General features: G+C 29.2%; 54 protein-coding genes and 1 tRNA gene (1 of these 55 running past the window's edge). 24 read left to right on the forward strand and 31 right to left on the reverse strand.

The window, feature by feature from the left end; all coding sequences use genetic code 11:
- Positions 1-267 precede the first annotated feature (267 nt).
- From thrS to ABY863_RS01420, 5 genes are all read left to right on the forward strand, one after another.
- Positions 268-2,208 (forward strand): threonine--tRNA ligase, encoded by a 1,941-nt coding sequence (gene thrS, locus ABY863_RS01400; protein ID WP_372792469.1) that lies wholly within the window; start codon positions 268-270, stop codon positions 2,206-2,208.
- Between the two features lie 28 nt (positions 2,209-2,236).
- A complete protein-coding gene (gene infC / locus ABY863_RS01405; RefSeq protein ID WP_372792530.1) occupies positions 2,237-2,791 on the forward strand; it encodes a translation initiation factor IF-3 in 555 nt (184 codons plus the stop codon).
- Positions 2,792-2,879: 88 nt separating this feature from the next.
- Complete coding sequence (gene rpmI, locus ABY863_RS01410) at positions 2,880-3,077, forward strand: 50S ribosomal protein L35 (protein ID WP_299522837.1); 198 nt, start codon at positions 2,880-2,882, stop codon at positions 3,075-3,077.
- 95 nt (positions 3,078-3,172) lie between these two features.
- Positions 3,173-3,517 carry a 50S ribosomal protein L20 gene (gene rplT / locus ABY863_RS01415; protein WP_372792470.1) on the forward strand — a complete coding sequence of 115 codons (345 nt, stop codon included), beginning with the start codon at positions 3,173-3,175 and terminating at the stop codon, positions 3,515-3,517.
- A gap of 130 nt (positions 3,518-3,647) precedes the next feature.
- Positions 3,648-4,598 (forward strand): TerC family protein, encoded by a 951-nt coding sequence (locus ABY863_RS01420; protein ID WP_372792471.1) that lies wholly within the window; start codon positions 3,648-3,650, stop codon positions 4,596-4,598.
- 16 nt (positions 4,599-4,614) lie between these two features.
- On the opposite strand, the gene ABY863_RS01425 is transcribed toward ABY863_RS01420, so the two are convergent.
- Both ABY863_RS01425 and prfA read right to left on the reverse strand, forming a co-directional pair.
- On the reverse strand, positions 4,615-6,252 hold the full coding sequence (locus ABY863_RS01425) for an ABC-F family ATP-binding cassette domain-containing protein (RefSeq protein ID WP_372792472.1): 1,638 nt from the start codon (positions 6,250-6,252) through the stop codon (positions 4,615-4,617).
- A 130-nt stretch (positions 6,253-6,382) separates the two neighbouring features.
- Positions 6,383-7,459 carry a peptide chain release factor 1 gene (gene prfA, locus ABY863_RS01430; protein WP_372792473.1) on the reverse strand — a complete coding sequence of 359 codons (1,077 nt, stop codon included), beginning with the start codon at positions 7,457-7,459 and terminating at the stop codon, positions 6,383-6,385.
- Between the two features lie 200 nt (positions 7,460-7,659).
- On the opposite strand from prfA, the gene ABY863_RS01435 reads away from it, so the two are divergent.
- From ABY863_RS01435 to ABY863_RS01445, 3 genes are all read left to right on the forward strand, one after another.
- Entirely contained in the window at positions 7,660-8,388 is a 729-nt protein-coding gene (locus ABY863_RS01435; protein WP_372792474.1) for a DUF2490 domain-containing protein, read from the forward strand.
- A gap of 110 nt (positions 8,389-8,498) precedes the next feature.
- Complete coding sequence (locus tag ABY863_RS01440; protein WP_372792475.1) at positions 8,499-9,488, forward strand: hypothetical protein; 990 nt, start codon at positions 8,499-8,501, stop codon at positions 9,486-9,488.
- Positions 9,460-11,157 carry an ABC transporter transmembrane domain-containing protein gene (locus ABY863_RS01445; protein ID WP_372792476.1) on the forward strand — a complete coding sequence of 566 codons (1,698 nt, stop codon included), beginning with the start codon at positions 9,460-9,462 and terminating at the stop codon, positions 11,155-11,157. The genes ABY863_RS01440 and ABY863_RS01445 overlap by 29 nt, the downstream gene beginning before the upstream one ends.
- A gap of 2 nt (positions 11,158-11,159) precedes the next feature.
- Here ABY863_RS01445 and ABY863_RS01450 read toward each other — a convergent pair whose 3' ends face one another.
- From ABY863_RS01450 to ABY863_RS01500, 11 genes are all read right to left on the reverse strand, one after another.
- Positions 11,160-12,338, reverse strand: a complete 1,179-nt coding sequence (locus ABY863_RS01450; protein ID WP_372792477.1) for an AIR synthase related protein — start codon at positions 12,336-12,338, stop codon at positions 11,160-11,162.
- A 108-nt stretch (positions 12,339-12,446) separates the two neighbouring features.
- Positions 12,447-13,952, reverse strand: a complete 1,506-nt coding sequence (locus ABY863_RS01455; RefSeq protein ID WP_372792478.1) for a carboxypeptidase regulatory-like domain-containing protein — start codon at positions 13,950-13,952, stop codon at positions 12,447-12,449.
- 14 nt (positions 13,953-13,966) lie between these two features.
- The gene (locus ABY863_RS01460) at positions 13,967-15,361 is read right to left on the reverse strand and encodes a CsgG/HfaB family protein (RefSeq protein WP_372792480.1); all 1,395 of its coding nucleotides are present in this window, start codon (positions 15,359-15,361) and stop codon (positions 13,967-13,969) included.
- A gap of 20 nt (positions 15,362-15,381) precedes the next feature.
- Complete coding sequence (locus ABY863_RS01465; protein WP_372792481.1) at positions 15,382-15,792, reverse strand: curli production assembly/transport component CsgF; 411 nt, start codon at positions 15,790-15,792, stop codon at positions 15,382-15,384.
- 21 nt (positions 15,793-15,813) lie between these two features.
- Positions 15,814-16,542 (reverse strand): curli-like amyloid fiber formation chaperone CsgH, encoded by a 729-nt coding sequence (gene csgH / locus ABY863_RS01470; protein ID WP_372792482.1) that lies wholly within the window; start codon positions 16,540-16,542, stop codon positions 15,814-15,816.
- 3 nt (positions 16,543-16,545) lie between these two features.
- Positions 16,546-16,998 carry a hypothetical protein gene (locus ABY863_RS01475; protein WP_372792483.1) on the reverse strand — a complete coding sequence of 151 codons (453 nt, stop codon included), beginning with the start codon at positions 16,996-16,998 and terminating at the stop codon, positions 16,546-16,548.
- Positions 16,999-17,148: 150 nt separating this feature from the next.
- Positions 17,149-18,090 carry a hypothetical protein gene (locus ABY863_RS01480; RefSeq protein WP_372792484.1) on the reverse strand — a complete coding sequence of 314 codons (942 nt, stop codon included), beginning with the start codon at positions 18,088-18,090 and terminating at the stop codon, positions 17,149-17,151.
- 493 nt (positions 18,091-18,583) lie between these two features.
- A complete protein-coding gene (locus tag ABY863_RS01485) occupies positions 18,584-19,033 on the reverse strand; it encodes a hypothetical protein (protein WP_372792485.1) in 450 nt (149 codons plus the stop codon).
- A gap of 87 nt (positions 19,034-19,120) precedes the next feature.
- Positions 19,121-20,101, reverse strand: coding sequence for a hypothetical protein (locus ABY863_RS01490; RefSeq protein ID WP_372792486.1), 981 nt, complete (start codon positions 20,099-20,101; stop codon positions 19,121-19,123).
- 457 nt (positions 20,102-20,558) lie between these two features.
- Positions 20,559-21,887: a hypothetical protein gene (locus ABY863_RS01495; RefSeq protein WP_372792487.1), complete on the reverse strand. Its 1,329-nt coding sequence runs from the start codon at positions 21,885-21,887 to the stop codon at positions 20,559-20,561.
- A gap of 484 nt (positions 21,888-22,371) precedes the next feature.
- The gene (locus ABY863_RS01500) at positions 22,372-24,558 is read right to left on the reverse strand and encodes a glutamine synthetase III (RefSeq protein ID WP_372792488.1); all 2,187 of its coding nucleotides are present in this window, start codon (positions 24,556-24,558) and stop codon (positions 22,372-22,374) included.
- 230 nt (positions 24,559-24,788) lie between these two features.
- On the opposite strand from ABY863_RS01500, the gene ABY863_RS01505 reads away from it, so the two are divergent.
- A complete protein-coding gene (locus ABY863_RS01505) occupies positions 24,789-25,799 on the forward strand; it encodes a glutamine synthetase beta-grasp domain-containing protein (protein ID WP_372792489.1) in 1,011 nt (336 codons plus the stop codon).
- 72 nt (positions 25,800-25,871) lie between these two features.
- On the opposite strand, the gene ABY863_RS01510 is transcribed toward ABY863_RS01505, so the two are convergent.
- Entirely contained in the window at positions 25,872-26,807 is a 936-nt protein-coding gene (locus ABY863_RS01510) for a calcium/sodium antiporter (RefSeq protein ID WP_372792490.1), read from the reverse strand.
- Between the two features lie 239 nt (positions 26,808-27,046).
- Here ABY863_RS01510 and ABY863_RS01515 point away from each other — a divergent pair, with 239 nt between their 5' ends.
- The 3 genes from ABY863_RS01515 to ABY863_RS01525 all read left to right on the forward strand — a co-directional run bounded on the left by ABY863_RS01515 (position 27,047) and on the right by ABY863_RS01525 (position 29,914).
- Entirely contained in the window at positions 27,047-27,412 is a 366-nt protein-coding gene (locus tag ABY863_RS01515) for a BlaI/MecI/CopY family transcriptional regulator (protein WP_372792491.1), read from the forward strand.
- Between the two features lie 2 nt (positions 27,413-27,414).
- Entirely contained in the window at positions 27,415-29,130 is a 1,716-nt protein-coding gene (locus tag ABY863_RS01520) for a M56 family metallopeptidase (protein WP_372792492.1), read from the forward strand.
- 710 nt (positions 29,131-29,840) lie between these two features.
- Positions 29,841-29,914: transfer RNA gene (locus ABY863_RS01525), tRNA-Arg, on the forward strand.
- Positions 29,915-30,108: 194 nt separating this feature from the next.
- On the opposite strand, the gene ABY863_RS01530 is transcribed toward ABY863_RS01525, so the two are convergent.
- On the reverse strand, positions 30,109-30,420 hold the full coding sequence (locus tag ABY863_RS01530; protein ID WP_372792493.1) for an isoamylase early set domain-containing protein: 312 nt from the start codon (positions 30,418-30,420) through the stop codon (positions 30,109-30,111).
- A 323-nt stretch (positions 30,421-30,743) separates the two neighbouring features.
- Between ABY863_RS01530 and ABY863_RS01535 the strand changes: the two genes are divergently transcribed.
- Genes ABY863_RS01535 through ABY863_RS01545 form a run of 3 tightly spaced genes read left to right on the forward strand, consistent with a single transcriptional unit; the run spans position 30,744 to position 34,292 of the window.
- A complete protein-coding gene (locus tag ABY863_RS01535) occupies positions 30,744-31,229 on the forward strand; it encodes an acetyl-CoA carboxylase biotin carboxyl carrier protein subunit (RefSeq protein WP_372792494.1) in 486 nt (161 codons plus the stop codon).
- A 57-nt stretch (positions 31,230-31,286) separates the two neighbouring features.
- Complete coding sequence (gene accC / locus ABY863_RS01540; RefSeq protein ID WP_372792495.1) at positions 31,287-32,729, forward strand: acetyl-CoA carboxylase biotin carboxylase subunit; 1,443 nt, start codon at positions 31,287-31,289, stop codon at positions 32,727-32,729.
- A 21-nt stretch (positions 32,730-32,750) separates the two neighbouring features.
- Positions 32,751-34,292 (forward strand): acyl-CoA carboxylase subunit beta, encoded by a 1,542-nt coding sequence (locus ABY863_RS01545; protein WP_372792496.1) that lies wholly within the window; start codon positions 32,751-32,753, stop codon positions 34,290-34,292.
- Between the two features lie 102 nt (positions 34,293-34,394).
- Here the strand turns inward: ABY863_RS01545 and ABY863_RS01550 are convergent, their stop codons facing one another.
- The 4 genes from ABY863_RS01550 to tpiA all read right to left on the reverse strand — a co-directional run bounded on the left by ABY863_RS01550 (position 34,395) and on the right by tpiA (position 37,425).
- Positions 34,395-35,282, reverse strand: a complete 888-nt coding sequence (locus ABY863_RS01550; RefSeq protein ID WP_372792497.1) for a zinc-dependent peptidase — start codon at positions 35,280-35,282, stop codon at positions 34,395-34,397.
- A gap of 169 nt (positions 35,283-35,451) precedes the next feature.
- Positions 35,452-35,727 carry an ATP-dependent Clp protease adaptor ClpS gene (locus ABY863_RS01555; RefSeq protein WP_372792498.1) on the reverse strand — a complete coding sequence of 92 codons (276 nt, stop codon included), beginning with the start codon at positions 35,725-35,727 and terminating at the stop codon, positions 35,452-35,454.
- A 16-nt stretch (positions 35,728-35,743) separates the two neighbouring features.
- A complete protein-coding gene (prmA, locus tag ABY863_RS01560; RefSeq protein ID WP_372792499.1) occupies positions 35,744-36,574 on the reverse strand; it encodes a 50S ribosomal protein L11 methyltransferase in 831 nt (276 codons plus the stop codon).
- A 92-nt stretch (positions 36,575-36,666) separates the two neighbouring features.
- Complete coding sequence (gene tpiA / locus ABY863_RS01565) at positions 36,667-37,425, reverse strand: triose-phosphate isomerase (protein ID WP_372792500.1); 759 nt, start codon at positions 37,423-37,425, stop codon at positions 36,667-36,669.
- Positions 37,426-37,632: 207 nt separating this feature from the next.
- On the opposite strand from tpiA, the gene pyrF reads away from it, so the two are divergent.
- A complete protein-coding gene (pyrF, locus tag ABY863_RS01570) occupies positions 37,633-38,454 on the forward strand; it encodes an orotidine-5'-phosphate decarboxylase (RefSeq protein ID WP_372792501.1) in 822 nt (273 codons plus the stop codon).
- On the forward strand, positions 38,441-39,247 hold the full coding sequence (locus ABY863_RS01575; protein WP_372792502.1) for an ABC transporter substrate-binding protein: 807 nt from the start codon (positions 38,441-38,443) through the stop codon (positions 39,245-39,247). Before pyrF ends, ABY863_RS01575 begins: the two co-directional genes overlap by 14 nt.
- Here the strand turns inward: ABY863_RS01575 and ABY863_RS01580 are convergent.
- A complete protein-coding gene (locus ABY863_RS01580) occupies positions 39,244-40,467 on the reverse strand; it encodes an MDR family MFS transporter (protein WP_372792503.1) in 1,224 nt (407 codons plus the stop codon). The two genes, ABY863_RS01575 and ABY863_RS01580, sit on opposite strands and share 4 nt — an antisense overlap.
- 250 nt (positions 40,468-40,717) lie before the next feature.
- Between ABY863_RS01580 and ABY863_RS01585 the strand changes: the two genes are divergently transcribed.
- Positions 40,718-41,335 (forward strand): DUF1684 domain-containing protein, encoded by a 618-nt coding sequence (locus ABY863_RS01585; protein WP_372792504.1) that lies wholly within the window; start codon positions 40,718-40,720, stop codon positions 41,333-41,335.
- Positions 41,336-41,408: 73 nt separating this feature from the next.
- Here ABY863_RS01585 and ABY863_RS01590 read toward each other — a convergent pair whose 3' ends face one another.
- The 6 genes from ABY863_RS01590 to ABY863_RS01615 all read right to left on the reverse strand — a co-directional run bounded on the left by ABY863_RS01590 (position 41,409) and on the right by ABY863_RS01615 (position 46,003).
- The gene (locus ABY863_RS01590) at positions 41,409-42,089 is read right to left on the reverse strand and encodes a hypothetical protein (protein ID WP_372792505.1); all 681 of its coding nucleotides are present in this window, start codon (positions 42,087-42,089) and stop codon (positions 41,409-41,411) included.
- Between the two features lie 105 nt (positions 42,090-42,194).
- A complete protein-coding gene (locus tag ABY863_RS01595; RefSeq protein ID WP_372792506.1) occupies positions 42,195-43,436 on the reverse strand; it encodes an ammonium transporter in 1,242 nt (413 codons plus the stop codon).
- 27 nt (positions 43,437-43,463) lie between these two features.
- Complete coding sequence (locus ABY863_RS01600) at positions 43,464-43,802, reverse strand: P-II family nitrogen regulator (protein ID WP_372792507.1); 339 nt, start codon at positions 43,800-43,802, stop codon at positions 43,464-43,466.
- A gap of 304 nt (positions 43,803-44,106) precedes the next feature.
- Positions 44,107-44,478: a fluoride efflux transporter CrcB gene (gene crcB, locus ABY863_RS01605; protein ID WP_372792508.1), complete on the reverse strand. Its 372-nt coding sequence runs from the start codon at positions 44,476-44,478 to the stop codon at positions 44,107-44,109.
- Positions 44,479-44,496: 18 nt separating this feature from the next.
- Entirely contained in the window at positions 44,497-45,459 is a 963-nt protein-coding gene (locus ABY863_RS01610; protein WP_372792509.1) for a BT_3928 family protein, read from the reverse strand.
- A gap of 1 nt (position 45,460) precedes the next feature.
- Positions 45,461-46,003 carry a DUF1599 domain-containing protein gene (locus tag ABY863_RS01615; RefSeq protein WP_372792510.1) on the reverse strand — a complete coding sequence of 181 codons (543 nt, stop codon included), beginning with the start codon at positions 46,001-46,003 and terminating at the stop codon, positions 45,461-45,463.
- A gap of 64 nt (positions 46,004-46,067) precedes the next feature.
- On the opposite strand from ABY863_RS01615, the gene ABY863_RS01620 reads away from it, so the two are divergent.
- The 4 genes from ABY863_RS01620 to cdaA are packed head-to-tail and all read left to right on the forward strand — an operon-like array spanning position 46,068 to position 49,054.
- Positions 46,068-46,649 carry a TIGR00730 family Rossman fold protein gene (locus ABY863_RS01620; protein ID WP_372792511.1) on the forward strand — a complete coding sequence of 194 codons (582 nt, stop codon included), beginning with the start codon at positions 46,068-46,070 and terminating at the stop codon, positions 46,647-46,649.
- Between the two features lie 40 nt (positions 46,650-46,689).
- Complete coding sequence (gene folP, locus ABY863_RS01625) at positions 46,690-47,514, forward strand: dihydropteroate synthase (RefSeq protein WP_372792512.1); 825 nt, start codon at positions 46,690-46,692, stop codon at positions 47,512-47,514.
- A gap of 6 nt (positions 47,515-47,520) precedes the next feature.
- On the forward strand, positions 47,521-48,234 hold the full coding sequence (locus ABY863_RS01630) for a hypothetical protein (protein ID WP_372792513.1): 714 nt from the start codon (positions 47,521-47,523) through the stop codon (positions 48,232-48,234).
- 46 nt (positions 48,235-48,280) lie between these two features.
- Positions 48,281-49,054 (forward strand): diadenylate cyclase CdaA, encoded by a 774-nt coding sequence (gene cdaA, locus ABY863_RS01635; protein ID WP_372792514.1) that lies wholly within the window; start codon positions 48,281-48,283, stop codon positions 49,052-49,054.
- Positions 49,055-49,152: 98 nt separating this feature from the next.
- On the opposite strand, the gene ABY863_RS01640 is transcribed toward cdaA, so the two are convergent.
- Both ABY863_RS01640 and truA read right to left on the reverse strand, forming a co-directional pair.
- On the reverse strand, positions 49,153-50,916 hold the full coding sequence (locus ABY863_RS01640; protein ID WP_372792515.1) for an ABC transporter ATP-binding protein: 1,764 nt from the start codon (positions 50,914-50,916) through the stop codon (positions 49,153-49,155).
- The gene (gene truA / locus ABY863_RS01645; RefSeq protein ID WP_372792516.1) at positions 50,909-51,661 is read right to left on the reverse strand and encodes a tRNA pseudouridine(38-40) synthase TruA; all 753 of its coding nucleotides are present in this window, start codon (positions 51,659-51,661) and stop codon (positions 50,909-50,911) included. The genes ABY863_RS01640 and truA overlap by 8 nt, the downstream gene beginning before the upstream one ends.
- A 67-nt stretch (positions 51,662-51,728) precedes the next feature.
- Here truA and ABY863_RS01650 point away from each other — a divergent pair, with 67 nt between their 5' ends.
- Positions 51,729-52,226, forward strand: a complete 498-nt coding sequence (locus tag ABY863_RS01650) for a metallophosphoesterase (protein ID WP_372792517.1) — start codon at positions 51,729-51,731, stop codon at positions 52,224-52,226.
- 60 nt (positions 52,227-52,286) lie between these two features.
- Here the strand turns inward: ABY863_RS01650 and ABY863_RS01655 are convergent, their stop codons facing one another.
- Positions 52,287-52,721: a DUF4293 domain-containing protein gene (locus ABY863_RS01655; protein WP_372792518.1), complete on the reverse strand. Its 435-nt coding sequence runs from the start codon at positions 52,719-52,721 to the stop codon at positions 52,287-52,289.
- 218 nt (positions 52,722-52,939) lie between these two features.
- Here ABY863_RS01655 and rho point away from each other — a divergent pair, with 218 nt between their 5' ends.
- Complete coding sequence (rho, locus tag ABY863_RS01660; protein ID WP_372792519.1) at positions 52,940-54,706, forward strand: transcription termination factor Rho; 1,767 nt, start codon at positions 52,940-52,942, stop codon at positions 54,704-54,706.
- Positions 54,707-54,943: 237 nt separating this feature from the next.
- Here the strand turns inward: rho and ABY863_RS01665 are convergent, their stop codons facing one another.
- Positions 54,944-57,094 carry a peptidylprolyl isomerase gene (locus ABY863_RS01665; protein WP_372792520.1) on the reverse strand — a complete coding sequence of 717 codons (2,151 nt, stop codon included), beginning with the start codon at positions 57,092-57,094 and terminating at the stop codon, positions 54,944-54,946.
- Between the two features lie 111 nt (positions 57,095-57,205).
- On the reverse strand, positions 57,206-57,671 hold the 3' portion of the coding sequence (locus ABY863_RS01670) for a hemolysin family protein (RefSeq protein ID WP_372792521.1). 800 nt of this gene lie beyond the right edge of the window; only the last 466 of its 1,266 coding nucleotides appear in the window; its start codon lies off the right edge, out of view; the stop codon is at positions 57,206-57,208.

Consider the following 57,671-nt stretch of genomic DNA (forward strand, 5'->3'; position numbering starts at 1 on the left):
ATTTAAACTACACTTTTTTGAAGTTTTTTTGAAAAAATACAACTTTAATTTTAGCTCATTGAAATAGTGCAGATTACACTTCATAAAAAATGATTTAATTTGAGTTAATTATCTATTTTAATAATATAAAAACACATATACTTTTAACTACATGTATTAAGGTATAGATAAAAATTTAAAAACTTCAAAATAAACAGTATTTAGATTGCAATAAGCTATTGCGAAACTGATAGTTTTCTAATACCTTTGCATCTTTAATAAAAATATATGATTCAAATAACATTACCTGACGGTTCAATTAAAGAATTTCATAGAGGAACTACCCCTATGGATGTTGCTATAAGTATAAGTGAAGGATTTGCTAGAAATGTAATTTCAGCTAAATTTAATGATATAATAATTGAGTCTTCTACTCCTTTAATGGAAAATGGAAATTTAACATTATTCACTTTTAATGATGTTGAAGGTAAAAAAACCTTTTGGCATTCTTCAGCTCATGTATTAGCTCAGGCAATTACTTCATTTTATCCAAATGTAAAATTAACCATAGGACCCGCAATTGAAAACGGTTTTTATTATGATGTTGATTTAGGTGATGAAGCAATTTCAGACAAAGATTTTAAAGCAATTGAAGATAAAGTACTTGAATTGGCTCGTGGAAAGCATGAGTTTAAAATGAGAGAGGTTTCAAAAGAAGATGCTTTAAATTATTATAAAAGTCAAAACAATCAATATAAAGTTGAATTGATAGAAAACTTGACAGATGGTGAAATCACTTTTTGTGACCATTCAGATTTCACTGATTTATGCCGAGGCGGACACATTCCAAATACAGGTATTATAAAAGCTGTAAAAGTTATGAGTGTTGCTGGAGCTTATTGGCGAGGAGATGAAAAGAACAACCAATTAACTCGTGTATATGGTATTTCTTTTCCAAAGCAAAAATTGCTTACTGAATATTTAGAGTTATTAGAAGAAGCTAAAAAAAGAGACCATAGAAAATTAGGGAAAGAGTTAGAATTATTTGCTTTTTCAGCTAAAGTTGGTCAGGGATTACCTCTTTGGTTACCAAAGGGTGCTGCATTGAGAGAAAGATTAGAGAATTTCTTAAAAAAAGCGCAGAAAAAGGCAGGATATGAAATGGTGATAACACCTCATATTGGGCAAAAAGAATTGTATGTTACATCTGGACATTATGAAAAATATGGTGCAGATAGTTTTCAACCAATACATACCCCAAAAGAAGGCGAAGAGTTCTTTTTAAAACCAATGAACTGTCCACACCACTGTGAAATTTATAATAACAAACCTTATTCATATAAAGAATTACCAAAGCGTTTTGCTGAATTTGGTACCGTATATAGATATGAACAAAGTGGCGAATTACATGGATTAACACGTGTAAGAGGATTTACGCAAGATGATGCACATATTTTTTGTACTCCCGACCAGTTAGATAAAGAATTTAAAGATGTTATTGATTTAGTATTATATGTATTCAAATCGTTAAGTTTTGAAAATTTCACTGCACAAGTTTCATTAAGATCTAAAGAAAAAAGTGAAAAATATATTGGTAGTGATGAAAATTGGGAAAAAGCTGAGACTGCCATTATAAACGCAGCAAAAGAAAAGGGATTAGATTATGTTGTTGAATATGGAGAAGCAGCATTTTACGGTCCTAAATTAGACTTTATGGTGAAAGATGCTTTAGGTAGAAGTTGGCAATTAGGAACTATACAAGTTGACTACAATTTACCTGAACGTTTTGACTTAAATTATAAAGGAGCAGATAATCAATTACACAGACCTGTGATGATTCACCGAGCACCTTTTGGTTCAATGGAACGTTTTATTGCCGTATTATTAGAGCATACTGCAGGGAAATTTCCTCTTTGGCTAACTCCAGAGCAGGTTATAATACTACCTATTAGTGATAAATATCAAAAATATGCAGAAAATGTTTTATGTTTGCTAGAAAATTCCGAAATTCGCGCCCTTGTAGATTCACGAAATGAAAAAACAGGCAGAAAGATAAGAGATGCTGAGTTAAATAAAATACCGTTTATGCTTATTGTAGGTGAGCAAGAAGAAAAAGATGGTACAGTTTCAGTAAGAAAACAAGGAGAAGGTGATATGGGTACATTATCAATTAATGAATTTACATCATTTATAAATAAAGAAATTAATAGTACATTAGAGCAATTTTAAGTTTAATTTAAATTCCAACGTCATAGCAATTCGAAGTAAATCAGGGGGAAGAAAACCTTGGAGAGTAGTCAAAGAAGATCAACATAGGATTAATGAAAAAATCACATTTGTTGACGAAGTACGTTTAGTAGGTGATAATGTAGAAGTTGGTGTATATTCAATTTCAAAAGCAAAATCACTCGCTAGAGAACAAGAACTAGATTTGGTAGAGATATCTCCCAAAGCAGATCCACCTGTTTGTAAAATTATAGATTATAAGAAATTTCTTTACGAACAAAAAAAACGTGAAAAAGTTATAAAATCTAAAGCAACCAAGGTTATTGTTAAAGAAATTAGGTTTGGACCTAATACTGATGAGCACGATTTTGAATTTAAGAAAAAACATGCAATCAAATTTTTACAAGATGGTGCTAAATTAAAAGCATTTGTATTTTTTAAAGGAAGGTCTATTATTTATAAAGATCAAGGGCATATCTTACTTTTAAGATTGGCAACAGAAATTGAAGAATACGGCAAAGTAGAGCAAATGCCTAGATTAGAAGGTAAGCGTATGATTATGTACATTGCTCCTAAAAAGAAATAATACTTTAACTACAATCAGTGAGCTATAAGGTTAACTATCGTAGTTGAAGAACAAGGAAAATAAGCAAGATAAAAAAAGTAGAAGAAAGATGCCTAAAATGAAAACAAAATCTAGTGCTAAGAAGCGTTTTAAGCTTACAGGTTCTGGAAAAATTAAAAGAAAGCATGCTTTTAAGAGTCACATTTTGACTAAAAAAAGCAAAAAACGTAAATTAAAGTTAACTCATGATGGTTTAGTACATAAAGCAGATAGAGCTAACATTTTACAACAGTTAACTTTAAAATAATAAAGTTACAGGGAATTTAATTATTAACCTTGGAGTAGAGCTATACAAGTTCAAATTTAAAGTTTGACGCCTACTACAAAAAAACAAATGAAATTATGCCAAGATCAGTAAATTCAGTTGCTTCAAGAGCTAAGAGAAAAAAGATATTGAAGCTAGCAAAAGGTTACTTTGGACGTAGAAAAAACGTTTATACGGTAGCTAAAAATGCGGTTGAAAAAGGAATGGTTTATTCTTATAGAGACCGTAAAAACAAAAAAAGAACTTTCCGTGGTTTATGGATTCAACGTATAAACGCTGGAGCCCGCCAATATGGATTGTCTTATTCACAGTTTATGGGTAAAGTAAAAGCTAATAACATTGAATTGAATCGTAAGGTTCTTGCAGATTTAGCGATGAACAACCCAGAGGCTTTTAAGGCTGTTGTAGATCAAGTAAAATAGATTTTTAATTTCTTGCTTATATAAAAAAACCCAATCTTTTAGATTGGGTTTTTTATTTTATATACATACCTTTTAATCTTCTTGAATTCTATTTATTCTTATATTTACATAAATTTTAACAATTTATAGTATGCTTGTTTGGGGAATTTTTATTGCTTTTATACTTCTGTTTTTAGCTTTAGATTTAGGTGTTTTTAACAAAACGCCACACATTATAAGCACGAAAGAAGCCTCTGTTTGGACAGGAATTTGGGTACTAATATCATTATTGTTTTCAGGTATTATTTATTGGTTATATTCAACTAATGTTATAAACAATGTTGACAACCTCTCACCTACCAATGCTACTTTAAAATACATTACAGGTTACTTAATAGAATTATCCTTAAGTATTGATAATATTTTTGTTATCGCTGTTATATTTACCTCTTTTAAAATTCCATTAAAATATCAACACCGAGTTTTATTTTGGGGGATTTTAGGTGCAATTGTATTTAGAGCTTTCATGATTTTCTTTGGAGTTATACTTATTAAAAAATTTAGCTTTACAACCTATGTGTTTGGGGCATTTTTAATTTTTACCGCTTATAGAATGTTAAGTTCAAAAGATAATGAGTTTCATCCAAAAAAATCATTTATTTATAGACAAATAAGAAGATTTTTACCCATTACAAGCCATATGAATGGAGAACATTTTTTTGTAAAAATGCGACACATTACAGCCGCCACTCCACTTTTTATTGCTTTAATTATTATTGAATTTACGGATGTATTGTTTGCCATGGATAGTATTCCGGCAATTTTAGCAATAACATCCGATCCATTTTTAGTATTTACTTCTAATATTTTTGCAATATTAGGGTTACGATCCATGTATTTTTTCTTGTCGAATATGTTGGCTAAATTCCATTTTTTAAAATACAGTTTAATAGTAATTTTAACTTTTGTAGGAATTAAATTAATACTCGCACATCATTTTAATTTTCCTGAATGGTTATCATTATCAGTTATAGCCGTTTCATTATTAACAGGTGTTATTGTATCAATTAAGTCAATAAATAAAGGTGAAGAAGCTAAATAGGAAAAGCTAAACTCTATTAGTTTTTCTTTTCTATCTCTTTTAAATTTTCCATTTTTTTATAAGCAAGGAAACCTGCAACATTATCAAAATGTTCTTTTACTCGTTTGTTACCAAACTCAAAAACTTTTTCTGCTAAACCATCTAAGAAATCTCTATCATGAGAAACCAAAATTAACGTTCCATCAAAATCTTTAAGAGCATCTTTAATAATATCTTTTGTTTTCATATCTAAATGGTTAGTTGGCTCATCTAAAATTAAAACGTTTACTGGTTCTAACAATAATTTTATCATTGCTAAACGTGTTTTCTCACCTCCTGACAATACTTTTACTTTTTTTGTTGTATCATCTCCGCTAAACATAAAAGCTCCTAACAAACCTTTAATTTTAGTTCTAATATCGCCAACAGCAATTTGATCAATTGTTTCAAAAACAGTTAATTCTTCATCTAATAATGATGCTTGATTTTGAGCGAAATAACCAATTTTAACATTATGACCAACTTCCATAGTTCCGTCAAAATCAATTTCAGACATAATAGCTTTTATCATAGTAGATTTTCCTTCACCATTTTTACCAACAAAAGCAACTTTTTCACCACGTTCAATTACCAAACTTGCTTTTTCAAAAACAACATGTTCATTGTACTTTTTAGATAAATCATTCACAACAACAGGATATTGACCACTTCTTGGTGATTGAGGAAATTTTAATCGCAATGCGGAAGTATCTACTTCATCAATTTCAACTAGTTGCATTTTCTCCAACATTTTAACGCGCGACTGCACTTGATTTGTTTTTGAATAAGTCCCTTTAAAACGATCTATAAACTCCGTAGTTTCTAAAATTATTTTTTGCTGTTCGTCAAAAGCTTTTTGCTGATGCACACGACGATCTTTTCGCAACTCTAAATAATGAGAATAGGTTGCTTTATAATCGTAAATTTTACCCATAGTTACTTCAATAGTTCTATTGGTTATATTATCTACAAAAGCTCTGTCATGCGATATAACAATTACAGCTTTAGCTGAATTAATTAAAAAATCTTCCAACCATTGAACACTCTCAATATCAATATGATTTGTAGGTTCATCTAATAAAATTAAATCGGGTTTTTGAAGTAAAATTTTTGCCAACTCAATTCTCATACGCCATCCTCCAGAAAACTCAGATGTTGGTCTGTTAAAATCTTTACGTTCAAAACCAAGTCCTTTTAAAACAATTTCAACCTCAGCTTCATAATTTACTTCTTCTATTGAATAAAATTTTTCACTTAATTCAGAAACACGTTCAATCAACTTCATATATTCATCGCTTTCATAATCTGTACGAACAGTAAGCGCTTCATTAATTTCATCAATTTCAGTTTTCATTTTAAGAACTTCAGCAAAAGCTTTTGAAGTTTCTTCAAAAACAGTTGCATTATCTTTAGCAAGTAAATGCTGAGGAAGGTATGCAATAACAGCATCTTTAGGTGCCGAAATATTCCCCGATGATGGTTTACTAGCTCCAGCAATAATTTTTAATAATGTAGATTTTCCCGCACCATTTTTACCCATTAAAGCAATTTTATCATTATCATTAATTGCAAATGAAATATTACTAAATAGCGTTGTATTACCAAATTGCACTGAAATATCATTAACTGTAACCATTATTTTAATTTATATGTAACATTGATTTTTTTGAAAGGCGCAAATATACGTTTTTGTTATATATCATATAAAACAAAAAAAGCAAGAACGTGACATTCTTGCTTTTTAAATAAAGTATTAAACTTTATTATTATAGTACTTCGCCTAATTCTTTTAACTTTTCAGTATTTTCAGCTAATTTTAATCCTTCAATAATTCTATGAATATCTCCGTTAATTACATTTGATAAATCATACAAAGTCATTCCTATTCTGTGTTCAGTAACACGGCCTTGTGGGTAATTATAGGTTCTAATTTTTGCAGAACGATCACCACTAGAAACCAATGAATTTCTTTTTAATGAATCTGCTGCTAATTTTTTCTCCAATTCTTGTTCATATAAACGAGAACGCAATACTTTCATTGCTTTTTCCTTATTTTTATGTTGAGATTTTTGATCTTGACATTGTGCAACCAAACCAGAAGGAATGTGAGTTAAACGAACCGCAGAATACGTTGTGTTAACCGATTGTCCACCAGGTCCTGAAGAACAGAAAAAATCTACACGAATATCACTAGGCAATAATTCAACATCAAACTCTTCAGCTTCTGGTAAAACCATAACTGTTGCAGCAGATGTATGAACTCTCCCTTGAGTTTCTGTTTGAGGAACACGTTGCACACGGTGAACACCAGATTCAAACTTCATATCTCCATACACATCAGCTCCAGTAACACTAAATATTATTTCTTTAAAACCTCCTGAAGTACCTTCACTAATGTCTTCAACTTCTGTTTTCCATCCTTTATCTGAGCAATATTTTGTGTACATTCTATACAAATCTCCTGCAAAAATACTTGCTTCATCTCCACCTGTTCCTGCTCTAATTTCTACAATCACATTTTTGGCATCTTCCGGATCTTTAGGAATTAGCATAAACTTAATATCTTCCTCTAATTTAGGAATTCTAAGAGTTGCCTCTTCCATTTCTATCTTAGCCATTTCTGTCATTTCTTCATCAGAACCATCAGCTATTATTTCTTTAGCTTCTTCAATATTGGCTAACAATGCCTTATATTCTTCAGCAACTTTCATTACTGCATTTAAATCTTTATATTCTTTACTTAATTTTATATAACGTTTTTGGTCTAAAATAATATCAGGTTGAATGATTAAATCAGACACCTCATCAAATTTTTGTTTTATTATTCTTAATTTATCTAACATCTTCTTTTTTAATTGGATTGCAAATTTACAATATTTTCTTGAGAATACATTTTAAGAACATTAAATTACTTTTAACATACTAACTATCAGTGATAAAAATTGTTTTATTTATTTATTTTTAAAAATTTAGATTTTTAAGGTAGGGTTTTTAAGTATTTAATTGTTTAGTATAAATACTAAACAACTTTTAAAATAAAATCATGAGAAAACCCCTACAATCAAAAATTAAAAAAACTTTAATTGCTTTATTAATTTCGTGCAGCTTTGCTGCTAATTCACAAGACCTTACTAACAATTTAAAATTATGGTCCGGTATCAGTGCTTCTTATAAAATAAATCATAATCTAAGCGCAAAAATAAGTCAACTTTTGGCTTATAATACTTCCCCAAGTAGCTACAGTTTTTCACAAACAAAACTATCTTTATCCTATAAATTAAAACGAAGAACATATATAGAAGGTGGATATGTTAAGGGCCTTTTTAACGATTCAAATTCGTTAAGAGATCAAGGAGCTTCTTCTAGTTGGTTTAATAAAGTGGCCGTTGATCGAATTTATGGTAGTTTTTCTTATAAACATAGCATTGCTAAACGGTTATCTTTAAAACATAAAATTGAGTTTCAGTATTTCTTTGCAGATTTAGATAAATATAAAACAAGGAGTATCTATTCAGCTAGATTAGGTTATAATGTAAGAAATTCTAGTTTAACTCCATTTATTGAGGGTCAATTTTACAATTATAGTGGAGGAATTATTTCAAGTGGAATTAAAAGGTTCCGATTTAAATCTGGATTAAGTTTTAAACTTGTTAAAGACTCCTCAATGGGTGTTTCAATTTACCATATTCTCCAAAATGAATTTAAAACTGAAAACCTTTCTGAAAACGATTATTCAGTTTTTGGATTAAGCCTTTCATTTAAAATAAAATAACCCCAAATATTATGAAACTAAGTAAGATAAATTCAAAAAACATAAAAAAAGCTATTATTTGTAAAAACGTAACTAGCACACTTATAAATAAGCAAATTAAAAAAACCTACATGCCAAAAGCTGGAGATGTGGCTATTTTTAAAGTAAAAGACATAGGGAAACATAACCGAATTCAATCTACAAATGGTAATAACAAGTATATTTTACCAGGTGATCTAATTATGGGAGCATTTGGAAATAGGTATGCAACAGAGCAAATGGAAGGTTATGTACCAGATACTTACCACAACTCCTATCATATATTAGGTCAAGGAGGTGCTATAGGAATTTTAAAAAGTATACATACCAAATTTGAATTAGTTGGCCCTACCACTTTAAGTTTGATAGGTTATCTGGTTCATGAAAATGGTGAAGTCATTAATACTAAATACCTGAATGATGAAATCACAACTTATAAATCTATTCCATTAAATACGGATCCAAAAGTTATATTATCTTTAGGGACTAGTATGGATAGTGGTAAAACTACTTCAGCAGCATTTCTTGCAAGGGGTCTAAAATTAGCAAAAAAAAAACCTGCCTATATCAAATTAACAGGAACTGTTTACACTAAAGATAAAAATATGGTTAGTGATTATGGCGCTACTATTTCTTTAGATTTTTCTCATTTTGGATTTCCTTCTACTTACATGTGCTCTACACATGAACTTTTAGATTTATATCAAAATTTAATTGATTATGTGAAACCCTATAATCCAGATTATATTATAGTTGAAATAGCAGATGGCCTTTTACAAAGAGAAACATATGCCTTAATTCATCATAAAAATTTCATGAATAAAGTCTCAGGAGCCTTATTTTCGTCACTAGATAGCATGAGCGCCATCGCCGGAGCAGACATGCTCACAGAATTAGGATGTAATGTAATTGGTGTAACAGGACTTTTCACTATTAGCCCATTATTAGTAGATGAAGTGAAACAAAAATCTAATTATCATGTTTTAACAGAAGAAAATTTGACATCGAAAGAAATAATTGATACTTTAAATAAAAAAATAAACTACTTGGAATTTGAAAACAAAATGGCAGTTAATAGCTGATTTTATAAAAGGAAACAAATTACTTGCTATTGTAGCATTTATAAGTGGTTTATTCTATAACGTTATTATATTATTAATTCCTGTTAGCCTTGGGCATTTTTATGAGTTCAACTTTGGGTTCTCATCACATCGTTTAAGGTTATTAGAATCAATCATATTTATCAATACTGAAAGTTTTAATGAATTTTTAGCCTTCTTTATTGGTCTTATTTTAATTCGTTTTGTTTTTGAATTTATTAACAGGTATATAATTTCAATTATTGGAGAACGTTTTGCTAAAAATCTTAGAGAGCAGCTTTTTGAACATCAACTTCATATAAGCACACATATCTATGACCAAAAAGGAATTGGAAAATATTTGCTTCGGTACAGTGGGGACCTGAAAAGTATTCAAAATTATGTTACTAATGGGTTATTTAAGTTTACGCAAGACCTCATGTTAATTGTAATTTTAATCATTACAATTTCTTATATAGATTTCATTTTTGGTTTTATTGTGGCAATTTCTATAGGTGTTTTAATACTCCTATTATTTTTTATGAATCACCTTCTTTATAAAATATCTGTAAGTCGCAGAAATCAACGGGCGGCAATGTTAACATTTGTTAACACTCGATTAAGGGCAATACTTTCAATAAAAGCTTTTAATAAATACACCCCTGAAAAAAATAAATATATTAAGCGTTCAGAAAATCTTTATACCGTTGGTAAAAAATACCAGCAAACAGTAAGTGTTATTCAATCTATTATTCCTGCTGTAACCTACTTAATGCTAGCTTTACTGATGTGGTATGTGTATTATTTAAAGAGCCATAAAGAAAATGTATTTAATCAATCTGCACTGTTAATTTTAATTCTATTAATCATATCCTTTCTTCCTATTCTAAGGCGTACACTAAGAGTAAGCATTATTTGGAGACTCGGAAATATTTCATTTGAAAAACTGCTTAACATCTTTTCTTTGAAAGCTGAAAATAAGGTTTCCTTTAAAAAAATTAATTTGTCTGAAAAGGAAATAAATTTAAAAAATATTTATTTCCATTATTTCAATTCAAAAAACATAATTTTTAACAAGCTAACGATTACATTACTTCCAAAAAAACTAACGGTGATAGTCGGTGGTTCAGGAACAGGTAAAAGCACATTCATCAATTTATTACTAAAAATTCATCAACCAACTAAAGGAACTATACATTTTGGGAAATATAGTTACAATAAGTTAGCTGAAAAATCCATTAGAAAAAATATAACAGTCATTTCAAGTGATTTTCCGCTATATGGAAGAACCGTGTATGAAGCTATTGCATATAGCAGATCAAAAGAAGCAGCAATTAAAGTTGCTAAAATTTTAAAAGAACTACAACAATTTGAAGATATAAAAATTAGACTTGAATTGAAAGATACTATTGGCGATTTAGGAAACAAACTTACCAGTGGTCAAAAAAAGATTTTAATGTATTGTAGAGCCCTTCTAACTAATAAGCCATGGATTATTATTAACCAACCTTTTAATGATTTAGATCCCAACACTATAAATCATTTAAAGAATACTCTAAACTCGTTAAAGCCTACTAAAACCATTATAATAATGGATACTACTATTCCTGAAGGATTGAAAGTTGATCATATTTATACTCTTAAAAATAGTGTTTTAACGAAACAGAAATAGTATTAATATTTAAATGTACCAAACTCGCTTTTAATCGTTAACTTTTTAGTTTTTGAAGCTTCTACCCTACCTATAATTTGCGCATCCACATTAAAACTTTTTGAAATTTCAATTATATCACCCGCTATTTCTGGAGAAACATATAATTCCATTCTGTGGCCGCAGTTAAAAACCTGATACATTTCTTTCCAGTCGGTTTTAGACTGCTCTTGAATCAACTTAAATAGTGGTGGAATTGTAAACATATTATCTTTCACTATATGCAAATTATCTATAAAGTGAAGAATTTTGGTTTGTGCACCTCCGCTACAATGCACCATTCCATGAATTTCTTTTGAAGTAAATTTTTTAAGAATTTCTTTAATAATAGGTGCATATGTTCTTGTTGGAGAAAGCACCAATTTACCTGCGTTTATAGGCGAATTTTTAACAGAATCCGTTAATTTAACATTTCCAGAATACACTAACTCTTGTGGAACTGCTGCATCAAAACTTTCTGGATATTTAGCAGCTAAATAGTTATGAAACACATCATGACGAGCAGATGTTAAGCCATTAGACCCCATTCCTCCATTATAATCCTTTTCATAGGTTGCTTGTCCAAAAGAAGCTAAACCAACAATTACATCGCCTGGCTTTATGTTTGCGTTATTAATAACATCTTTTCTTCTCATTCTAGCTGTAACTGTAGAATCAACAATTATGGTTCTAACCAAATCGCCAACATCGGCAGTTTCTCCACCCGTTGAATGAATTTCTACGCCAAACTTTTTTAAATCTTGTAATAATTCTTCAGTACCATTTATAATTTCAGAAAGTACTTCTCCAGTAATTAAATTTTTATTTCTCCCAATTGTAGATGACAATAAAATGTTTTCTGTTGCCCCCACACAAATTAAATCGTCAATATTCATAATTAATGCGTCTTGAGCTATTCCTTTCCAAACAGAAACATCACCTGTTTCTTTCCAATACATATACGCCAACGAAGATTTTGTACCTGCACCATCTGCATGCATGATTAAACAATAATCTTCATCATTTGTTAAATAATCAGGAACAATTTTACAAAATGCTTTAGGAAATAATCCTTTATCTACATTCTTAATAGCATTATGTACATCTTCTTTTGAAGCTGAAACACCTCTTTGGCTATATCTTTTACTAATTTCTGAGCTCATTTATGCTAAATTATATTATTATGCAAAAGTAATTTTTCTTTTCTAATTAATGAAGTATAAAAAAACCGAATGAAATCTCATTCGGTTTTTTTATACTTCATTAACAAATTATTCCCAATCAGGCATTATTGAATCTCTAAATAATTCTAATCTATCATTATTACCCGCTATACTCATTTTATAAATTGATTTAGTAGAAATACCATCATTTGAAGTATTTACAAAAATTACTTCTGCTTCATTTGGTGAAAATCTAGGATCTAAATCATTAGTTCCTGCCGTTTTATTTAACGAAATATCTGTTGCTTCATCAGCAACAAAATCATATACAAAAATATGAGTGTCCAATTGTCTGTTATCCGCATTTTCATATTCTGAAATATCATACGTGTACATTAACAATTTATTATCAACAGAAATATTAAGCCCTCCAGCTGCTCCATTAACTCCTGATAAAATAGTTGTTAATGTAGTTCCTTCCATATTAATAGTATAAATAGAAACATTAAAACCTGTTACATCATTTGTTTTTAGTGCTATTATACTTTCATCATTACTCCAGTCACATTCAGTTATAAAACTTCCATCAGTTGTTTGATAAATTTGTTGAAGACCGCTTCCATCTTTATTAATAATATATAATTTATCATAGTGCGAATACAACAATCTATCACCATTAGATGACCAAGAGAAATCTATTTCATTAAAATTAAATCCAGTAACAGATACACCTGAAGTTACTTGAGAAACATTTGAACCATCTTGTTTCATGGTAAATAAATGGGTTTCATTATTATATATACGTAAGAAAGCAATTAAATCAGATGCTTGATTTTTTCTTGGTCTCCAACTATTTTGATCATCCGTTGTTAATTGAACCTCATTTTCAGTTAAATTTGTTGTTTCATTATAATTTGCAGAATAAATTACATTGTTATTATTTGCGCTTTTTTGAACATAAAAATATCTATTCCCAGAGTTTATTTTAGTTTTAAAAGAGTTTACTAAACTTAAAACTTCTGGATTTATATTATCTGTAGCAGCAACTTGCCAAAAGTATTTAACACCATATTTTAAATCTGATACAACATAAGTTGTGTCTATAAGATCTTCAACCTTAATAATATCGTTATTAATATCATTTTTAAGCTCCAATCTATATGTTATTTCGTCAGATTCAGGATCTTTTGATGACCATATTAATTCTACAGAAATCTCTTGATCTTCAATACCATCAATTGGAGTCAACAAAATTGGAGTTGATGGCGGTCTATTTAGAGCTGTTTCATCCTCCATTTCAAAAATCACATTAACCTCTAAATTCATTGTAACAGTTGCAGGCTCAAACGAAGTTAAGTAATTTTCTTTGGTAGCACTCACAGAATAATCGCCAGCTTCAACATCATGTATACTAAAATAACCCTCAATATCAGAAAATACAGTGTTATTAGATGGAGACAGTGTTATTTTAGCATTTTCAATAGGGTTAAAACTATTTGCTTCCACTACCCTACCTGTAATAGTTCCTAATCCTACTAAATCTACAGTATCTTCATTACAGCTTAAAAATAAACTTAATACAAATACCAATACTATATTAAATGTTCTTTTCATTTTGATTTTTTTAACTATTCAAAAAATTTCGCTTTTACACTTTTATATGGCTTTCCAATATAAATATTCAACCCAACTCCAAATCTCCAGAAATAATCATTTCTTTTCCCATTAACCAACAAATCTAATTTATCATTAAACATTAAATTTTGTTCGCCAAAAATTTTAATTCCAATATTATTAACGGGTAAATATTCTAAACCTAAACCATATTGAAATTTTGTATACAACTTAATATCGCGTGGATTTGGAATAGCAACACCTAAACCTGCATATATAAATGGGGAGAAACTATCATAAGGCAGTAAATTATATTCAAAATTTGTGTCTAAAGACACAAATCCTTCTTTAAATACTTGTTCATTTTCCAATCTGAAATATCCCATTCCTAAATTTAAACTAAGATTTGGGTTTTTTAAAAAAATCTTTATCGACGAATTTATTGCTATTCCTTCTTTAGGATTTGAATAATCACCATCAATAAGTGCGGTACCCCCAGAAATACTTAATCCAAACTTACCTCTTCTATCTTCTAATTTTCTATCTAATAGCGCTGTTGATTCTAACTCTTCTTTTTCAATTAAATATTTTTCTTTTACTAATTTAATTGTTTCTTCGCCTCCTTTTGGAACCCATAGGCCATCAATAATACCTTCAACAATTAAAACTTCAACTGCTTTATCAATTGCTTCTTTAACTGCCAATTGAGCTGGCTCATTTTTAGTAACACCTGTTTCTACTTCTAATAACCTTTTTATGTCTACATATCTAAACAAATTAGCTGAAATACCTTGCGATAAAATAGTTTTTGAAACATATACATTTTTTAATATTCTACCACTTGAAGTTGAAACAGCTCTCAAATAAATTGTTATTCTATCTTGTCTATATTCTGTAGAACCACCAACTCCAAAGTACCTAGCCCCAGAACCTCCAGTAATTATATTTGAATCATACGAAACAACTCCACCCTCTAATATTATTCCTGCAAACAATAATGGAGGTATTGAAGTAGTTTGATCTTCATTTGCATCTTTAGCATATTCTTGGCGAGTTGACCTTATTATTTGCCTTTCATTTAATAAGTTTCCAATATTTTCTCTCTCAATGGGTTTAAACCATTTAGATTCTTCTAAAGATTTTAATAATATTGAAGTCCCTCCTTGAGTAACTGCAGTACTGAATGTTGAACCATTTTCAACTAATTTATATTGCCCCGTTTGATCTCTAAACTTATAAACACCAACAATTGTTTCATTTAATGGCAGTATGGTATCTAATATACTTTTTCTTGATGTGTTTTCTCCTATTCTGGCTTTACTCGCATTAAAAGGCTGATTAAAATAAGCCCCACAGCTTGTTAATACTAATAAAATAGAACAAATAATAAATTTGAAAAACTTTCTCATAGATTATAGATTTGTTATATTTAATTTGGTATTATTATTTGAGTCTGTTCGCCCGTTGTAGTATCTAAAATATTAACAGATAAGCCATTACTTGAAGGGGTGATTTCTACAACCAAAGAGCCAAAAACAAAAGTACCAACAGACAACCCTTCGTCTCCAAATTGTTGTTGAAACAAATCTTGTGATAATGAATTTAACAACTGTCTATTTAAACTTTCTGTAAAATTCTCTAAATCTGTTGCTTGAGTGAAATCAAATCCTGAATCTTCTTCAAAACTATTTTGGGCATTAGCCGAAGCCAACAACTGCTGATAATTAAAAGTGTCTCCACCAAAAAAAGGGTTAATTGGCTTATAAACAATATTTTGAGAAAAAACAAAACTAGAAAAACAAACAAATAGTACGGTAATTATTAATTTTAACTTTTTCATACTTAAATTTACTAAAATATTTTATATTCTACTATTTTTAAATAACATTTTTCGTTGCTTAGAATATTGGCTTAAATTCTGTAAAGAAATTTTAACATTCGATTTTAAAAACTCTTCATCAGGTTTTGATATAAATTCAAATAACACTCTATCATCAACCTTAACTGATATAATACTACTAGTCCCAAAATATGGTTTTTCTGCAATGGTAATAATAAAAGGATATTGTGTTCCTGAAGTTAAATATTCCTGATAAAAATAGTCGTGAAAATCTTTACCAATTTTTGTAAGTACTTCATCTATAACAATACCTTTTAACACAAAATCGGCTTCTTTTACTATTTTTTTTTGTGCTTGCTGTTGTTTTTGAGGGAGTATGTATATTGAATCTTTTGAAACTAATATATTTTCATGTTTTACAAATAAATAAATACGCAAATCTTCATCTTCATTTAAATTTAAACGAATTTCAGAAACAGTTTTACTTTCTTCAGGATTTAAAGAGAATTCGCCTTCTTGTTTATTACTAGAATAATTTCCTGAAGCATTTTTTTTTAAGGCTACTAAATTGTAGTATAAATTATTTTTAAAAAGTGGTTCTTCATTTTCAATCTGAGCTCTTATTAAAATTAAATTATCAGATTCCTGAATATTAATTTTACCTTTAACAGCTTCATTTAATTGTGAATACACTTGGTTAAAACTCAACAACAAACAACATAAAACAATATGTATTTTCAGTTGGCTCATAGCCTAATAATTCTTTATAATTAAGGTTTTAAAATCTGATTTTTGAACAATACTAATATTATTAATGATTGAATTCTCTCCATAAATTAGAAGATTATTTGAATTACCTTGTTGAACTATATTAAAATTGGAAGATGTATTATTGTAATAGTTGATAAAATTGTAATAATTGCTATTTCCTAATTGATTAACCGTTTGAGAATCTGCAACATTTTGTTTAATATCAATTTGATTGTTATTCCCTATTTGGTTTAAAGTAACAGAATTACTTTGGGCTTGTTTATTATTTATTGGAAGTGCAACATTGCTTTCAAGCCAAGAAGACTCTTTATTTAATTGAAAGTATTGATTTATAATGTGCGTATTTTCATCTGTAATTTCCTGAGCATTTCCAGTAAAGAAAGTTAAATTGAACAGTATAGAAAGTATAACTAATAGTATATGAGGATTTTTCATAGTTTTAATGATTTTTCATATGATATCAAATTTAAGAAAAAAGAGGGAATTATCCCCTCTTTTTTTGTAATAAATTGTTGCTTAAATGTTTAACTAATTTTAAACAGCCAAATTTTAAATTAATACTCTAAATAATATTTGTTAAAAATACTATTGAATACCCAAACTATTTTGTTGCACACAAGCTGTATTATAATTACCCATTTGATTAACTGTACTATAATTCCCTGCAGAACCAACACTATTAGCAGTTTGCTCAGTATAAGAAGCGTTACCCATACCATTTTGATAAACATCACTCACATTCCAACCTGTTGTCCCTTCGGTTTGAGTTAAACAATTCTTGTTATTTGTTCCATCTTGGTAAACAGTAGAAATATTTGTTGAACCGAATAATCCAATAGCATATGATCCAGCATTTTGCGTTTCAGAAGATGTATTTCCAGATCCATATTGAGTAGTAGTTGCTCTATTTAAACTTCCATTTTGTGTTTGGTTAACTGCATTATTATCTCCGTCTTGGTATATATATGCGGTACTTCCAGAGGCTCCATCATTAGGCCCTGACGATTGATACTGAATAGCATCATTATTATCACCAACTTGAATTGTATGCGCCGAATTATTATCATAAAACTGAGTTTGTGAAGATCCGTTACCTAAACCTACTTGAGTAACTCTAGCCCAGTTGCTTTCGGCATAACCAGCACCAACTAATTGTTTTGCATAGTTTGAACTTCCAGATTGCCAAACAATACTTATGTTAGAATCTCCAAATTGTTCAACATCAGAAACGTTATTATTACCATCTTGGTGAATCCAAGATTGATTATAAGACCCTCCATAACCAAATTGATCGTCAGCACCATCTTGATTTACATTACTTAAATTTCCTGTACCGTATTGTAAAACACTTGCGAAATTCCCTTCACCATCTTGGCCGATGCCACTTACATTATCACTTCCTTCATGATATTGCATGTCTACTTGTTGTACTTCACAATCATTGCAAGGAGCCCAACCACCTTGTGCAAATAAAGAACTTGAAGCAAATAAAAATGCTACACCTAAAAATAAATTTAATTTTTTCATAATAATAAAATTTTAAACGTTAGTAAATTTGTAAATAATAATTAAATTTCATAAAAATTTATAGGGGACTATAACTACTTTAAAAATATGTACAAATACATATGAATGAATGTCTCTATAAACTTCTTACTTGGGGTGTAAAATTTTGTGGGGTGTAAAAATTAATTTTAATTTATTTTAGAACAAATAAAATATATAGTACTCTACACTTATTTAGTATGGGTCTAAATTAAATATAAAAACCTTAATTTCAATATATTAATTATTGAAATTTGCAAAACGTAATATTTATTTAATGAACAGTATGTAATATCACTTTAGTTACATAAAACACATTTTAAGTTAAATAAAAGACTAATTCACCTTAAATTACTTTCTTTTTAGCTGTAATTTATTAACTTATTTTTAGAAATTGAAAAGCTATAACAATGAAGTTATAGCAGCAGAAAGAGATATACAAGAATGTATTGATTTATTAATACTGATTTTATAATTAGTAATTTTTAATAATTAAGGTTTTAAAATCAGATTTTTGAATAATGCTAATATTATTAATTATTGAGTTTTCTCCATAAATTTGTAGATTATTAGCATTTCCCTGTTGAATGATATTAAAATTGGAAGGTGTATTATTGTAATAATTAATAAAATTGTAATAATTGTTATTCCCTAATTGACTAACTGTTTGAGAGTCTGCCACATTTTGTTTAATATCAATTTCATTGTTATTACCTATTTGGTTTAAAGTAATAAAATTACTTTGCTCTTGTTTATTATTATTTGTAGTTGGAGTTCTTTTATTTTCAAGTAAAGCAGATTCATTATTCAATTGAAAATATTGATTTATAATATAGGTATTTTCATCTGTTTGTTGAGCATTACTATTAAAAGAAGTTAAATTAAATAGAAGTAATAAAATAAACATAAAGTAAGAAGTTTTCATGATATTTAGAATTTTTATTTTATTTTTAAAAATAAAAAAGGGAAGAGAAGAATTCTCTCCCCTTTTTATTAAATAATTTACAAATACCTAGAAAGGCATAAAAGCAGTAGATTGAGTTACCAAAGCATGGTTACCCATACCAACTTGATCAACAAAACTTGTGTTCATACCACCCCAAAAAGCATCTTGAGTTACACAGGCACTATTAAAAACACCTAATTGACTAATAGTTGAAGCGTTCATTCCCATAAAACCTGCATCTTGATTTACATCTGCGAAATTATAACTTCCAACTTGAGATATGTTACTAATGTTTGTTCCTCCAAAGGCATCTTGAGTTACACAAGCCAAATTATATCCACCAAAAAATCCTCCAATTTGATTAATAAATGAAGTATTCATACCCCATCCATAAGTAGCTTGATCACTAACTGCAGTATTTCCCCAACCAGTTTGATAAGAAGTTGCAAAATTTGCACCTCCTACTTGATCTTGTTTTGACTCGTTGTCAATTCCCATTTGAACTATAGAAGCATAATTAGGAATTGGCATAAACCAATAAGAAGGATTAAACTGATTTTGTTCTGCATAGTTACCATTACCAACTTGCATCACAGTTGCATTGTTTAAATAACCGTTTTGAGTTTGGAAAGATAAATTTCCAATTCCAGATTGAGTTGCAAGTGCAGAGTTATACCCTGTTCCCCAAGGAATAAGATTTCCACTTACTTGTTTTGCAAAATTAAAAGAACCTGTTTGGTTAATTACGCCAAAATCCATAAATCCATGTTGTTCAGTAATGGCAGTATTTCCATTACCTATTTGATTTACATAAGCATTTTCAAATCCAAATTGAGTCACCCTTGAATAGTTTCCTAAACCAACTTGATGAACCTCAGCATCATTATATCCATAAATCTGATCAACAATACTTAAATTTCCAAATGGCATTCCATATTCTGGACTCAATTGCTGAATTGAACAACCATCACATGTTTGTTGTTGTATTTGTGAAAACAACATACTTGTAGCGAATAATAGCGCTACAGCTAATAATAATTTTTTCATAATAATAAATTTTAAAATGTTAATACTCATTAAAATAATATTTCATATAAATTTACAAGGGAAGGAACTACATTTTAAGAAATCCATTATTTAAAATAATGAGCGACTTAAAAAAAAGCTCTATAAATTTATAAAATGGGATGAAAAAACAATTTTTTGAGGTTTAAACTGTGGAGTGAATTTAATTTTAAAGGATCCTAAAACTATAATAAGAATACACCTATAATTTCTAATACTAATATACATATTAATTTATCTTTTTAAAAGTATTCTTTTATTTTTTTTGCATAAAGCACACTTTTATAAACAATTGGAAACAAATGCATTCTTTTTAACACATTATGAAATGCCACCTTATTGCAACATAATTGTTTAATCTTAAATAAAAAAAAGGGGGAATTACCCCCCTTTTTTTGTTAAATTTTATATAATTTAATTCGGATTTCAATTAATTATCTTAATGTCCACCTTCACCTCCACAGTTTCCACTTCCATCTCCTCCACCTCCGTGTTGACTTACATTAGAAGTTATTCCTGATCCATTATGAAAAACATTACTTGTGTTTCCCATTCCTCGTTGAGTAACTTCAGAAGTATTATAGGAACCTAACTGCATTGTGTAACTTACGTTAAATTTACCGTGTTGTTCAGTTGTAGCTGTATTATTATTTCCAAACTGATTTGTTATGCTCAATCCACCATGACCATGTTGTTCTGTATTAGCAATATTATCATTACCAAATTGGTATTCCCAAGAATCATTTGAATTACCCGTTTGGAAAGTTGTTTGATCATTATCATTACCTATTTGAAGAACAAAACTTTCATTTGTTTTACTATCTTGTGTAGTTGAAGAGCTGTTGCCTTCACCAAATTGAGTTGTTGTACTAAAACTACCATTACCAGCTTGTTTTGTAAATGCCGTATTTCCATCTCCAACTTGCAACGTATAACTTAAAACATTATGCCCTTCTTGTTCTGTAGTAGAAGTATTTCTTTCTCCAAATTGAGCTGTATAAGCATCATTTCCATTTCCTTTTTGGTCTGTAGTTTGTGTATTTCTGTATCCATCTTGGTAAACATAACTTTCATGAGCTTCAGTTACCTCACCTTCCTCAGCTGTCATTAGCTCTGGCTCATCGCTTCCACCTTCTTCTCCACCGCCTTTTTGAGATGTTGTAGATTTATTCACATACCCATTTTGATATTCATAAGCTTCATGATTTGTTCCTCTTTGGTCTACATCAGACATGTTTCCACTTCCAAATTGATGTTGTAATGTATAATTTGATTTTCCGTGTTGTTCAGCAATAGCACTATTTTTAGTTATTCCCCAATTAGAAGCTTTTTGAACTTGAACTGTTCTGTTTTCAGATCCTTTTTGAATTATACTTGCACTATTACCTCCCCAAGAATACCAATTTGCACCTGATTGATTTTGGATTGCTTCATTTGCATGTCCATCTTGATCTATGCTACCAATATTATAAAAATCACGTTGTGTTTGACGTGCATAATTTCCATTAGCAACTTGCTTAATTTCCGCTGTACTCCAATGAGACCCAACCTGATCAACATTTGCTTCATTTAAATGCCCCTTTTGATCTACATTAGCAGTATTGAACCATCCAAATTGATCAATGTCAGAATCATTTGTGTTTCCACGTTGTTCTACTGTTGAAGCATTATTTTTCCCTTGTGAATTTACATCACTGGTATTTGATTGTGCATAAATTAATGATGTTGCCATCATTGTTATTACTAAAATAGATAATAATTTTTTCATAATAATAAAATTTAAATGTTAATACTAATTAAAATAATATTCCATATAAATTTATAGGGAAAATAACTACATTTTAAGAAAGCTATTAGTTAACACATAACAATATGATAACTTTAAGCAACTTTAAAAAAGCGCTATAAACTTATAAAATGGGGATAAACAATTTTGTGAGGTTTAAACTGTGGAGTTATTTTAATCAAGAGATTAGAAATTATAAACGTATACATTTATAATTTCTAGTACTAAGATAAATACTAATTTGTCATCTTAAAAGTATTTTTTCTCATAATTTGCAAAAAGCAAGTTTTAATAAATAATTGGAAATAAAGTTATTGTTTATACGTTACTTTAATTACATAACTAATCATTTATCAGAATAATTCAACATAAATTATTAAATATTGGATACTTAATTTTATAATTATTTAAACAAAAAAATCCCGCAATATGCGGGATTTTTTTGTTTAAATAAAATTTTCTTAGTTTATCTTGTAAATAATAACTCTCTATATTTAGTTAATGGCCACAACTCATCATCAATCATCAATTCTAATTTATCACAATGTAATCTAATCTCATCAAAAAATGGTTTTACTTTAAAGCAATATGCATCAGCCATTGCTTCAATATTTTCTAATTTATTTGCTTTTTTACGCGCATCAATCATTTTATCAATTTTGGAATGTATTCCTTCAATATGCTCAGAAATTCTTTTAATTAACAAAATTTGTTCTGCAGCATGTTTTTCAAAATCTGTTCCAAAAATTTCTTTTAAGCCCGTAACATTTTTAATTAACAAGTTTTGGTAACGAACCGCTGTTGGAACCACATGATTACCAGCAATATCACCTAAAACACGAGATTCTATTTGAATACGCTTTGTATACTCTTCCATTTCAACTTCATAGCGTACCACAGTTTCAACCTTACTCATCACATTCATTTCTTCAAATAAATCAATTGTTTTTTTAGAAATTTTAGCTTTTAATGCCTCGGGTGTTGTTTTATTATTACTTAAACCTCTTTTCTTTGCTTCTTTTTCCCATTCAATTCCGTAACCATTTCCTTCAAATAAAATTCTTTTAGATGCTTTTATGTATTCTCTTAGTACATTAAAAACGGCTTCATCTTTCTTTAAATCTTTCGTATCTATTAATTTATCAACTTCTATTTTAAAATCTTTTAACTGTTTCGCAACTATTGTGTTTAAAACTTTCATTGGTTTTGCACAGTTAGCTGTTGAGCCAACAGCTCTAAATTCAAATTTATTACCTGTAAACGCAAATGGAGATGTTCTGTTTCTATCTGTATTGTCTAATAACACATCAGGAATTTTACCCACAACGTTTAGTTTAAGGTCTGTTTTTTCTTCAGGAGAAAGTTTTCCATTTGTTACATTCTCTAGTTCATCTAAAACTTTGGTTAATTGAGCTCCAATAAAAACTGAAATAATTGCTGGTGGTGCTTCATTAGCTCCTAATCTATGATCATTACTTGCTGATGCTATAACAGCTCTCAACAATTCTTCATTTTCATTAACAGCTTTAATTGTGTTAATAAAGAATGTCAGAAATTGAAGATTGCTCATTGGAGTTTTTCCTGGTGATAACAAATTAATACCTGTGTCTGTTGATAATGACCAGTTATTATGTTTTCCTGAACCATTTACACTAGAAAAGGGTTTTTCATGCAGTAGCACTTTAAAATGATGACGTGCAGCAACTTTTCCCATTAAATCCATTAATAATGAATTATGATCTACTGCTAAATTTGCTTCTTCATAAATAGGTGCCAATTCAAACTGGTTTGGGGCTACCTCATTATGACGTGTTTTTACAGGAATTCCCAACAACATACACTCGGTTTCCAAATCGCGCATAAAATTCAATGCTCTACCAGGAATTGAACCAAAATAATGATCATCTAACTGTTGCCCTTTTGCAGGCGAATGCCCCAATAATGTTCTACCTGTTAACATAATGTCAGGCCTACTTTCGGCTAAAGCTTTATCTATTAAAAAATATTCTTGTTCCCAACCAAGTGACGAAGTTACTTTTTTTACATTTTTATCGAAATATTTACAAACAGCAGTTGCTGAAGAATCCAAAGCTTGTAAAGCTCTTAACAAAGGTGTTTTATTATCTAAAGCTTCCCCTGTATATGCCACAAATATGGTTGGTATACTTAAAGTAGTACCATACACAAATGCCGGTGATGTTGGATCCCAAGCAGTGTAGCCTCTTGCTTCAAACGTATTTCTTATTCCTCCATTTGGAAAACTTGAAGCATCTGGTTCTTGTTGCACCAATTCATTTCCTCCAAATCTTTCAATAGCCATACCTCCTCCAATAGTTTCAAAAAAAGCATCATGTTTTTCTGCAGTTGCTCCAGTTAACGGTTGAAACCAATGTGTATAATGTGTCACTCCTTTAGACATAGCCCATTCTTTCATTGCTGAAGCTACTTGATTCGCAATTTTTCGATCAATTTTAGTACCATCATCAATAGCGCTCATTACACCTTTAAAGGCATCTTTAGTTAAATATTGGCGCATTGTATTTTCATTAAACACGTTTTGACCAAATAATTCTGATCTTTTTATACTTTCAATAACTTCAACAGGTTTTCTGTTAGAAGCATCGGTTAAAGCTTGAAATCTTAATCTTGCCATATTCTAAATTTTAAATTGTTCAACAAATATAAACTTTTTAGTAGAATAATTATTATCATTTTTCATTAAATAATTCATTTAAGTTGAATTATTCTATATTAACCCCAAAAAAAATAGGGTATCCATAAAAATATTGATCTCAATAACATTTACACCCCTTATATTTTTATTATATGATGAAAATATTTATTTTTGTCAAACATTTTGTATTTAATAAAACAAGAATTTATATGAGCAAATCAAAATTAGAATACATTTGGTTAGATGGGCATCAACCAACTCAAGAATTAAGAAGTAAAACAAAAGTTGAAAATGACTTTAGTGGAAAATTGGAAGATTGTAGCATTTGGTCTTTTGACGGTTCTTCTACTGAACAAGCTGAAGGTGGTTCTTCTGACTGTTTACTTAAACCTGTAGCTATTTATCCTGATCCGTCAAGACGCAATGGTTATTTAGTTATGTGTGAAGTATTAAATGCTGATAAAACCCCTCACGTATCAAATCATCGTGCAACAATTGATGATGATGATAACGATTTTTGGTTTGGTTTTGAGCAAGAATATTTCTTAATGGATTCTAAAACTGATTTACCTTTAGGTTTCCCACGTGGGGGATTCCCTGGGCCACAAGGGAAATACTATTGTTCAGTTGGAGGTAGATATACTTGGGGTAGAGATTTTGTTGAAGAACATGCAGACCTATGTATTGATGCTGGACTTAACTTTGAAGGAATTAACCAAGAGGTTGCTCCTGGACAATGGGAATTTCAATGTTTTGCACAAAGCGCTAAAACTGCCGGTGATGAAATTTGGGTAGCAAGATATTTATTAAATAGATTGTCAGAAAAATACAATTACTATATTGAATTACATCCAAAACCTGTAAAAGGAGACTGGAACGGTTCTGGTATGCATGCAAACTTTTCAAATACTACTTTAAGAACTTGTGGATCTAAAGAAATTTATAGTAAAATTTGCGAAGCATTTAGACCTTTAACAGACGAGCATATTGGCGTTTATGGTGCATATAATGATGAAAGATTAACAGGATTGCATGAAACAGCTCACGTTTCAGATTTCTCTTATGGAGTATCTGACAGAGGTGCCTCAATCCGTATTCCTATTATTACTGTTGAAAAAGGATGGAAAGGTTGGTTAGAAGACCGTCGTCCTGCTTCAAATGCTGACCCATATAAAGTTGCATCAAGAATTATTAGAACTGTTAATTCAGCTAAATTATAATTTTTACAACTTTTATTAAACTAAAAAACACTGCAATTGCAGTGTTTTTTAGTTTAATAAATAAACCTGATTTTATTTAAACATTCTTACAATAAAGAACAAATATAAAGCTAACAAAATGAGTCCTTCTTTCCAAGTCAATTTCATTTTAACTGGTGCAAAAACCAATGGAAATATCAAAAATGAAATTCCTAACATCCAAAAAATATCATTTGATAACAATCCTTGATCTACAACCGTAACATCAGTTATCATTGAAGTTACACCTAATACCCCTAAAATATTAAACACATTAGAACCAATTAAATTACCCAAGGAAATTGCCTTTTCTTTTTTAAGTACCGCAATAACAGAAGCTGCCAATTCCGGAATACTTGTACCTACAGAAACAATTGTAATTCCTATTATTCTTTCACTTACATTAAAGTTTTTTGCCATACCTACAGCTCCATCAATTAATAATTCTGACCCTCCCCAAAGTGCAACACCACCAATAACTAAAAACAACACTACTTTATTTAAGGGTAATTCTACATCATCATCAGGCATTTCATCTACAACAGCTGTTTTTTGAAATTTCAATAAATAAATTAAAAATATTAGCAGGAAAGAAAACAAAATAATTCCTTCATAACGTTCTAATACACCATCAAAAGCAATAAAAAAATAAAATAACACTGATGAAATCATCATTACAGGCCAATCTGTTTTATAAAAACTTTTCTCTACACTTATGGTTGAAATTAAAATAGTAATTCCTAAAACCAATCCTAAATTGGCAATATTTGAACCTATCACATTTCCAAAAGCAATATCCGCATGACCATCTAATGCCGATTTTATACTTACAATAAGCTCAGGCGCAGAAGTTGCAAAAGAAACTACTGTCATTCCTATTACTATTTTAGGGATTTTTAAACGAAGTGACAATCCAACTGCTGCTTTCAACAACCAGTTACCTCCTAATATCAACAACACCAAGCCAATTCCAATAAATAGAATATTCATAAAATATATTTTTGGCAAATATAAAAGAAATAATATTCTATTTACAATTCACTTATAATTTAGACAAACTTAAAAATTTGTTAAATAACTACCTTTATAGTTGTGTAACTATAAAAATAGTTTACGTTTGTAATGCGTTAAGGATTGAAGTGGCATCCTTTTTATTTTTTATTAATAAAAAGATATAACGAAAAGCCTGACGCGAGTGAAACGAAGCGGAACGCACAAATATTTAATAGATGGAAAAACTAACCAATAAAGAAGAAGAAATAATGCACGTTTTATGGACGCTTACTAAAGCTTTTGTAAAAGAAGTTGTTGCTGAATTACCAATGCCAAAACCACATTACAACACAGTTTCAACAGTAATTAGAAAAATGGAGGATAAAGGGTATGTAAAACATGAAGCCTTTGGAAACACACACAGATATTATCCTGCTATATCAAAAGAAGAATATCGGAAAAATTATTTTTCAAGTGCTACACAAAATTATTTTGAAAATTCCTACAAAAATGTAGTCTCCTTTTTTGCGAAAGAAGAAAAAATAAGCGCTGATGAATTACGTGAAATTATTAAACTTATTGAAAGTAAAAACAACCAATAATTATGGACTATTTATTAAAGGCTAGCGGAATAGTTTTAATACTTTTCTTATTTTATTATGTATTCTTAAAAAATGAGACTTTTTTTAAGTCAATTAGAAGTTATTTTATCATTGGATTATTAATAGTATTAACAATTCCCTTGATTGATATACCTATTTATGTTGAAACTATTAAATCTCAACTAAACTTGCTTAATTATGAAGAAATTGCTTCCACAAACATTACTGAACAAACTATTAATTGGACTCAAATCTTTATTTTCATATATTTAATTGGTGTAGTTTTTTTTACTTTAAAATTTTTAATGCAATTAATTTCATTAGGGAATTTAATTTCAAAACATCAATTAACAAAGCAAGGCAACTATTATTTTGTTGAAACTTCAAAAAACATTTCACCATTTTCATTTTTTAACATTATAATTTATAACAAATCACAATTCAATATTGATGAACTTGAGCAAATTATAAATCATGAAAAAGCACACGTGCAACAGTGGCATTCTATTGACACACTTTTAGCTCACTTATTAGTAATTACGCTATGGTTTAATCCGTTTGTTTGGTTATATAAAAAGGCAGTTCAACAAAATCTTGAATTTTTAGCTGATGCATATGCATTAGAACTAGCAGATAATCACAAATTATATCAATTTACTTTATTAAAAACCTGTGGAGCAAATTACTGCACAGAAATAACAAACAATTTTTACAATTCATTAATTAAAAAACGCATTATTATGTTACAAAAAAATCGTTCTACATCAAAAAATCAATGGAAATATGCTTTATTGCTACCTTTACTAACAGCATTTGTATTTACCTTCAACACTAAAGTAATTGCTCAAGAAAAAAAAGTAATAGAAATTGAAGAAATCAACAATGAACTGATTGAATTAATTATTGACAAAAATACTTCTGATGAAACATTAAACGAAGAAAAAATAACTTTCAAACAAGAATTCGATATTACCATATCATTTAAAGGAATCAAACGAAATGCTAATAATGAAATAACTGCAATTAAAATTGATGCAAAAGGGAAAAATTTAAAATCAAAATTTGAAAACGCAAGTTCTGAACCAATAAAGGCAATTAAAATTTCATATAATTCTGATTACAACTCACTAAATATAAGTAACCTGAGTAAGGTTTACAAAAATAGTTATACTTATACAATACATGAAGATAACGATAGTGCTAAAAAAGTAAAATTCAAACCAAATAAAGATGACAATTATGCTTTTGTAACTTCAGATGGTAAAACAAAACTATGGAAAACAAAAGGAGATAGTAAAAATGTATGGGTTCAAGAACAAGGCAAAGAAAGCAACATTAAAGTTGAAGTAATTGAACTTAAAGAAGGAGAACGTGAAGTAAAAGTAATCCATGAAATAAATAAGGATGAAATAAATGAGGACATAGAAATAGAAATTAATGAAGACAGTGCATCTGAAAATGTTTTTGTGATTAAAACTGATCGTGACAAAAAAAATAAACAAAAAATTACCAAAAAAGAAAATTTAATTTTTGTAAGCTCCGGAAGTGAAGAGCCGATAACTTTTGTTGATGGTAAAGAAGTTTCAACTGAAGAAATGAAAAACATTGAACCAGATACAATAGAAAAAATAGAAGTATTAAAAGGGAACTCTGCAACAGATAAATATGGTGAAAAAGGAAAAAATGGGGTTATTTTAATTACTATCAAAAAGCAATAAAACTATCGTAATTTAATTGTAAACTATCCATTTCTAAATTTAGAAAAGGATAGTTTTTTTATACTAAAAAGATAGAAACCCTTATTTTAATCAATCTAAGAGACAAAACCTCCTTTACTTTTAAAAAACAATCTAAAACCGCTCATTATTTACTTACAATTTTAAACAATAAAATAATATATAATTACAGTTTAAAACATTATTATAGTAATTTACAAAAACTCACAAATCAATTCTGTCTTTTAATTTAAAATTAGAAGTTAATTTAATTAATACCCTACAAAATTATTGGAGACAAGCAAAAAGTAGTCATATCTTGAATAAAGAATTAATTCAAAAATCAATTTACTAACCTAAAACCTACTTACATGATTACAATCTTCATCCTAATAACAGAGTTAATTTTAACATTTATTAACTTATTATATTAACTTAAAAATTGAATCTGCAATCTTTTTTTGATTTGCGTTCATTAAAATTTCCACAAAATGTGGAAATTTTTTTTTAATCAGTATATTTACATCATGAATAAACAACTCTTCAGAATTTTAGCGAAAATTAATAAAATTGTACTACCAAGCTTCACTAAAAACAAGCTTGATATGGCAAAAGCAAAAAAATGGCAAATGGCTATTATTGGATGGCGATATTTTGTTACAAAAAATAGTTTGTGAAATAATTAAAAAATAGTATATTTGCAGCCTCAAAATGGCCTCGTGGCGCAACTGAATAGCGCACTTGATTACGGCTCAAGAGGTTACTGGTTTGAATCCAGTCGAGGTCACTACAAAAAAAAAGAGTTACAAAAATGTAACTCTTTTTTTTATGGAATATGTTTACATCTAAATGAGCAAATCCAAATATACAAAAACTAAAAAAATGAATAATTAAAAGTATAAATTCACTTTCAATTATTCATTTAAATCTTTTATATAGCTAAATATAATATAAATCAAATTTAACTCAACATTAATGGTATTATATTGCTAAAACAGAATTTTCTTCTGCGTCAAGACCATTATTTACATATTTATCAGCACTATCATCATTTACCCACTTTTCACCATCTAATAAATACTTAAATTGATACTCTTTTTCAGAAGGCAAATCAATAACAACTTTAAAAGAACCATCTTTCAATTTTTTCATATTTATAGGCTCAGCTGTATTCCAGTTATTAAACTCACCTAATAAATCAACTTTACTTGCACCAGCAGCAGCTCCTTTTTCCATTAAAAATGTAACTTTACAAACTGGTTTACTTTTTAAATATTGCTTTTTTAAACTCATAACATTAATTTTAATTTATCTTACAAATTTAACTTTGAATAGCGTTATATTATACAACTCCTTTTTCTTATTTATATTCTATATTAACACTTAGTTCGCAAATTATACATATCTAGTTAAATTTAAACATTAATTCTTCTATTTAGAATAAAATTTGTTATTCCAATCAATTACTTTGCAATATTATTAATTATCCACATATTTTAACACTCTAAAATGATTATCTTCAAAAAATCACCTGATATCGTTATTTTATCTTAAAAAAATCAAATATATTTATATCTTTAAAAATTATCAATTTAATATCAATAACTTCAAATTCTATGGAACAAAATTTTAAAATAAAGGTAAATGACTCATTTTATAACAATTTTAAAAGTTCTGATATCAATGAATTAGATGTAATAAAACTATCAAAGTCAAAATTTCACGTAATAAATAACCATAAATCTTTCGATATTAAAATAGAAAAATCTGATTTTCTAAAAAAAGAATACATTATACAAGTTAATTCTAACAACTATACCATTAAAATATCCAATCAACTAGACATACTCATTAAAGAAATGGGCTTATCAATAGGTTCAGCCAAAAAAATAAATGATATTAAAGCTCCAATGCCAGGTCTTATATTAAGTGTAAATGTGAAAGAAAAACAAAAAATAAAGGAAGGAGAAACCTTATTAATTCTTGAAGCTATGAAAATGGAGAATGCTATTGCATCACCAAAAGATGGTGTTATTAAAACCATACATATAAAAAGTGGAGGAACTGTTGAAAAAGGAGAACTTATGATTGAATTTGAATAAAATTACTTTACTACTCTATTTAATTTCAAAATTTCTAAAATTTTAAACAGCATTCAAATGAAAAAAATATTAATTGCAAACAGAGGTGAGATAGCGATTAGAGTTATGAAAACTGCTCAAAAAATGGGTATTAAAACAGTTGCTGTATATTCAGAAGCAGATAGAAATGCGCCTCACGTTAGATTTGCTGATGAAGCTGTTTGTATAGGCGAAGCACCTTCAAATAAATCATACCTTTTAGGAGATAAAATTATCGAAGAAGCCAAAAAATTAAATGTAGATGGAATTCATCCTGGTTATGGTTTTCTAAGTGAAAATGCGAAGTTTGCTGAATTATGCGAACAAAATAATATTATTTTTATTGGTCCTAAATCAAAATCTATTAGAATGATGGGCGATAAATTAGCGGCAAAAGATGCTGTTAAAGATTATAATATTCCTATGGTTCCTGGTGTTGATAGAGCTGTAACCGACCCAAAAGAGGCTTCTGAAATAGCAAGAACAATTGGGTTTCCAATTTTAATAAAAGCGTCTGCAGGTGGTGGAGGTAAAGGAATGCGTATTGTTGAAAAAGAACAAGATGTTGAAGAACAAATGGCTAGAGCAATTAGTGAAGCAACTTCAGCCTTTGGTGATGGTTCCGTTTTTGTTGAAAAATATATTACTTCACCTCGTCATATAGAAATTCAAGTTTTGGCTGATAGTCATGGGAATGTGTTACATTTTTTTGAAAGAGAATGTAGTATTCAACGTCGTCATCAAAAAGTTATTGAAGAAGCTCCATCTTCAATTTTAACACCTGAATTAAGAGAGAAAATGGGACAAGCAGCCATTAAAGTGGCAAAATCATGTGATTATTTAGGTGCTGGTACCGTTGAATTTTTAGTTGATAGTGACTTAAATTTCTATTTTCTAGAAATGAATACTCGCTTACAAGTTGAACATCCAGTTACAGAATTAATCTCAGGAGTAGATTTAGTTGAACTTCAAATTAAAATTGCACGAGGCGAAGCAATAACATTAAAACAAGAAGATTTAAAAATAAATGGACACGCACTTGAGTTACGTGTGTATGCTGAAGACCCTATGAATAATTTTTTTCCAAGCATTGGAAATTTAAGTACCTATAAAATTCCTATTGGTGAAGGTATAAGAGTTGATGATGGTTTTGAAGAAGGAATGGATATTCCAATTTATTACGACCCAATGTTATCAAAATTAATTACTTATGGTAAAACTAGAGATGAAGCAATTCAATTAATGATAAAAGCAATTGATAACTATAAAATTGAGGGTGTTAAAACAACCTTGCCATTTGGTAAATTTGTATGCCTACATGAAGCATTTCGGTCCGGAAACTTTGATACTCATTTTGTAAAAAACTACTACACACCTGAAAAACTTCAAGCCGAATTAAATGCAGAAGAAAAAATAGCAGCTTTAATAGCGCTAAAAATATATTTAGAAGATCAAAAAATTGTAAGAATTCCTCTTAACTAACTAATTATAAAATTCAATAGTATGGATTCTAAAATTGAAAAATTAAATAAAAGAGTTGCATTATCTCATTTAGGTGGCGGAGATGAACGAATTAAAAAACAGCACACAAAGAAAAAATTAACAGCAAGAGAACGCATAGATTATTTATTAGATGAAAGTTCATTTGAAGAAATGGGCGCTTTAGTAACTCATAGAACTACCGATTTTGGAATGGATAATGAAATCTATTTTGGAGATGGTGTTGTAACTGGTTATGGAACTATTGACAGAAGGTTAGTATATGTTTTCGCACAAGATTTCACTGTTTTTGGCGGCTCTTTATCTGAAACAAACGCCGAAAAAATTTGCAAAATAATGGATCAAGCTATAAAAGTTGGTGCTCCATTAATTGGTTTAAATGATTCTGGAGGTGCACGAATTCAGGAAGGTGTAAGATCACTTGGTGGATATGCTGATATTTTTTACAGAAATGTACAAGCTTCAGGTGTAATACCGCAACTTTCAGCAATTATGGGTCCTTGCGCAGGTGGTGCAGTTTATTCTCCTGCTATGACCGATTTTACCTTTATGGTTGAAGATACTAGTTATATGTTTGTAACTGGGCCAAATGTAGTAAAAACAGTTACCAATGAAGAGGTTACCGCTGAAGAATTAGGTGGTGCAAGTACACATTCAACAAAATCAGGCGTTACACATATTACATCTGCAAATGACATTCAATGTTTGTCAGCAATAAAAACGTTGTTAAGTTATATTCCTCAAAATAATAAAGAAACTACTAAAAAATTACGGTTTGATTTGGGTGATGAATTAAGATTAAATCTTGAAACCATTATCCCAGAAAACCCTAATAAACCTTATGATATGCACGAGGTTATAAAAGGTATTATTGATGAAAATTCATTCTTTGAAATTCATAAAGATTTTGCAGGAAATATTCTAGTAGGTTTTGCCCGTTTAGCTGGTAGAAGTATTGGAATAGTAGCCAACCAACCAATGAATTTAGCTGGCTGTTTAGATGTGAATAGCTCTGTAAAAGGAGCTCGTTTTACACGCTTTTGCGATTCTTTTAATATCCCGTTATTAGTATTGGTTGATGTACCAGGGTTTTTACCTGGGACTGATCAAGAATGGAATGCAATTATAACTAACGGCGCCAAATTATTGTATGCATTTAGCGAAGCTACAGTTCCACGTATTACAGTTATTACTCGTAAAGCCTATGGAGGTGCTTATGATGTAATGAATTCTAAACATATTGGAGCTGACATGAATTTTGCTTGGCCAACTGCCGAGATTGCTGTGATGGGTGCAAAAGGTGCAGCTGAAATTATTTTTAAAAACGAAATTAATTCAGCTCAAAACCCAGAAGAAAAGCTAATAGAAAAAGAAACCGAATATGCTTACAAATTTGCAGACCCTTATGATGCTGCCAGTCGTGGTTTTATTGATGAAATAATTTACCCTAAATACACAAGAAGAAAATTAATTAAAGCATTTCAAATGTTGGAAGGAAAAGAACTAAACTTACCCAAAAAGAAGCATGGGAATATTCCTTTGTAAATTATCTATTCAACAATAAAAAGGCTAAAATTTATATATAAATTTTAGCCTTTTTATAATTTTACTTTTACAAATTACCAATTCACCACTACTATAGAACCTTTAGCCATTATGTATTAGCCCACAACATTTCTTGAATTTTATACCACTTTTACAAGGACAAGGGTCATTTCTACCAATTCTAAAATTATTTTTTTTCATATTTTTAGACAACATATCCTGATTGAAAATTTGTTCTAGTAAATCATATAAATCTGGATGTTTTCTGGCAAGTAATTTCGGGCGTTCAAAAAAATACTCACTAGCTACTGAAAAAAATTCTGCTTTATTCGTTCCTCCGTATGGGTTAATATCTGATTGCTTTTCATAAATTTCATCAATCTTATTATTGATAAGGTCTAACCAAGGAATTACATATTGCTTTTCTAATAAAAGTGTAGGAATTCCATCAATATATCCATCACTTTTATCAATTAAATGGATAAATTCATGAATGGCTGTATTTTTTTTATCTAATTCATTTTCAAATCCATGTCTTAATGCCTGTTTTGAAAGCACCATTATACCTTCCATATAACCACTTCCTACCATTCCTAAGATATTTCTACCAGAACCTTTAGTTTCAAATTCTGTATTAAACATTGTAGGGTATAATAAAACTTCTTGAATGTTCCTATATTTCCAATTATCAAATTCAAAAATTGGGATTATTGCACTGGATGCTACAAGCAGTTTATCTGTTATATCAATACTTACTTCTATTCCTGTAATTCTACAATTCAAAAGAAATTCTTGAACTTTATATTCAAATCTTCTTTTATCGTCTTCAACTAATGAATTATAAAATGCAATATTTTTTATAAGAATTAATCTCCATTCCTCATTGAATAAGGTTTTCGGTTCTATCCATTCTAACTTTTTTTTATTATTTCTTCTAAACACAAAAAAAACAATTAACACTACAGAAGCTACACTAAAAACAAAAACCATATACTAATTATAAAACTTATGGCAAGATAAAAAATAAATAAACGAATGAGTACATTTTATCCCAAGCCTAACAGTTTAACATAAAAAAACTCTTGAAAAATTTCAAGAGTTTTTTTTAATTAGTTATTTTTTAACGTCAAACCAATAAAGAATTTTTAATATTGGTTTTTTATATTATTTCAGCAGACAGTCCTTTGGATAATAACATGGTACATCGAGGTTTTAAATCGTTATACTCCCCTGTTTTAACAGTACATTTACCTTTATAATGCACTAAAATTGCACATTGCTCAGCTTGCTCTAATGTATGGTCACAAATATCTATCAATGAATCAATTACATGGTCAAAAGTATTTACATCATCATTAAATAACACAATCTCATTTAGATTGGTTTCTTCTTCCAATACATCAACGTCTTCTTGTATTTTTCTTTTTGTACTCATGCAGCAAAAATAGTAATTATTTTAGATACTTCAAAGATACCCAGTTATTTCGCTCAATTATTTTATCTAAAGTCAAACCATATTTTGAAACTTCTTTATCAATTATTGGAATATCTTCTTGATAAAATCCGCTAAATAAAATGACACCTTCATCATTTAAACAATTTATATAAGACGCCATATCATTCAATAAAATATTTCTGTTAATGTTTGCAATAATAACATCATACTTTTTATTCATCAAAAGTGAAGCATCACCTTCAAAAACTGAAATATGCTTACAATTATTTCGCTCTACATTCTCTATAGAATTCTCATAACACCAAGCATCAATATCAATAGCATCAATTGGCTGAGCTCCTTTCATTTCAGCAAAAATGGCTAAAATTCCAGTTCCACAACCCATATCCAATGTTTTTTTATTTGTCAAATCTAATTGTAATAAATGCTGAACCATCATATGTGTAGTTTCATGATGACCTGTACCAAAACTCATTTTTGGCTCAATAACAATATCATATTTTAAATTTGGATTTTCATGAAAAGGAGCTCTTATACTCACTATATCATCAACCTGAATTTGATTGAAATTTTTCTCCCACTCACTATTCCAATTAATTTGTTCAATAACTTCTTCTTCAAAAGTAATTTTAAACTCCTCAGAATTTAAAATTTGAATATCATTTAAAATTTCAGCATTCCAATCCTTTTCTTGAATGTAAGCATTTACTCCATCTTCATTTTCTACAAAACTTTCAAAACCTTCTTCCCCCAATTGAGCTATTAAGATTTCAGTTCCTGGTTCTTTTGGTGATACTTTAAAAATGTATCCAATATAATTTATCATACATGTAATTTATTACAAAATGCAAAAATACGGTTTCCTTTCATAATGAAAGAAAACCGTATCTATATTTTAAATTATTTTTTAAAATCTACTTAAAATGATTTTGCCAATGTAATAAAGTTCTCAGCATTTAAAGCCGCACCACCAATTAATCCACCATCAACATCTTCTTTTGAGAAAATTTCTTTAGCATTACCTGGGTTTACACTTCCTCCATATAAAATAGAAACGTTCTCAGCTATATCATCATTAAATTCATCAGCAACAATTTTTCTAATAAAAGCGTGCATTTCCTGAGCTTGTTCTGGAGATGCAGTTTCTCCTGTTCCAATTGCCCAAACTGGTTCATATGCCAAAATAATAGAATCCCAAGCTGATGCTTCTAAATGAAATAAGCCATTTCTAATTTGGCTTTCAACAACATCAAAATGTTTATTGGCTTTTCTTTCTTCTAAAACTTCTCCAAAACAAAAAATGATTTCCATATTATTTGCCAAAGCTGCATCAACTTTTTTCGCTAACATAGCATCGGTTTCACCAAAATATTCACGTCTTTCAGAATGCCCTAAAATAACAATTTTAACACCTACAGATTTTAACATTTCTGCAGAAACTTCACCTGTAAAAGCTCCACTTTTTTCAAAATGCATATTTTGAGCCGCTACTTCAACTTTGGTTCCTTTAGCTTTATTGGCAACTTTTGCTAAACTTACAAATGTAGGAGCAACAATAACTCTTGTGTTTTTAAGTTTTTCTTTTTTAAGACCTTTGACAATCTTTTTAACCAATGATTTAGAGGCCTCCAAATCGTTATTCATTTTCCAGTTTCCTGCTACTATTTGTTTTCTCATGGTATTATATTTTACTTTTATCGTTCAAATTAATATTACAAATTTACAATTTAATGCTTACAAATAATCCTAATAATAGTATGATTGCGCAATCGTTTTCGATTTATAAAAAAACGAATTCAAAAAATATTGATTGCATTATTTAGTAAACAAATATAACTTAAAGTATTAAAATTACTACTTTTGCTTCATCCTTTACTTAAGCCTATGAACATACAAGAGCTAATTACCCAGATTCAAGAAAAAAAATCATTTTTATGCATTGGGTTAGATGTAGATTTAACCAAAATTCCAACACATTTATTAGCTGAACAAGATCCTATTTTCGAGTTTAATAAGCAAATAATTGACGCAACGCACCATTTAGCTGTTGCCTATAAACCGAATACTGCTTTTTATGAAGCATATGGTATTAAAGGCTGGCAAGCTTTAGAAAAAACTATTAATTATTTAAACGTTAATTATCCTGAAATTTTCACAATTGCTGATGCAAAACGTGGAGATATCGGAAATACTTCAACAATGTATGCAAAAGCATTTTTTGAAGATTTAAATTTTGATTCCGTTACGGTTGCACCCTATATGGGAAGCGATTCCGTTGAACCATTTTTGGCTTTTAAAAATAAAATAACCATTCTTTTAGCTTTAACTTCTAATAAAGGCGGATTGGATTTCCAAGGATTAAAAACTGAAAAACAAGAAATTTATAAAGAAGTTTTAAAAACTGCTTTGACTTGGAAGAATTCAGAAAACTTAATGTTTGTAATTGGTGCAACAAAAGCTGAATATTTTTCAGAAGTTAGAAAAATAGTTCCAAATCATTTTTTATTGGTTCCTGGTGTTGGTGCTCAAGGAGGAAATTTACAAGAAGTGTGTAAATACGGATTGAATAAAGATTGCGGCTTATTAATAAATTCTTCAAGAGGTATTATTTATGCTGGAAATGATGAAAATTTTGCAAAAGAAGCACAAAAAGAAGCATTGAAGTTACAACAAGAAATGGAACAAATATTAAATGAAAATAATTAAAGATCAATTAGGAAGAGAAATTACGCTGAAAAATACGCCAAAAAGGATTGTTTCATTAGTACCATCACAAACTGAATTATTGTGTGATTTTGCTTTAGAAAACGAATTAGTTGGAATCACTAAATTTTGTATTCATCCTTATCATTTAAAATCTACAAAAACCATTGTTGGAGGCACAAAAAAAGTAGATTTTGAAAAAATTAAAGCATTAGAACCCGATTTTATTTTATGCAATAAGGAAGAAAATACATACGATATGCTTCCTGAACTTGAAAAAATAGCACCTACTTATTTTTCAGATGTTAACAATTTAAATGATTCCATAGATCTTATTTTACACTTAGGCTCCATCTTTAATAGAAGAACCGAAAGTGATAATTTAGCACACAAAATAGAGTTCAAACTAGCTGATTTTAAACAATTTATTAAAAACAAACCAACCAGAAAGGTTGCTTATTTTATTTGGGCAAAACCTTGGATGGTTGTTGGAAATGACACCTATATTAATGAAATGCTCAAATTAAATAAGTTTGAAAACATTTATGACACTATGAGTCGTTATCCAAAAGTTGAAATTAACAAAATCAGACATGAAGGAGATCCTGATGTTGTAATACTATCATCAGAACCTTTTCCTTTTAAAGATGAACACGCAATGGAAATAGCTTCTTTCACAAACCGTTCTATTACAGTTTTTGGCGATGGCGAAATGTTTAGTTGGCCAGGATCTAGAATGCTTTTAGCATTTGATTATTTTAAAGAATTACACAAAAAATTAGAAAGTCATTTTTAATTTAAAACTTCATTCTGCTCAGTTAAAGTCCGCCGTAGCCATAACATTAGAACAACAGCCAACAAACCTAAACCTGTCATTAAATACCAATTAGCCTCAAAACCAAACCTATCAATAACTTCCATTCCTGTTTTTGCACTAAAAATATGCGCTGTTGAAAAAGCCATAGAATATAAAGCTAAATAGCGTCCTTCTTTACCAGAAGGAGCTCTACTCATAGCAAAATTGTTTGTAAACGGAAAAGCCAACATTTCACCAAAAGTTATAAATAACATACTTATTATTAAAATCCCTATCCAACTAGAAGTATTTAATATTAAAAAACTTAATGCAAATAAAAGCAAGCTCCAAGTTATAATCTTTAGTTTGTTAAATAATTTTTTTTCTATATAATGAATTATAGGCATTTCAAACAGAAAAATTATAAATCCGTTTAATGCCATTAGCAATCCAATTTCTACTTCGGTTAATTTATGAACCGCTTTATAATACAGCGGCATTGTTGTAAATAATTGCAAAAATACAAAGCCCATTAAAAAAACCACTCCTAAAAAGATCCAATATGCTTTATCTTTATAAATGGATTTTACAATGCTTTCTATTGAGTCTTCTATCTTTTTAGTATGAAATTTCTTTTCCTTCAATACAATTTTCATTAATATAATAGCTGTAATACAAGTAATTCCGTCAACCCAAAAAAGACCTGAATAACTTATACTTGTAATAATTATTCCACCTAAAAAAGGGCCAAACGAAAAACCTAAGTTTATTGCCAAACGAATTAACGTTAAAGATCTTGTTTGGTTTTCAGGCTTACTGTAGGCTTTTAAAGAAACAAACATTGCTGGTCTAAAAGTATCTGCAACCGTCATAGTTAAAAATATACCAATTGCAAAGCCATAAAATGTAGATACATACTGCAAACCTATAAATAGAAACCCTGTAATTAACAAACTCCAAAACATTACTTGATAAAAACCAATTTTATCAGTCAGCTTTCCTCCTAGCCATGAACCTAACAATGACCCTACACCAAAACTTGTCATAATCCAACCTACTTGACTTAATGTTAAATTTAAATCTTCGGTTAAATACAATGACAAGAAAGGCAATACCATGGTACCAGCTCTATTTATAAATGTAATTAAAGCCAACCACCAAACTTCTTTTGATAGACCTCTAAATGAATCTTGGTAACTATTTACCACCTTTTTCACCATACTATAAAATTAAAAAACCCGGCTTTTAGCCGGGTTAAATATGAATTTAAACTATTTATTATTAAATAATTATAACATATATACATCCCGGTAGTTTTTTAAAAACCACTTTATTACGGTATTATATCGTTTACAATTATTCATAGAATTATCTACTTTATTTGTCAAATCTACAAAATTTATTCAATTAACAATGTTTTTTTATCAAACGAATAATATTTAGTATTTTTAACCTTCAAAATATACCCTAATGAAAAATTTGTTTTTTGCTTTTCTAATAGTTACAATTTCAATTTCTTGTACAACTAATAAAACTTCTTACGAAGATGAAATTAAATTAGTTCAATATGAATTAAACTTACAATATGCTGATGCTGAAGAATCACCTTTAACTGCTGAAGATTTAAAAACTTTTAAAGCTTTAGAGTTTTTTAAAATTGATAAAAATTATAAAGTTGAAGCTACTTTTGAATTAACTCCAAATACGCCTGTTTTTGAAATGCCTACTACTACAGAAAGACTTCCTTTATATAGAAAATATGGAATTGCACGTTTTTCTCTTCATGGAAAAGAAATTGAATTAAGCCTTTATCAAAGTCAAGATTTAATGATGAATGCAGAATATGAAGATTATCTTTTTTTACCATTTAACGATAAAACAAATGGCACAACAAGTTATGGAGGCGGTAGATTTATAGATTTAAAACTTCCTTCAAAAGATAGCAAAACAATAGTTATAGATTTTAACAAAGCTTACAACCCATATTGTGCTTATAATGGTAGATTTTCTTGTCCTATTCCACCTTCAGAAAATACAATTCCTATTGAAATTTTAGCAGGTGTAAAAGCTTACGGTAAGCATCATTAAAAAAAGTCCATTCAGAAATTTTCTGAATGGACTTAAACTCAAACTTAATTAATCAATACTTATTTTAAGTTTTCTATAATGATATTAGAAATACTAAATATGCATCTTCAGTATCTGGATTGAATATTGCCGATGCAGAAACACCTAAACTAAATGAATCTGTCATTTTAATATCTTTTGATGCGGAAACACCAAAATTAGTAACTGCAAAATCACCATCAAGTGAATAAATTTCATTACCTGCCCCAACAAAAGCGCTTAATTCTGTTTCTCCTACTTTAAAAGGATATCTTATTTCTGTATAAATAGAATTTTGATCATCATTGTAAATGTTAACACCAATCATAGCTGTTAAAGGAAATTTTTCAACCCCATCAAAAGTTAAAGTTGTTTCACCAATATGGTTTTTCATTTGAAAATAACCGTCTGATACACCATCTACTGGAAATGCATAATCCGTAAATCCTAATGAAACTGGACCGAAAGAATAACTTGCATACAAATCGAATTCTTGCCCAACCACTTGTCCGCCAGTTTCATAAGAAGCCCAAGCTCCTAATGTGAAATTTCCTGAGGTAAGCTCAACATAAGGTTGAACAGCAGGCGAATCAGAAAATTCTAAACCTCTCCATACATACCTACTTGCGAAATCTACTCCAATATCTAATGAAGCTTTCGTTTCTTCTTGTGCATTTATTGTACTTACTAATAAAATTGTTATCAATACCAATATTGCTTTTTTAATTGTTTTCATACTCTTTGCTTTAATATTTTTATTTTATTTTTTAGGCATTATGTACCCTATTAAGTGATGTTTCACTTAATTATATTCTTAATAATAAATTTAAATTATTGCTTATTAATGCTCGTTTAAAGCAAAATCTGGATAAGCATCCATTCCGTGTTCATGAATGTCTAAGCCTTCTTGTTCTTCCTCTACAGAAACTCTAATACCCACTGTAACTTTTAAAGTTTTAATAATTACATAAGAAGTAGTTAAACAGAAAGCTCCTATTGAAACAACCCCAATTGCTTGGTAACCTAATTGTGTCCAACCTGCCAATTCGCCAAAAATTCCAACAGCTAAAGTTCCCCAAATACCACAAATTAAATGTACAGCAATTGCACCAACTGGGTCATCTAACTTTAATTTATCCACTAACGCTACACCCGTAACAATTAATGCACCTGCAATAAATCCAATTAAAATAGAATCTGTTACGCTCATTATATCAGCACCGGCAGTAATCCCAACTAAACCACCAAGAATTCCATTTAAAAACATAGACAAATCATATTGTTTGTATTTAAATAAAGACACTAAAAAAGCAGACAATCCTCCAGAAGCAGCAGCTAAACAAGTGGTAACTAAAACCAATGATGTTTTTGCCGGATCAGCAGAAAGTACAGATCCGCCATTAAAACCAAACCAACCTAACCACAAAATAAATACACCCGCTGTGGCAAATGGCATATTATGACCAGGTATTACACCTATTGAACCATCTTTTTTGAATTTTCCAATTCTTGCTCCCAATAACCAAACTGCAATCAATGCTGCCCATCCACCAACTGAATGCACTAAAGTTGATCCTGCAAAATCATAAAAACCAAGTTCATCTAACCAACCTGTTCCCCATTTCCATGAACCTGTAATTGGATAAACTATACCAACATAAATAATTGTAAAAATCATAAATGACCCTAGTTTTATTCTTTCAGCAACAGCTCCAGAAACTATCGTTGCTGCCGTAGCGGCAAACATTCCTTGAAATAAAAAGTCTGTCCAGTAGGTATAACCTCCATTAGCGTATGCAGCTGTCAATCCATTTTCAGGAACTGTAAGTCCAAATAAATCAATAAAATAATCAGGTATAATTCCTGCAATAAACGTCCCCGGATACATTAGATTAAATCCTACCAATGCATATAATACCATTCCAATTGAAATAATAAATACGTTTTTAAATAAAATATTTATTGTATTTTTTTGTCTTGTTAATCCTATTTCTAACAATGAGAATCCTAAATGCATTAAAAAAACTAATGCCGTACAAATCATCATCCATACATTGTTTACTGTAAATAATGTGCTTTCCATAATATAATAATTAGTAGTTGTATCTTTTTATTTTAATGAATCAATCCCTTTTTCTCCTGTTCTAATTCTATAAGATTCTGTGATATCAGAAACAAATATTTTTCCATCTCCTACAATTCCTGTGTAGGCTGTTTTTATGATAGCATCAACAGTTATATCTAAAAATGGATCAGAAACTATGATTGACAAAAATCTGCGCTGAATGTCTGAAGTACTATAGCTAACACCCCTATAAACATGTCCTTGTTTTTCATTTCCAACTCCAGTTACATCCCAGTAACTAAAAAAATTGACTTCAATTTGATGTAAAGCTTCTTTTACTTCATCAAATTTTGATTTTCGAATAATCGCTTCGATTTTCTTCATAATAAAATGATTTTTTAATTGATTTCGGGTCAAAAATATAATTATATTTTATTACCCCCAAATTTTTTATGGGTAGTGTGGTTATTTTTATTATTTTATTTACTTATACCCTATTTTTTTATGGGTAATTTAAATATTATTATTATTTATTAAGAATTATACCCTAATTTTTTATGGGCATATAATTTGAAAATAAGAATATATGATTATACACCCCAAATTTTAGAGGGTACATTCATAAATAAAATTATTATTAATTGAAAAGGATGTAAATATTAACTTATTGAATTGTAGAAATTACTAATTAAAGAAGTTTTGAAATATATAAGCCTAAGAAAACGGCAGAGAAACCTAAAATTAAAGACAATAAAGTATAAGGTAAAAAACTAAAATAATCACCATTTTTAATCAATAAATGGTTTTCATAAGCAAACGCTGAAAAAGTAGTAAAACCACCACAAAAACCAGTGGCTAATAATAAGGACTGACTTTGAGACATGTTTCCTGTCTTACCCAAATAACCTAAAATTATACCAATTAATAAACTTCCAAGCACATTAGATAACATAGTTCCGTAAGGAATGGCATTTTCAATATTATTAAACCATTTTCCAAGAAAATACCTTGCAACACTCCCAAAACCACCACCAACAAATACTAATAAAGCATGTTTCATTTTTAAAGTTTATAATTTTTAAAGTTTAATAGCCTCAGCATCTACCCAACTCCACTTACCAGTTACAGTTCCGTTTTGAAGTGTCAATATTCCTGGATTTGCTCTGATAATTGTTTTTAACGTAGTTCCATCACAAAACAACAAATCAAAATTAAGTTTAAAATCTTCTTTTATACTTTCAAATTCTTCATTCAACGAAGATGTTAGTATATAAACGGCATATCCCTTCTTTAAAGCTTCATCAGTAGTGATTTTAATTTTTGAAAACCCTTGAATATCGCTTTTACTTAAATCATAAGCTACAACTAACAATACATGATCAGTTGTAAGTATTTGATTTGTTAAATCCTCTCCCTCAACAGATTCTAAAAAAAAATCGTGTATTGCAGGTTCTTTCTCACCAATATATTTCATCCCTTCAGCTATATTTTTACCAATTGCATAAGGTCTAAAATCAATAATAGGCAAATGGATTAAAACATAATAAGTAATGTATAGAAAAGCAAAAAGTGATAAAAAGGTTACCCATTTTACACTATTTAAACTAAATAATGGTTTTATTAATTTCTGTTTTAAAACCAATAAAAGAATAAAAAGTACGAGTACAATATTTTTATAAAACGTTCCCCAGCTTGATAGTTTAACCGCATCTCCAAAACACCCACAATCGGTTACTTTGTTGTAATATGCTGAATACCACGTTAAAAAAAGAAAAACTATAATAATTATTAATAAACTCCATGACGTTATTTTTGGTAAATAACCAACTAAAAGCATCACTCCAAGCATAATTTCAGCTAAAATTAGAAGAATTGAGAATGGCAATGCATAGGGAATTAAAAATTCTAAATTTAACACATCAGCACCAAAATATTCTTCAAATTTATATGCAGAACCTAAAGGGTCTATTAATTTCACAAATCCCGAAAAAAGAAATGTTATTGCTACAAAAAATCTTGAAATATGTACTAATAGTTTCATCTTATTCAGTTTCGTTAATATGAATTAGAGCAAAAACCGCATAATTAATCATATCCTGATAATTTGCATCAATCCCTTCAGAGACAATTGTTTTTCCTTTGTTATCTTCTATTTGTTTTACACGTAATAATTTTTGCAAAATTAAATCGGTTAAAGAACTCACTCGCATATCCCGCCAAGCTTCACCATAATCATGATTTTTATCTTCCATTAACCGTTTGGTAATCGCTACATGTTTATCATACAATTCAACAGCTTCATCAGTACTTATATCTGGTTGTTCTACAACCCCTTTTTCAAGCTGAATTAAAGCCATCACAGAATAATTGATAATCCCAATAAATTCTGAAACTTCACCTTCATCTACTTTTCTAGTATCATTTTGTTGTAACTGACGAATACGTTGCGCCTTGATAAAAATTTGATCTGTTAATGAGGGCAATCTTAATATTCGCCAAGCACATCCGTAATCTTTTAACTTGTTAATATATAATGAGCGACATTTTTCAATAATGTCGTTATATTGTTTTGAAGTTTGTTGCATGTAACTTTAATTATTTCCGTAAATTTCCAACAAATTTAAGGAATTAAAAAATCAAATTTATAAAATGAAGAAGATTGCTGTTTTTTGTGGCTCAAGCCTAGGTTTTAATGAAATATATAAAAATGACGCTATAAAATTGGGAAACCATTTTATTGAAAATAACATAGGAATGGTTTATGGTGGTGGAAAAATTGGAATGATGGGCGTTTTAGCAGATACAATGCTTGAAAAAAAAGGAGAAGTAATAGGTGTAATTCCGGGATTGTTGAGACATGAAGAAGTTGCACATACAGAAATTACTAAAATGATTGTTACCAAAACAATGAGTAAACGTAAAGTAAAAATAAGTAAATTAGTTGATGGTTACATTGCATTACCTGGAGGTTTTGGGACTTTAGATGAAATTTTTGAAGCCTTAACTTTAGGTCAACTTGGAATTGAACGTAAACCTGTTGGAATTTTAAATACCAACGGTTTTTTCAATCATTTAATTAAACAATTAGATGTGATGGTTACTGAAGGTTATTTAAAACAATCTAACAAAGAAATGCTGATAGTTAGTGATTCGGTTGATGAGCTATGCACATTAATGCTAAATTACAAAGCTCCAATAATGACCAAGGTAATTAATAAAGTAGTGAGCTAATTAATCACTAATATCATATCTTACTGATAAAAAACAACATATGAAAAGTATAAATTGCAATGGAAAACTAATAGATTTATCATCGCCAAAAGTAATGGGGATTTTAAATATTACTCCTGATTCTTTTTTTGATGGAGGAAAATATAACAATCCAACTGCAATAGTAAATCATGTAGAAAAAATGCTAAGTGAAGGAGCTACTTTTATAGATGTTGGCGCTTATTCATCACGTCCAGGAGCAAAGCATATAAGTGAAGAAGAAGAATTAGAACGCATTTCACCTATTATAAAACTTTTGATTACTGAATTTCCAAATCTTTTAATTTCTGTTGACACTTTTAGAAGTGAAATTGCCAAACATTGCATACAAAATGGCGCTTGTATGGTGAACGATATTTCAGCAGGAAATTTAGATGCAAAAATGTTCTCTACAATTTCCAAACTGCAAGTACCTTATATAATAATGCATATGCAAGGAACACCACAAAATATGCAAGCCAAACCAATTTATGAAGACGTTGTAAAAGAAGTACTTTATTACTTTTCTAAAAAGATTAATGAATTACGAGATTTGGGGGTAAACGATATTATAACCGATGTAGGTTTTGGTTTCGGAAAAACCATAGCTCAAAATTATCAACTTTTAAAGAATCTCGATTTATTTAAAAACCTTGAAGTTCCAATACTTGCTGGTTTATCCAGAAAGTCGATGTTATTTAAACCTTTAGGAATCTCACAAAACGAAGCGATAAATGCAACCACATCAGCAAATACAATTGCATTGCTTAATGGGGCTAACATATTACGTGTCCATGATGTGAAAGAGGCTGTTGAAGCAATAAAAATTGTTAATTTATTAAATTAAGCATTCATGAAAAAAATATTTATACTACTATTCTTTCCCTTAATTCTTTTAAGTTGTTCTAAAAAGGAAGTTAAAATTCCTTTGCTGGCAGAAAAAGGAATTCAGGAAATACACAATCATTCTGAAGTTTGGATATTTTTTGAAGTTAAAGATAATGACACTATTGCCAATGTAAATAGAAAAAATACGATAAGTACAACGCACTGGATTTTTAATATTGATAAAAAATTACCTTTAAAAACTTTCATTTCTTCAATTATCACTTTACAAGATAAGCACGCAAACGGAATTCACTCAAAAGAAGGAATGCATAATTATTTTAGCTATTCTGATACCATCTCAAAAAAATTGTCATTTCTAGAATTTGACGGAATTGTTTATAAAACAGATAGTATTTTATCAAAATATTATATAAAGGAAAATAGCACCCATTATTTTAAAAACAACCATATTAATTTAACATTTAATTCAAATAACGTTTGGCTTAACGACACTAAACTTGAAAAATCAGAATTTAAAACTACACTTTTAGAATTTATAGATTTTTCTTCCGAAGGAAAAAAAACAATGCTTCATTTAAATTTCAATGATAAATTAACCTATCAAGATTATTTATTTTATAAAACAATGATTCATAATTTTGACGACAAAAATATCTTAACCAATAAAATAGAATTTATTTTCGACCAAAATAAAGTTCCTGATTGCGGTTGCGAATAACCAACGTTTTTACAATCTTTTTCTTATTTTTACAAAAACAAATTGAATGCTCGACTTTTTAGACTTCTCCTTTCTTGATATATTAGATATTGTATTGGTAGCGGTATTACTTTACTATGTTTATAAATTATTAAAAGGAACGGTTGCAATTAATATTTTTATTGGAATTGCTTTAGTTGTACTTATTTGGAAAATAACCCAAGCATTACAAATGGAAATGTTAAGTGGTTTATTAGGTACTTTAATTAGCTTAGGAGCCATTGCAATTCTCATTGTTTTTCAGCCAGAAGTAAGGAAATTTTTATTAATGTTAGGTTCTACAAATTTTACTAATAAACGCAGCTTCTTAAAGCAACTTAGCTTTTTAAAAACCGAAATTTATACCAATATGGATGTGGAATCTATAGTTTTTGCTTGTGAAGAAATGGCAGTCACAAAAACAGGTGTTCTTATCGTTTTAGAACGAAATAATAACCTCGATTTTATATTGTCTACTGGTGACAAAATGAACATAGAAATTAACAAACCTATTTTAACTAGTATTTTTTATAAAAATAGCCCTCTACATGATGGCGCTATAATTGTTAAAGACAATTTTATTATTGCCACTAGAGTTATATTACCATTATCTAATAAAAGTCTACCATCTCGTTTCGGATTACGTCATAGAGCAGCAATTGGAATTACTGAAAAAACAGATGCTCTTTGTTTAATTGTATCAGAAGAAACCGGGAAAATATCCTATATAAAAGATGGTGAATTTGTTTTGTTTAAAAACAATAACGAATTAATTGAAATGATTCGCTACGATTTAAATTAGTTGTTTAAAACTGGTTGAAAATCGAAAAAATGCAAAATCTACAATTGCGAAGCTTAAATTTTAAATTAAACATAGTTCAAAAAACGCATTTTCTAAAACTAAACTACTTCATTAACAAATTGCATATTGTACAACGTTTTGTAGTAACCATTTTTAGCTATTAATTCAAGATGTGACCCTTGCTCAACAATTTCACCTTTATCCATAACAATAATTCTATCAGCTTTTTTAACGGTAGTTAATCTGTGTGCTATAATTATAGAAGTTTGATGTCGCGTTATTTTATCTGTAGCTTTTTGAATTAATTTTTCTGAGTAGGAATCTATAGATGAAGTTGCTTCATCTAAAATTAAGACACTTGGTTTACTCACATAGGCGCGTAAAAAAGCAATTAATTGTCGTTGACCTGAAGATAACATTGCTCCACGTTCTTTAACATTATAATGATAATTATCTGGCAAGCTCATAATAAATTTATGAATTCCAATTTCTTTAGCTGCTTTTTTTACTTCTTCCAAAGTAATAGAATCGTTGCTTAAAATAATATTATTAAAAATTGAATCTGAAAATAAAAATACATCTTGTAAAACTACTGCTATTTGCTTTCTTAAAGAGAGTAAAGTGTACTGATCAATGTTATGATTATCTATACATATTTCCCCTTTATCAATTTCATAAAACCTATTTACCAAATTAATAATAGTAGATTTCCCAGCTCCAGTTGCTCCAACAATTGCAACAGTTTCACCTGCATTTACATTAAATGAAATTCCTTTTAAAACTTCTTCTCCTTCAATATAACTAAAACGCACATTTTTAAAAGCAATATCTCCCTTAAAAGAAGTGGCTATTATATCACCCTTTTCTGTAATTTGACTATCCGTGTCTAATACTTCAAATACCCGATCACCCGCAACCATTCCCATTTGTAAGGTGTTAAATTTATCTGCTATTTGCCATAATGGTCTAAATAACATTTGAGCCATCATAATAAAAGCAATAATTTCACCAACATTTGTTTCTCCTGAATTTACAATATCTAAACCTCCATACCATACTAATAAACCAACAGTAATAGACGATAAAATTTCAGCAATTGGAAAAAATATTGAATAATACCACACCGCTTTTACATGTGCTTTTTTATGATCTTCATTTATTTTTACAAAATTATTATATTCAATTTTTTCACGATTAAAAAGCTGAACAATATTCATTCCTGTAACACGCTCTTGTACAAACCCGTTCAAGTTGGCAACTTGTAATCTAACCTCTTGAAAAGCAGATTTTATAGCTATTTGAAATAATTTAGTAGCGTAAATTAATATTGGAAGCACAACAAATGCAATTAAGGATAATTTCCAATTCATCCAAACCATTACAACTGCAACTACCACCATTTTTAATATATCGCTAATAATCATGAACAATCCTTGTCCAAAAAAATCAGCTATTGTTTCTGTATCTGAAACCAATCTAGTAACTAATTTTCCTACAGAAGACTTATCAAAGTAGGCCATTTTAAATTGCAACATATGCTGTTGTAATTTCACTCTAATATCTTTAATAATATGCTGACCAAGCCAATTCACTTTATAAATAAAAATGATCTGCATTGCAACTTCGGCTAATAAAAATACACACATCAGTAACGCGTAATTTAAAAGTCCAACTTGGTCCTTATTTTTATAGTAGGTATTTACAATTTCTTGCAACAAAATAGGTTTAGCTACTGAAACCAGAGACAATAAAATGGCAGACATTGTTCCTACAAAAAATTGCACCTTATATTTTGAAGCGAAACTCATTAAACGCTTAAATATTTTTGCGTCAAAGGCTTTTCCTGAATCTTTTTTACTCATGTATAAATATTGTTTTTGGGTAGGTAACTTGGGTTAAAAATAACCCTTGAGCTGGTGCAGAAGTTCCTGCATTACACCTATCTTCACTTTCTATTATTTGTTTAAAACCTTCTAAGGTTAATTTATCTTTACCAACGTCAATTAATGTACCAACAATTGCTCTTACCATATTTCTTAAAAACCGATCTGCTGTAATGTGAAATATTAGTATTTCATTAGTTTTAATCCATTCTGCTCTTTTAACATCGCAATTATAAGTTTTAACATTAGAATTGGTACGAGAAAAACACTTAAAGTTAGTATAATTTTTCAATATTTCAGAAGCCTCATTCATTTTAACAATATTTAATTTTGCATTGTTAAGCTGCCAAGTAGTATCTATTAAAAAAGGGTTTCTCCCCATAAAAATACGATATTCATAACTTCTGCTCTTTGCATCAAAACGTGCATGTGCAGTTTCTGTTGTTTTCATTATATTTTCAACAACAATATCATTTGGCAATAATGAATTTAATTTATAAATAGCATCTTCAATTTTAATTTCATTTTCTAAATCTACATGTGCAAATAACTGTTCTGCATGCACACCTGTATCCGTTCTTCCTGCGCCAACTACATTAATTGCTGTTCTAAAAATAGTTGTAAGTGCTTTATTTAATAATTCTTGTATACTAATAGCGTTTGGTTGCACCTGCCAACCATGATAGTTTGTTCCTTTATATGATAATTCAATAAAATATCTCAATTGAAATGCTATTTTTGTGCAATTGCAAATATACACACATTTTACGATTTAAGAATTTTACCAACTAATGAAAAAAATTTTATTGCTTTCTGACACGCATAGTTATATTGACAACCAAATATTGAAGTTTGTAAAACAAGCTGATGAAGTTTGGCACGTAGGTGATATAGGCTCATTTGAAGTGATTGATACACTAAAAAAATTGAAGCCTTTAAGAGCTGTTTATGGTAATATTGACGATGCTTTAATTAGAACTGAGTATCCTTTAGATTATAAGTTCACTATTGAAAAAACAACCGTTTGGATGACTCATATTGGAGGTTACCCTAATAGATACGACCCAAGAATTAAAGAAGAAATATCAAAAAATCCACCTCAATTATTTATTAGTGGCCATTCACATATTTTAAAAGTAATTTTTGATAAAAAACTAAATTTATTACATATGAACCCAGGAGCAGCCGGCAAACATGGATTTCATACTGTAAGAACAATGCTTCGTTTTGAAATTAATGAAGATAAAATTACAAACTTAGAAGTTATTGAACTAGAACAGCGAAAATAAAAAACCATTTCAATAAAAATTGAAATGGTTTTTCTGCACTTAATATACTAAGATAAAAGGTTATCGCAATCTATCCACAGATTTTACAAGCTCCTCATCCTTTTTTATAGCCCTATTTGCAATCACAACAAATACAACGGTTAAAATTGGAATAAGTAACCCAATACCCTTCTCAGAAACGTTAATTTCTCCAGATAAGTTTTGTGAAAAATATATGACGATACCTAATATAATAAAATTGGTCAAAATTGATAATCGGCCTAACACAAATTGTAATTGCCTTTTTTTAAATTGAAAAATAGCAATTAATGTTAAAACCGAAGATACAAAAAATAATACAGCCATTACTTTTAATAATATGTTTCCTGAATTAAAGGAATCCATCACAAAAAATTCTATTCCTTGCTCATTCACCCATAGATTTAATATGAAAATTAAACCTCCTGAAAGCAATGTTGCAATTAACAAATAAACAGATTGTATTCTTTGAATCATAGTTTATACTAACTTAAGGCAAAAATACGTTTTCTTTTTAAAGAATAAAAGATTAGTTATATAAAATAATTTTATATATTTGCAATAACCTTATGCTTAATCATATAAGGAAACTACAACTGAGACAACTAATCACCACAACGTTTAATTTACAATAGAATTCTTTACAGAATAAAAAAATAGTCTTTATACATAAACAATAATTACAAAATAACATAATGTTTGAAATTTCCCAATTAAAGGAGAAAACACTTGTAGACTTACAAGAGATAGCAAAAACTATTGGAGCAAAAAAATTCAGTCAATTAAATAAACTAGATTTAGTTTATTTAATATTAGACATTCAAGCTACAACTCCTTCAACAATTACAAAAATTTCATCTAATGATGAAAAAACTAAACGCAGAAGAATTGTAAAAAAAGTAAATCCTGCTAAAGACACAAAAATAATTCCAACTGAAAACATTCAGAAAGAATTTGCTTTAGAAACGAAAGTTGATGTTGATATTCAACCTGAACAAAAGAGAGCTTTAAAACCTAATAAAAGAGCTGAAATTAAAAAGCCAATTGCAATTAACGAAACAGTTGTAAAGGAAGAAGTTGAAAGCACTAATAGTGCTAACACAACAAATGATGCTATAGCTGAACCTGAAAAAGTTCAAACAAATAAGCCAAAACCAGTTCATCCACCTAAACAGGTGAACAAGCCTAATCCTCCAAAACAGCAAAATCAAGTTAATCAACCAAAACCAGTTCATCCACCTAAACAGGTGAATAAACCTAATCCACCTAAACCAAGACCTCAACCAAGAGACAACAAAGGTCAACATATTAATAACGCTAACCGTTATAGAGATCCCGATTACGAATTTGATGGTATTATTGAAAGTGAAGGTGTATTAGAAATGATGCCTGATGGATATGGATTTTTACGCTCATCAGATTATAACTATTTATCATCTCCTGATGATATTTATTTATCACAATCTCAAGTAAAATTATTTGGTTTAAAAACTGGAGATACTGTAAAAGGTGTTGTAAGACCTCCAAAAGAAGGCGAAAAATATTTTCCATTAATACGTGTATCAAAAATAAATGGATTAAATCCTAATATTGTAAGAGACCGTGTTTCATTTGAACATTTAACTCCATTATTCCCAGAAGAAAAATTTAATTTAGCAGGAAAAGGGAGTACACTTTCTACAAGAATTATGGATTTGTTTTCACCAATTGGAAAAGGGCAAAGAGGAATGATTGTTTCTCAGCCAAAAACTGGTAAAACAATGTTACTAAAGGATATTGCAAATTCAATTGCATCTAACCATCCTGAAGTTTATCAAATTATTTTATTAATTGATGAAAGACCTGAAGAGGTAACAGATATGCAACGTAGTGTAAAAGGTGAGGTTGTTGCTTCAACTTTTGACGAACCTGCAGAAAAACACGTAAGAGTTGCTAATATTGTTTTAGAAAAAGCAAAAAGATTGGTTGAATGTGGCCATGATGTTGTTATTTTATTAGATTCAATTACTCGTTTAGCCAGAGCTTATAATACTGTTGCGCCAGCCTCAGGTAAAATTTTATCGGGTGGTATTGATGCAAATGCATTACACAAACCTAAACGTTTCTTTGGAGCTGCACGTAATATTGAAAATGGTGGTTCATTAACAATTATTGCAACTGCTTTAACTGAAACTGGTTCAAAAATGGATGAAGTAATTTTTGAAGAATTTAAGGGAACAGGTAATATGGAACTTCAATTAGAAAGAAATATTTCTAACCGTAGAATATATCCAGCCATTGATCTTGTTAAATCTAGCACGCGTAGAGATGACTTACTATTAGACCCTAAAACTGTTAAACGTATGTGGGTACTTAGAAAATATTTAGCAGATATGAATCCTGTTGAAGCAATGGAATTTATTAAAGATAAAATCCAATACACAACATCAAATGATGAGTTTTTAATTTCTATGAACGGATAGATTAGTTCTTAGTTTAAATTATAATAATAAAAAGCGAGCTATTTAGCTCGCTTTTTATTTGCTTATTTGTCTCTTCTAAAATAAGTTAACAAATGAGTGAAGCCCTACATATTGCAGTTCTTAAAATACTATCTAAAATTAATTTATAATTTTATGAGAGAAATATTAAAATTGAAGAAAAAAAAACCTGCTCAATTAAATTGAGCAGGTTTTTTTTCAATTACAATATGTTATTTATTAATAGAATTTACTTCTGTTATCTATTACATCTGAAGCATCTTGCAATACCTGATATAATTGATAGCTTCTACCTTTTAATTTGGTTGCTATTTTATTACGGAAAGTTTCGTAGTTTTCTAATTCTACTGAAGCTTCTCGCTTAGTTACCATCACAACAAATACACCTTTTTCTCCTTCTATTTTATCAGAAATTTTATCTAATTCTAAAGTAGAGATTGCTCCAACAATTACTGGTTCATTTCCAACTCCTGAAAGTAATGGACTTGCTAAAGTAACAGAAGATGTTGTACGAACAGTACTATTAGTATTGTTTGCAATTTCTTCTAAAGTACCTCCATTCATTTTAGCCTTAATCAGTGCTGCTTTTTTCTTATTTATTAATTCAGGGCGAACACTTAATAAAATATCTGAACTTAAAACAATCCCATCTTTTTCAGTTTTACCATTTAGTAAAACTACAGCATAACCTCTTTTTCCATTTACATCTATGTCAAAACGTTTAGAATCGTTTAATTCTCTTTCTTGATTAAAAGCCCATTGTACTATTTGACGTTGATTGCTTAAACCTGGTATGCTTTCTGCTAATGCTTTTAAATTAACTGCTGATTGAATAGTATAATTTGATTCTTTAGCTAAATCTTCTAGATTTTTTTGTCCTGCTAAATTTGATGCCAATGTTTCAGCTTGTTCAAAAATTATATTTTCAGTTTCTTCTGAAGCTTCAATTAAACGTGCAAAAGTTACTAATTTAACTGCTTTTTCAGGTGCTGTTTGTTCATCTATTCTAATAATATGAAAACCAAATGCTGTTTCAACAATATTTACACTTCCTGCATTATTTTTATAGATGAAATCCGCAAAATCCTTATCAAAACCAGGTGAGAAAGCTTGATCCTTTCTTATCCATCCAATATCTCCACCTTTTCCTTTTGTTCCATCAGAATTCACTGCGTCTGCAATTTCAGTAAATTTGGTTTTATCATTTTTTACTAAAGCGTAAATACTATCAATTATTTTTTTAGCTTCTTCTTTAGTTTTGGTAGATGTAGATCTTGTTGTACCTATGTAAGGAACAATAATATGACTAGATTTTACAGAATCTGGCAATTGTAATGTTTCTACAATTTTAGAAATTTTGTAATAACCGTTATCTTTATAAGCACCTACTACATCACCTACTGAAGCTTCAAAAATAGCATCTGAAACGGTCGCAGGTAATTGATTTTTAAATTTATAGCCATTATCAATAGCTAAATCAGATTTATGTTCAGTAAAAAATTCATCATAATCAGTTGCATTTTTTAACCCAATAATTTTAAGTGAAAACTTTGATTCTTCAACATCATTAATAAGATTCTCTATTTCCTTTTTTGCTTCAGCATCATCAGTTGCTGATGGTAAAATATCAAATTTTACATATTGCAAAGAACGAGTTGCTTCAGGTTTAAATCTTTTTGGATTTTCTTCAACAAATTTCTGAATTTCTTCTTTTGAAACAAGGGCAATACTGTCAGGAATTGAGCTATAAGGCACAAAAACATATTTTGCATCCATTTTAGTATTATCAAACATATAATCTCTTTTTCCCTCTTCTAAAGAAGCACCTAAGCCAATTGAAACTAATGATGAATATGCTTGACGCTCTATGTTTTGCTTAATACTTTTTTCAGTAGCCAACCAATTAGTCCAAGCTTGTTTATTGCCTGTTTCAGCATCATCTTTCATATTGGCGATATATTCTTTCAGCTTTTCTTCATCAAAAAGATTAATTTCATTTTTGAATAATGGTGAGTTTTGAATTTCTGGCAATGCAACCATTGCATCCCAAATATCTTTTTCTCCAACTACAATACCCGCTTTTTCTAATTGATTTTGAAAAACTTTTTCACTAACCATACTGTTCCATACAGCATTTACAGCTTGCATTTGAGTTGCTCTTCCTCCACTTTGTGTTTTATAAGCTTCTACTTGTTTTGCAAATTCATCTCGGTCAATATCCTCTCCGTTAATTTGCCCTACTGAATTTACTTTACTTGAACTAAAAAATTGTTGAATTGAGCTTGGATCAAGAACAAATGCAAATAGTGCTAAACCTACAATTAGGATTAGGAACATTGAACGATCTCTAATTTTTGATAATATTGCCATTTTTATTTTTCTTTTATTACAGTGTGCGAAAATACAATTTAGTATTTAATTATGAAAGTTAAAACATCACAATTAATAGGAAAAGAAAGCAATTTTTAGTAAGAACAGAAATTAATCTACTTTATCTAAAACTTTTACATAAACTTCCATAATTTTTGATGTATCTACTTTCAACATTTTAAAATGTAAATTGTTAATTTCAATAATTTCATCTTGCTTTGGGATATCTTCATTATGATACACAATAAAACCGCCTAAAGTTTCATATGCTTCATTATCTTCTATATTTAAATCATACGCTTCATTTAAATAATCAACTTCTAAACGTGCAGAAAATTCAAATTCTCTCTCATTAATCTTATTTTCTAACAGTTCAACAGTATCATGTTCATCTACTATTTCACCAAATAATTCTTCTACAATATCTTCAACCGTTATAATACCTGATGTTCCTCCAAATTCATCTAAAACAACAGAAATGCTTTTCTTTTTTTTAATTAAAACATTCAATACATTGTTAATCATCATACTTTCTGGAACAAATTCAACTGATAATAATATAGATTGAATTGTGGTT

Source organism: Lutibacter sp. (assembly GCF_041562875.1).
Lineage (GTDB): Bacteria > Bacteroidota > Bacteroidia > Flavobacteriales > Flavobacteriaceae > Lutibacter.

What these genes read in the sequence shown, in the direction of transcription:
- ABY863_RS01555 (WP_372792498.1), bottom strand. Translation starts at nt 35,727, where the DNA reads ATGAGTACAAAAAGAAAAATACAAGAAGACGTTGATGTATTGGAAGAA.
- tpiA (WP_372792500.1), bottom strand. Translation starts at nt 37,425, where the DNA reads ATGAGAAAACAAATAGTAGCAGGAAACTGGAAAATGAATAACGATTTG.
- ABY863_RS01480 (WP_372792484.1), bottom strand. Translation starts at nt 18,090, where the DNA reads ATGAAAAAATTAAATTTATTTTTAGGTGTAGCATTTTTATTTGCTTCA.
- ABY863_RS01530 (WP_372792493.1), bottom strand. Translation starts at nt 30,420, where the DNA reads ATGAGTTTAAAAAAGCAATATTTAAAAAGTAAACCAGTTTGTAAAGTT.
- ABY863_RS01455 (WP_372792478.1), bottom strand. Translation starts at nt 13,952, where the DNA reads ATGAAAAGAACATTTAATATAGTATTGGTATTTGTATTAAGTTTATTT.
- crcB (WP_372792508.1), bottom strand. Translation starts at nt 44,478, where the DNA reads ATGAAACATGCTTTATTAGTATTTGTTGGTGGTGGTTTTGGGAGTGTT.
- ABY863_RS01510 (WP_372792490.1), bottom strand. Translation starts at nt 26,807, where the DNA reads ATGAATATTCTATTTATTGGAATTGGCTTGGTGTTGTTGATATTAGGA.
- ABY863_RS01620 (WP_372792511.1), top strand. Translation starts at nt 46,068, where the DNA reads ATGAAGAAGATTGCTGTTTTTTGTGGCTCAAGCCTAGGTTTTAATGAA.
- ABY863_RS01460 (WP_372792480.1), bottom strand. Translation starts at nt 15,361, where the DNA reads ATGAGAAAGTTTTTCAAATTTATTATTTGTTCTATTTTATTAGTATTA.
- ABY863_RS01435 (WP_372792474.1), top strand. Translation starts at nt 7,660, where the DNA reads ATGAGAAAACCCCTACAATCAAAAATTAAAAAAACTTTAATTGCTTTA.
- prfA (WP_372792473.1), bottom strand. Translation starts at nt 7,459, where the DNA reads ATGTTAGATAAATTAAGAATAATAAAACAAAAATTTGATGAGGTGTCT.
- ABY863_RS01450 (WP_372792477.1), bottom strand. Translation starts at nt 12,338, where the DNA reads ATGAGCTCAGAAATTAGTAAAAGATATAGCCAAAGAGGTGTTTCAGCT.
- ABY863_RS01655 (WP_372792518.1), bottom strand. Translation starts at nt 52,721, where the DNA reads ATGATTCAAAGAATACAATCTGTTTATTTGTTAATTGCAACATTGCTT.
- ABY863_RS01580 (WP_372792503.1), bottom strand. Translation starts at nt 40,467, where the DNA reads ATGGTGAAAAAGGTGGTAAATAGTTACCAAGATTCATTTAGAGGTCTA.
- prmA (WP_372792499.1), bottom strand. Translation starts at nt 36,574, where the DNA reads ATGATAAATTATATTGGATACATTTTTAAAGTATCACCAAAAGAACCA.
- cdaA (WP_372792514.1), top strand. Translation starts at nt 48,281, where the DNA reads ATGCTCGACTTTTTAGACTTCTCCTTTCTTGATATATTAGATATTGTA.
- ABY863_RS01535 (WP_372792494.1), top strand. Translation starts at nt 30,744, where the DNA reads ATGGAACAAAATTTTAAAATAAAGGTAAATGACTCATTTTATAACAAT.
- ABY863_RS01500 (WP_372792488.1), bottom strand. Translation starts at nt 24,558, where the DNA reads ATGGCAAGATTAAGATTTCAAGCTTTAACCGATGCTTCTAACAGAAAA.
- ABY863_RS01485 (WP_372792485.1), bottom strand. Translation starts at nt 19,033, where the DNA reads ATGAAAACTTCTTACTTTATGTTTATTTTATTACTTCTATTTAATTTA.
- ABY863_RS01515 (WP_372792491.1), top strand. Translation starts at nt 27,047, where the DNA reads ATGGAAAAACTAACCAATAAAGAAGAAGAAATAATGCACGTTTTATGG.
- csgH (WP_372792482.1), bottom strand. Translation starts at nt 16,542, where the DNA reads ATGAGCCAACTGAAAATACATATTGTTTTATGTTGTTTGTTGTTGAGT.
- ABY863_RS01440 (WP_372792475.1), top strand. Translation starts at nt 8,499, where the DNA reads ATGCCAAAAGCTGGAGATGTGGCTATTTTTAAAGTAAAAGACATAGGG.
- ABY863_RS01550 (WP_372792497.1), bottom strand. Translation starts at nt 35,282, where the DNA reads ATGGTTTTTGTTTTTAGTGTAGCTTCTGTAGTGTTAATTGTTTTTTTT.
- thrS (WP_372792469.1), top strand. Translation starts at nt 268, where the DNA reads ATGATTCAAATAACATTACCTGACGGTTCAATTAAAGAATTTCATAGA.
- ABY863_RS01630 (WP_372792513.1), top strand. Translation starts at nt 47,521, where the DNA reads ATGAAAAAAATATTTATACTACTATTCTTTCCCTTAATTCTTTTAAGT.
- ABY863_RS01505 (WP_372792489.1), top strand. Translation starts at nt 24,789, where the DNA reads ATGAGCAAATCAAAATTAGAATACATTTGGTTAGATGGGCATCAACCA.
- ABY863_RS01650 (WP_372792517.1), top strand. Translation starts at nt 51,729, where the DNA reads ATGAAAAAAATTTTATTGCTTTCTGACACGCATAGTTATATTGACAAC.
- ABY863_RS01640 (WP_372792515.1), bottom strand. Translation starts at nt 50,916, where the DNA reads ATGAGTAAAAAAGATTCAGGAAAAGCCTTTGACGCAAAAATATTTAAG.
- accC (WP_372792495.1), top strand. Translation starts at nt 31,287, where the DNA reads ATGAAAAAAATATTAATTGCAAACAGAGGTGAGATAGCGATTAGAGTT.
- ABY863_RS01575 (WP_372792502.1), top strand. Translation starts at nt 38,441, where the DNA reads ATGAAAATAATTAAAGATCAATTAGGAAGAGAAATTACGCTGAAAAAT.
- ABY863_RS01465 (WP_372792481.1), bottom strand. Translation starts at nt 15,792, where the DNA reads ATGAAAAAGTTAAAATTAATAATTACCGTACTATTTGTTTGTTTTTCT.
- rplT (WP_372792470.1), top strand. Translation starts at nt 3,173, where the DNA reads ATGCCAAGATCAGTAAATTCAGTTGCTTCAAGAGCTAAGAGAAAAAAG.
- ABY863_RS01495 (WP_372792487.1), bottom strand. Translation starts at nt 21,887, where the DNA reads ATGAAAAAATTATTATCTATTTTAGTAATAACAATGATGGCAACATCA.
- ABY863_RS01600 (WP_372792507.1), bottom strand. Translation starts at nt 43,802, where the DNA reads ATGAAGAAAATCGAAGCGATTATTCGAAAATCAAAATTTGATGAAGTA.
- ABY863_RS01590 (WP_372792505.1), bottom strand. Translation starts at nt 42,089, where the DNA reads ATGAAAACAATTAAAAAAGCAATATTGGTATTGATAACAATTTTATTA.
- ABY863_RS01545 (WP_372792496.1), top strand. Translation starts at nt 32,751, where the DNA reads ATGGATTCTAAAATTGAAAAATTAAATAAAAGAGTTGCATTATCTCAT.
- ABY863_RS01665 (WP_372792520.1), bottom strand. Translation starts at nt 57,094, where the DNA reads ATGGCAATATTATCAAAAATTAGAGATCGTTCAATGTTCCTAATCCTA.
- ABY863_RS01585 (WP_372792504.1), top strand. Translation starts at nt 40,718, where the DNA reads ATGAAAAATTTGTTTTTTGCTTTTCTAATAGTTACAATTTCAATTTCT.
- ABY863_RS01490 (WP_372792486.1), bottom strand. Translation starts at nt 20,101, where the DNA reads ATGAAAAAATTATTATTAGCTGTAGCGCTATTATTCGCTACAAGTATG.
- ABY863_RS01615 (WP_372792510.1), bottom strand. Translation starts at nt 46,003, where the DNA reads ATGCAACAAACTTCAAAACAATATAACGACATTATTGAAAAATGTCGC.
- ABY863_RS01595 (WP_372792506.1), bottom strand. Translation starts at nt 43,436, where the DNA reads ATGGAAAGCACATTATTTACAGTAAACAATGTATGGATGATGATTTGT.
- ABY863_RS01425 (WP_372792472.1), bottom strand. Translation starts at nt 6,252, where the DNA reads ATGGTTACAGTTAATGATATTTCAGTGCAATTTGGTAATACAACGCTA.
- folP (WP_372792512.1), top strand. Translation starts at nt 46,690, where the DNA reads ATGAAAAGTATAAATTGCAATGGAAAACTAATAGATTTATCATCGCCA.
- ABY863_RS01420 (WP_372792471.1), top strand. Translation starts at nt 3,648, where the DNA reads ATGCTTGTTTGGGGAATTTTTATTGCTTTTATACTTCTGTTTTTAGCT.
- rpmI (WP_299522837.1), top strand. Translation starts at nt 2,880, where the DNA reads ATGCCTAAAATGAAAACAAAATCTAGTGCTAAGAAGCGTTTTAAGCTT.
- rho (WP_372792519.1), top strand. Translation starts at nt 52,940, where the DNA reads ATGTTTGAAATTTCCCAATTAAAGGAGAAAACACTTGTAGACTTACAA.
- pyrF (WP_372792501.1), top strand. Translation starts at nt 37,633, where the DNA reads ATGAACATACAAGAGCTAATTACCCAGATTCAAGAAAAAAAATCATTT.
- ABY863_RS01475 (WP_372792483.1), bottom strand. Translation starts at nt 16,998, where the DNA reads ATGAAAAATCCTCATATACTATTAGTTATACTTTCTATACTGTTCAAT.
- ABY863_RS01520 (WP_372792492.1), top strand. Translation starts at nt 27,415, where the DNA reads ATGGACTATTTATTAAAGGCTAGCGGAATAGTTTTAATACTTTTCTTA.
- ABY863_RS01610 (WP_372792509.1), bottom strand. Translation starts at nt 45,459, where the DNA reads ATGAAACTATTAGTACATATTTCAAGATTTTTTGTAGCAATAACATTT.